Source organism: Enterobacter sp. 120016 (assembly GCF_018383635.1).
Classification (GTDB): Bacteria; Pseudomonadota; Gammaproteobacteria; order Enterobacterales; family Enterobacteriaceae; genus Enterobacter; species Enterobacter asburiae_D.
Window position 1 is genome coordinate 1 of record NZ_JAHAWC010000027.1, and the last position, 43131, is coordinate 43131.

The following is a 43131-nucleotide window of genomic DNA, read 5'->3' on the forward strand; positions in this document are numbered from 1 at the left end:
TTAAACATTTTAAACATTTTAAACATTTTAAACATTTTAAACATTTTAAACATTTTAAACATTTTAAACATTTTAAACATTTTAAACATTTTAAATAACGCTATTGAGCAACTTATGTCTATGCTTTTGCTTGTTGTAAAGGAGCATAAAAAATAATAAAACTGACAAAAACTTGAATGTTTAGTAAATGATTAGATTGCCTGACCCTTGACCTTTGTTACATAATCCTTCCAGTCATTCTCACCAAAAGATGACAATGGAAACTCCTTACAGATATCATCGAGTATTTGGAGCTTTGTTACATAAGAATCAGCATCAAGAGCATTCTCCCAAGCATATCCATTTCCAATATCTTCACGGCAACCTGAAATAAATACCTCACCATCAATAACCAAATGCTCTAGATATGAATACTTTTCAATTAAACACCTGTATCCATAATACTGATTACCTTTTTTTGCATGAGCCACATTGATTATTAAAAGAATAGTTATATCTGAATTTAGAAATGATCTAACCATACTTGTATAAAATTTCTTTTTTTTATGGGTGAATATACATCCATAATAATTTTTATCAATATGTTTGAGCAAGTAATAAAGAACTCTAAAGTAGCTACCATAATAAGAATCTAATTTATGCATTCGCTCATTTGCCGATATCAGATCTTTATCGTCTGCAAACCCTAACACTTCTGATAACTTCCCTCCGAAATCGTTTCGCGAAAGAAGCGTATTCAATTGCTCGTTATGCTGTTCCAAAAGTAAAGAGAAGTTCCGTTCAAATGTATCTCTTTTGTTATTTTTAGTTGAGATATACAGTGCAGCCATTACTGATGCAACAGTACCAAATGCAACGAAAAACTGAACTAAATCCTTATTATCAGCAGCTATATTCGTTAGCGTAGAAAAAAGCCATTCAAGTATATTCACTATAATACCCCTAATACAAAAAAAACAAAAAATCATTAAGAGGAAAAACAAAATCCATTCACTGTACGTTAAATCCCTACCTAGTAATCTTCTCAATACAAACCGCCACAAGCCATCTTAGAATTAAAAAATTATCCTCCAAACCAATAACATTGTAAATTATTGGGTGTGTTTTTTTACATGCCTACCCGAACTTTGTTAGGATTTAGCTATTAAACGAGAGATATTGCGTTAAAAATTTCGGGTAAAAGATCATTGTCATTCATACTGCTTAGATGAATACGATTTTGTAGCCTTAATGGCCTATGACCATGTTGCACAATTTTCTTCAAAACATGATTTATTTACAGGCCATAGAATCCCTTTCAAATGACGACAGCTGTTAGCAATAAACCGTAATCGTCACTTCTCATCATTACACTAACCAATTGATTCAATGGCAATTAATTATTTTCATTAATCCATTTGCACAAATGGTTTTTTGTTGCCTGAAATTGATAAACTAGCGATTACACAACGACATGCAACATTAATACTCCGTCTCTCCCTGACACTGTAATGAGCCACTGATATGAGCCACATCACCATTTACCACAACCCCGCCTGCGGCACCTCGCGCAACACGCTGGAGATGATCCGCAACAGCGGCACGGAGCCAGAGATTATCCTCTATCTGGAAACCCCGCCGTCGCGCGATAAGCTGACCACCCTGATTGCCGATATGGGCATTTCGGTGCGGGACCTGCTGCGTAAAAACGTGGAGCCCTATGAACAGCTCGGCCTGGCCGAAGATACGTTCACCGACGAGCAGCTTATCGAATTTATGCTGCAACACCCTATCCTGATTAACCGTCCGATCGTGGTAACCCCGCTGGGCACCCGCCTGTGCCGCCCGTCTGAAGTCGTCCTCGACATCCTGCCCGATGCGCAGAAAGGGGCGTTTACGAAAGAGGATGGCGAAGCCGTGGTGGACGCCAGCGGGAAAAAAATCTCGCCAAAGTAACCCGTTGATAATGGCGCAGTAAGGCCTGCCAACCGCATACCGCGCCCACCTGCCGAGTTGCAACAGCCGAAACCCGGCACATACTTTTGAGGGTTAATCCTGGTGAGGGTATGCAGGTATGGGCTTGAAAAACAAAACCGCCGTCATCTTCGGCGGCAGCGGCGCCATCGGCAGTTCAGCGGCGCACGCTCTGGCGCGTGAAGGGGCGGATGTGTACCTCGCCGCGCGCGACCACGCCAGGCTGGAGCGGGTCGCCAGCCGAATTCGCGCCGCCGGAGGGTCTGCCAGCACGTTTATTTTCGATGCGCTCGATGACTCCTCGCAGCTCCCGGACCTTGCCCGCATAGATGTCGTCGTCAACGCCACGGGCTTTATGCACGATCAGGGTAAACGCCTTGAGGCATTAACGCTCGGCGAGTTCAGGCAGGGTTTCGACCCCTTCCTGGCCGCGTACTTTAACATTGCGAAAGCCGCGTCGCCCCGCATGGGCGGCGAGCATGGCGGGACCATAATTACCGTCGTCGCCCCCGCCGCCACTATGACAATGGCGGGCCACCTCGGGCATATCGTCGGCTGCGCGGGAACGGAAGCCTTGACCCGGGCCCTTGCGGCTGAGCTGGGGACACACAATATTCGCGTGCTGTGCGTGCGCTCGCATGCGATAGCCGACGCGGTGCAGGCGGGTTCGTATGTGGGGACCATCTTCGCCGCCAAGGCGCAGGCGATGGGAATTACGGTTGAGCAGTTTCTCGGCGGTGCCACACAAAGTACCCTGACGCATCGCCTGCCGACGCTGGCACAGGTGGCAGACACGATTACGTTTCTGGCCTCAGATGCGGCAGGCGCCATCACGGGAACCACCGTCAATATGACCGCGGGCGCAACCTAGCGGCCGCTCTCGCCCGCAATCCTGCCCACCATCGCCCGGATCTCTTCGCGGGTTAACGGCGCCCGGTCGGTGACATAGTGCAGCGTCATCCCTTCGATGAACGCGTCCAGCGCGCGGGTGGTGACCGGGTCGAACCACTGCTCCAGCGTGGTCTGGCTCATCTTCATCCAGTCCTGCATCACCGTTTTGAGCGCCGCGCTGCGGTGCATAAAGGCGTAGAGCTGATACATCAGCGCCATGTTGTGCGGCGTGGTCACCTGCGAGCTGTGGATCAGCGTGGTGATGGATTCGCACGCCATTTCCGGGCCGGTGACGCCGGCAAAGAAATCCCGGTACTGCTGCGACATCTGCCGGGTAAACCACGTGAAGGCCTCCTCCAGCAGCGGCTCCATGCCGTCGAAATAGTAGGTCATCGACCCCAGCGGCACGCCCGCGCAGGTGGCGATTTTACGGTGCGTGACGGCGTGAATACCGTGCTCGGCGATGGTATCGAGCGTTGCCTGCAGGATCTTCTCCCGTCGATGCGGATCGTTCGGTGGTCTGCTCATAAATTCCTCACGTGGTTTGTGTACAAATGTACACAAACTTGCTAGTGTTGTCGCTATTGTTGTACTTCTGGTGCTACCCCAATGACGCTGACCTCTCCCCGTAAAGCCCTGCAGCTACGCATGTGGGCGCTGTTTATGTTCTTCTTTATTCCCGGCCTGCTGATGGCCTCCTGGGCCACGCGCACCCCCGCCATTCGCGATATTTTGTCCGTTTCTACCGCTGAAATGGGCATCGTGCTGTTCGGCCTGTCGATAGGCTCCATGAGCGGCATTCTCTGCTCCGCGTGGCTGGTAAAACGCTTCGGTACGCGGGCGGTGATCCGCACCACCATGTGTGTTGCCGTGTTCGGGATGGGGATACTGAGCGTGGCGCTGTGGTTTGCCTCGCCGCTGCTGTTCGCCCTGGGCCTGACGGTATTCGGCGGCAGCTTCGGTTCGGCTGAAGTTGCCATCAACGTTGAAGGGGCGGCGGTCGAACGTGAGATGAACAAAACCGTGCTGCCGATGATGCACGGTTTTTACAGCCTCGGCACGCTGGCCGGTGCGGGCGTGGGGATGGCCCTGACGGCCACCGGCGTGAGCGCGAATCTGCATATCCTGCTGGCGGCGCTGGTGTGCATCGTTCCGATTCTGACCGGCATCCGGGCGATCCCGGACGGCACCGGTAAGAACTCCGCTGACGAACAGCACTCGGCTGAAAAAGGGCTGCCCTTCTACCGCGACTTCCAGCTGATGCTGATCGGCGTGGTGGTGCTGGCGATGGCGTTCGCGGAAGGTTCCGCCAACGACTGGCTGCCGCTGCTGATGGTAGACGGTCACGGCTTTAGCCCGACCTCCGGCTCGCTGATTTACGCCGGGTTTACGCTGGGGATGACCGTGGGTCGCTTCACCGGCGGCTGGTTTATCGACCGCTACAGCCGCGTGGCGGTGGTCCGCGCCAGCGCCCTGCTGGGCGGCCTGGGTATTGCGATGATCATCTTTGTCGACGTGGAATGGATTGCCGGGGTCTCGGTGATCCTCTGGGGACTCGGCGCATCGCTCGGCTTCCCGCTGACCATTTCAGCCGCCAGCGATACCGGCCCAGATGCCCCGACGCGCGTCAGCGTGGTGGCAACTACGGGCTATCTCGCCTTCCTGGTCGGGCCGCCGCTGCTCGGCTTCCTCGGCGAGCACTACGGGCTGCGCAGCGCCATGCTGGTGGTGTTAGGGTTAGTCATCATCGCGGCGCTGGTGGCGCGCGCGGTGGCAAAGCCGGAAACGAATCAAACGACACTGGAGAAGGGATATGAGCGTTAAACTGATCGCCGTCGACATGGATGGTACTTTTCTGAGCGATGCCAAGACCTATAATCGGCCGCGCTTTCTGGCGCAGTACGCCCGCATGAAGGCGCAAGGCATTCGCTTCGTGGTCGCCAGCGGCAACCAGTATTACCAGCTGATCTCGTTTTTCCCGGAGATAGCGCATGAAATCGCCTTCGTCGCTGAAAACGGCGGCTGGGTCGTGAGCGAAGGTGAGGATGTCTTTAACGGCGAACTGTCGAAAGCCCATTTCGAGACCGTCGCGACCGTCTTAAACGACGTTCCGGGCATTGAGATCATCGCCTGCGGCAAAAGCAGCGCGTACACGCTGAAATGCTATGACGAGGGCTTTAAGGATATCGCGGCGAAGTACTATCACCGTCTCGAAATGGTCAGCGATTTTGACAACCTGAACGATATTTTCTTCAAGTTCGGGCTTAATGTGTCTGACGATGAAATTCCGCAGATTCAGGCGCTGCTGCATGAAAAGCTGAGCGACATCATGGTGCCCGTCACGACCGGTCACGGCAGTATCGACCTGATCATCCCCGGCGTGCATAAAGCCAACGGTTTGCGGATCCTGCAAAAGCGCTGGGGCATTGACGACAGCGAAGTGGTGGCCTTCGGCGACAGCGGCAACGACGTGGAGATGCTGCGTCAGTCCGGGTTCAGCTTTGCGATGGCGAATGCCAGACCGCATATTAAAGCGGTGGCGCGTTTTGAAGCGCCGCACAATAACGATGAAGGCGTTTTAAACGTGATTGAGAAGGTGTTGAACGGGGAGGCGCCGTTTAACTGATACCGTGCAGTATTGTGCCCTCACCCTAGCCCTCTCCCACAGGGAGAGGGGACCGTCCCGAGCTCACCCACAGGGAGAGGGAATAAACAGGTTAAGGTTGCAGGGCGTTTCCGACGCGTTTGTCTTTCAGGAACACCACCATCAGTCCAACCCACAGCACGCCATTGGCGAGGTTAAACAGGCTGAACAGCCCGTTGCCGCCCATCGCGTAGGCATGCTTGCTCACTTCGATACCGACGGTAAAAATCAGCATCTGCAGCATCCCCATCGCCGCTGAGACCGTGCCTTTACTCATCTCGCTGGCAAACAGCGTCAGGCGCACCAGCCCGGCGTTGGCCACGCCAATTCCGAAGGCATAGAGGCTCAGCCCCGCCGTCATCCACAGATAGGCGTGGGATGAAGCGACGGTCGCGACCGCAGCCAGAATCAGCCCTGCCGCAATCGGCCAGCCGCCCATGATAATCAGTGAACGCACGGTGCGGCGTGACGTCAAACGTGCCAGCACCAGGTTCCCGATGATCAGCGCGCCAAAGATCGGCACCTGCAGCAGGCCATACTCGTAGCTGCTGAGCTTTTCACCGCTGATGATAATGACCGGCGACTGCGCGATCCACGCCAGCAGCGGCAGGCTAACGAACCCGGTCGCCAGCGCGCCCGCCACAAAGCGGACATTCTTCAGCACCTCTTTGTAATCCCGCCCCAGCTCTTTCAGCGAGAGTTTCTCGCCGATGCGGGTGGCCGTTTCCGGCATCGCACGGTGCAGGCCAAAGAAGGCGAAGGCGGCGAGAAGCGCAAAGAGCACAAACATCCCTTCCCACGGCGCAACATGCACCCACGCGGCCCCCACCAGCGGCCCGAGTAAGGGGGCGATCAGCGCCACGTTCGCCATCAGCGCGGTAATTTTGATGCACACCGCCTCTTCAAACGACTCCTGAATGGCGGCATACCCCACGGCGCCGATAAAGCACAGGCTCACCCCCTGCAGGAAGCGCAGCAGGGTAAATTGCTCAATGTTTTGCGCCAGCAGCGTGGCGAGACAGGTGACGATGAACCACACCACGCCCGTCAGCATCACCGGACGGCGGCCAATACGATCCGACAGCGGCCCTAACAGCCACTGCAAAAACATGCCGCCGGCCAGATAGGCGGTCATGGAGGTCGGTACCCACTCAATTCCCGCGTTGTACTGCGCCACAACGGTCAGCATACCGGGCTGGATCATATCGTTGCCGATATAGGTAGAAAATTCGTAGAGCACCAGACACAGAGGGAAAAGCAACGCCTGACGACCCAGACGTGAACCTGAAGAAGAACGGTTTAACATGCAATCTCTTAATAATGACAAAATCGCGACGAGTTTAATGAAATGCCGCAGCCCGAGATAGTGATTTATCGAGGGTAAACAGAAATAAAGCACATATCGTCTTCGTTTAAGGTTTCCTTAATTTGACAGATTTATGATACCCCCATTACTCGTCAACGACCCCAAATTATGGCACTCACTTCCAGCCGTTCAGAATTGTCTAACTTACAGACAAATAAGACAAAACGACTTTACCGCTTGCCGGGCCGCTTTTATGGTTATCAGCTTTTCGTACTGATCGCCCTTGCCGTGCTTTTCACGTGGTTATCACGCAATGAAGCGCTCGACAGATGGATCACCGGTTTTTGGTATGACGCGGCAACGCAGAGCTTTCCGCTGCAGAAAGATCATCTGCTGGATCTGCTGAACCACCGTCTGGCGAAGTACATTGCCATCGCCTTAGGCGCCGTGGCGCTGTTTTACGGCGCTTACAAGCGTAACGCAAGGCTGGTCACGGCGGCGCTGCTGATGGGCGTTGGCGCGCTGGTGGTGGGCGTGCTGAAAAGCGTTAGCCATCACAGCTGCCCGTGGGATCTGGTGGAATATGGCGGTAAGGCTGTGTCTTATCCTCTGTTCAGCGCCGTCCCTGCTGACAGCGGTCCGGGGCGCTGTTTCCCCGGCGGTCATGCCTCCAGCGGCTTTATGGTGATGGGGCTGTTTTTTGCCTTCTGGCGCGAGCGTCCGCGTCTTGCCTGGTGCTTCGTCGCGCTGGGCGTGGTGTTAGGTCTGGCGATGGGCTACGGCCAGGTCATGCGCGGGGCGCATTTTTTCTCTCACAACCTGTGGGCCGGGTGGTGGGTCTGGTTTTCCCAGGTGGTGGTCTACGGACTTATTTCCACCCGGTTTGCTAAAGAGTGATAACGCTATGTTAGAGAATCTGAATTATCAGCTGTTTTATCTGATCAACGCCACGCCAGCCTCGCCTGAGTGGACGATCGATTTTGCCACCTTCCTGGCAAAGGATCTGATTAGTATCGTGCCTGCACTGGCTGCGATTCTCTGGCTGTGGGGCCCCCGCAGCCAGGTGAAGGCACACCGCCAGCTGGTGATCAAAGTGGCGATGGCGCTGGGCGTGAGCATTCTGGTCAGTTTCGCACTGGGTCATGTGTTCCCACACCCCCGTCCTTTTGTGGCTCACGTGGGCTATACCTTCCTGCACCACGCGCCGGATGACTCGTTCCCGAGCGATCACGGTACGGTGATCTTCACCTTCGCGCTGGCTTTCCTGTTCTGGCATCGCCTGTGGTCTGGTGCGGTCCTGATGGTGGCGGCCCTGGCAATCGCCTGGTCTCGCATTTACCTCGGCGTTCACTGGCCGCTGGATATGGTGGGCGGTTTCCTGGTCGGGCTGATTGGCTGCGTGAGCGCGGCTATCCTGTGGAGTATCTTCGGTGAAGCGCTCTACCGCACGCTGTCTTCACTCTATCGCGCCATTTTCGCTATCCCGATCCGCAAAGGCTGGATACGTGACTAACCCCAACCTGACAGGTTACACTTGAACCCCCGCCCTGCGGGGGTTCACTTTTTTTATCCCGAGGAACTATGGAAACACGTCGCGATGACCGCATTGCTCAGCTGCTACAGGCGCTGAAGCGCAGCGATAAGCTGCATCTTAAGGAAGCCGCCAACCTCCTCGGCGTCTCAGAGATGACCATTCGTCGGGATTTGAACAGCGAAAGCGCGCCCGTCGTGCTGCTGGGCGGGTATATTGTGCTTGAGCCGCGTAGCGCCAGCCATTACCTGATCAGCGACCAGAAGACGCGCCTGGTGGAAGAGAAACGCAAAGCCGCACGGCTTGCGGCCTCACTGGTACAGCCGCACCAGACGCTGTTTTTTGACTGCGGAACGACCACGCCGTGGATTATCGAAGCCATCGACAGCAGCATCCCTTTCACCGCCGTGTGCTACTCCCTGAACACCTTTCTGGCGCTTCAGGAGAAACCCGAGTGCCGGGTGATCCTCTGCGGCGGTGAGTTTCACGCCAGCAACGCCATCTTTAAGCCGCTTAACCTGCAGGACACGCTCAGCAATCTCTGCCCGGATATCGCGTTTTATTCCGCCGCAGGCGTCAACGTGCGTCAGGGCGCGACCTGCTTTAATCTGGAAGAGCTGCCGGTGAAGCACTGGGCGTTAAGCGCGGCGCAGTATCATGTGCTGGTGGTCGATCACAGCAAGTTTGGTAAGGTGCGTTCGGCAAGAATGGGCGAGCTGGCGCAGTTCGATGCCATCGTCAGCGACTGCCGCCCGGACGACGAGATCGTGGCCCATGCGAAGGCGCAGCAGGTGAAGTTGATGTATTAAGAGGGGTGCGGCCTGATGCCCTCACCCCGGCCCTCTCCCACAGGGAGAGGGAGAAAATCCATAAGGTTTAGCTAAACCAGCTGCCAAACCACCCGTGGAATTTCATCATAACGAAATCCCACATCCGGCTGAAGAAGCCGCCCTCTTCCACCGCTTCCATCACAATCAGCGGACGCTGTTCAATCGACTTACCGTTTAGCTGGAAATCAATCGTCCCGACCACCTGGCCTTTTTTCAGCGGAGCCGTGAGCTGCGGGTCGGTCAGGGTAAAGCTGGCCTTCAGGTTTTTCAGCTGACCGCGCGGAATGGTCACCGAGCCGCCTTCACCGGCGCCCAGATTCACTTCGCTCTTGTCACCGAACCAGACGCGCTGGCTGACGAACGTGGCATCCGGTTTAATCGGCGTCACGGTTTCATAGAAGCGGAAGCCCCAGGTCAGCAGTTTTTCTGACTCATTAAAGCGAATGCGGTCGGTTTTGGTGCCCAGCACCACCGAAATCAGGCGCATGTCGCCCTGGGTCGCGGAGGCCACCAGGTTATAGCCTGCGCCCGCCGTGGTGCCGGTTTTCATTCCGTCCACGTTAACGTTGCTGCTCCACAGCAGGCGGTTGCGGTTCGGCTGGCGGATTTTATTGAAGGTAAACTCTTTCTCTTTATGGATGGCGTATTCATCCGGCACGTCGTGGATCAGCGCTTTCCCCAGCAGCGCCATGTCGCGCGCGGTACTGAACTGTCCCGGCGAATCCAGACCGTGAACCGTTTTGAACGTGGTGTTGGTTAAGCCCAACTTCTGCGCATAGCCATTCATCAAGCCAATGAAAGAATCCTGACTGCCGGCAACGTAATCGGCCAGCGCGATGCACGCATCATTTCCCGACTGAATAATTACCCCTTTGTTCAGATCGGAAACGGAGACCTGATCCCCTGGCTTCAGGAACATCACGGAAGACCCGCGCAGCGCCGGGTTGCCGGTGGCCCAGGCATCCTTCCCGATGGTGACCATATCGTCCAGCTTGATCTTGCCCGCTTTCAGCGCCTGGCCTACCACGTAGCTGGTCATGATTTTGGTCAGGCTTGCCGGATCGAGTTTCTCATCCGCATTCCCTTCCGCCAGCACTTTACCGCTGGAATAGTCCATCAGGATCCAGGCGCGCGCATCCACAGGCGGCGCTTCGGGCGCAGCCTGTTCAGCTGCATAGAGAGTTGGTGCAAACAGGAAAAGGAGCGCAGAGCCTGTCGCAAGGCTGCGCAGAGAAGTCATTTTACGCGTCATAAATGCCACCCGAGTGTCCATTCAAAAATTACGTCACATCACCGTGTCGCAAGAAGCGATGAGTAATAGCGCACTAAAACGGTTAAAGAAACCCAACGAGGGTAAAGTTATTAAAGTTTATGCAATAACATTCAGATACGCTTTGATTCAGACGATTTTTTTGTCTTCTGTTGCGTAATTGTTAGGTTTATCTCACCATGGCGAAAGCTGACCCGGATTCACATCTCATCAGGAGTAAATATGATTACGCTTTGGGGCAGGAACAACTCGACCAACGTTAAGAAAGTGCTCTGGACGCTCGAGGAGCTGGATTTACCGTTCAATCAAATCATGGCTGGCATGTCGTTCGGCGTAAACAAAGAGGCCGACTATCTGGCCATGAACCCGAACGGCCTGGTGCCGCTGCTGCGCGATGATGAAACAGACGCGACGCTTTGGGAGTCCAACACCATTGTCCGTTACCTCGCCGCCCAGTACGGTCAGGGCCGCCTGTGGGTAGAGAGCCCTGCCCGGCGCGCTCAGGGCGAAAAGTGGATGGACTGGGCGAACCAGACGCTTTCGCCTACCCACCGCGTGATCCTGATGGGGCTTATCCGTACGCCGGAAGCCGAGCGCGACTATCCGGCCATTCATGCCGCTCAGGATGCGTGCGAAAACCTGTTTGCGATGATGGATGACGAACTGGCGAAGCACGCCTGGTTCTCCGGTGAGGCCTTCGGTACAGGCGATATCGCCGTGGCGCCGTTCGTCTGGAACCTGACCAATATGGGCCTGAAGTGGACGCCGCGCCCTCACCTTGAGCGCTGGCTAAAACAGCTGAGCGATCGACCGGCATACCGCAACGTGGTGATGATCCCGGTCACCTGATTACGCACCGGACGGGCTGACTTTTAACAGCTGCCCGTCCGTCTCGTCGGTCAGTACATATAAATAGCCGTCCGGCCCCACCCGCACATCACGAATACGTTGATTCCGGTCGCCCAGGATTCGCCCGTCTTCCGTCACCTTATTGCCCTCCACGCTCAGCACGATCACGTCCTTTTCCTTCAGCGCCCCGATAAACAGCTTGTTTTTCCACTGCGGGAAAGCGTCGCTGTTGTAGAACGCCATGCCGCTCACGGCAGGGGACACTTTCCAGACGAACAGCGGTTTTTCGGTTCCCTCAACGTGCTCGCCTTTAGCTTCAGGAATTTTCAGACCGCTGTAGTTAATGCCGTGCGTCGCCAGCGGCCAGCCGTAGTTCTTTCCTTTCTCCGGGATGTTGATCTCATCCCCGCCGCGCGGGCCGTGCTCGTTCAGCCACAGCGTGTCGCTCCAGGGGTTCATCGCCATCCCCTGCGGGTTGCGAATGCCGTAAGACCAGATTTCGGGTCGCGCGCCGGGGGTATTCACAAAGGGGTTATCCGGCGGCACTTTTCCGTCTTCGGTGAGGCGCACCACTTTACCCTGCAATTTATCCAGATCCTGCGCCGTCGGACGCTGGTTGTTCTCGCCGAGTCCGATAAAGAGCGCGCCTTTGCCGTCGAACACCAGTCGCCCGCCAAAATGGTTTCCGGTGGAGAGTTTCGGCATCTGGCGGAACACCACCTGGAAGGCTTCAATCCGCGTCAGATCGTCGCTTAATCGGCCATAGCCCACCGCCGTTCCAGCTTTGCCGTCACTCCCTGCTTCGGCGAAGCTCAGCCAGATGCGGCGCGATTTTTCAAAATCCGGGGCGAGGACCACGTCCAGCAATCCTCCCTGACCGTTTGCCCAGACCTTCGGCACGCCGACAATCGGATCGGACAGCCCTTTTCCGGCCTGCCAGCGTTTGAGCTGACCGTCCTTCAGGGTCACCAGCAGGCCTTTATTGTCCGGCAGAAACGCCAGGGACCAGGGGTGATCGAGTTTATTTTGCAGCACCTCGACCTTGACCGCCTCTGGCGCGGCAAGAAGCGAAAACGGAATGAACAACGCAGGCAGGGAAATTAGCGAGGATCGAGGCATAACGCGCTCCTTTATCGGCATATGGAATAAAGGTTAGCCACTGCATCCGGGCGCGTTACCACTTTTACAAAAGCTTAATCAGAAGGGGGAGTTGCCTCCCCCTGGGCTCAGTGCTGTTCAAGCTTCTCGTGCTCGTTCAGGCACATGATGCATAGAGAGAGCGTCGTCAGGCAGTTTTCAAGCTTCTCCGCGTTAACAGCGATAAAATTCGGGCAGTCGTGGCGTCCATTCATCAAACATACCCCAGCGATGGAGAGCACCTCAGCGGCGCGGCGCAGGGCGATTAGCTCACTTTCGCCGTATTTCGCCTTCAGGGTCGGTGCTTTTTCACGCATGAAATTGCAAAGTTCAAACAGGTTATCACGCAGATGTTCGCTTTCGCTGACTGACATATACCCTTTTGCCTTCCTCAACTGCAGGTACGCGGCCAGGTCGATTCGGGCGTTGATCAGCTTGTTAAGCAGATCGCGTTTTAGTCTGTCAACGGTCATGCTCTTTCCTCCTCTGTCAGCCATTGTGCATATTCAGGATAAGTACATTTTTTGTACAGTTTAATGCCTGGGATCAATTTTTATTAACTGATTAACATTATTTACAATGTTACAACCTCTGACCGGCGCATCCGCCTTGCAAAGAGTGTATAAATCCCCCGCGATACGCTGTAAAATCCCGCCCTGATAACTCCATAATTGATGAATTTTTAACCTATGAGCAATGTTACGCACCAGCCGAAAATCGGCTTCGTCTCCCTGGGCTGCCCGAAAAACCTGGTGGATTCAGAACGCATCCTGACTGAACTGCGCACCGAGGGCTATGACGTGGTGCCAAGCTACGACAACGCCGATATGGTGATCGTTAACACCTGCGGGTTTATCGACAGCGCGGTTCAGGAGTCACTGGAAGCCATCGGTGAAGCCCTGACGGAAAACGGCAAAGTGATTGTTACCGGCTGTCTGGGCGCGAAAGAAGACCAGATCCGCGAAGTGCACCCGAAGGTGCTGGAGATCACCGGTCCGCACAGCTACGAGCAGGTGCTGGAACATGTTCATCACTACGTGCCAAAACCAAAACACAACCCGTTCCTGAGCCTGGTGCCAGAGCAGGGCGTGAAGCTGACGCCGCGCCACTACGCGTACCTGAAAATTTCCGAAGGCTGCAACCATCGCTGCACCTTCTGCATCATCCCGTCCATGCGTGGCGATCTGGTGAGCCGTCCGATTGGCGAAGTGCTGGCGGAAGCTAAACGTCTGGCCGACGCGGGCGTGAAGGAACTGCTGGTCATCTCCCAGGACACCTCGGCCTACGGCGTGGACGTTAAGCACCGCTCCGGTTTCCACAACGGCGAGCCGGTGAAAACCAGCATGGTGGGCCTGTGCGAGCAGCTGTCCAAGCTCGGTATCTGGACGCGTCTGCACTACGTCTACCCGTACCCGCACGTTGACGATGTGATCCCGCTGATGGCGGAAGGCAAAATTCTGCCGTACCTGGATATCCCGCTGCAGCACGCCAGCCCACGTATCCTGAAGCTGATGAAGCGTCCTGGCTCCGTTGATCGCCAGCTGGCGCGCATCAAGCAGTGGCGCGAGATCTGTCCGGATCTGACCCTGCGCTCCACCTTCATCGTCGGCTTCCCGGGTGAAACCGAAGAAGACTTCCAGATGCTGCTCGACTTCCTCAAAGAAGCCCGTCTGGACCGCGTAGGCTGCTTCAAGTACAGCCCGGTAGAAGGCGCTACCGCCAACGAGCTGGCGGACCAGGTGCCGGAAGAGGTGAAAGAAGAGCGCTGGAACCGCTTCATGCAGCTGCAGCAGCAGATCTCTGCCGAGCGTCTGCAGGAAAAAGTGGGCCGCGAGATCATGGTGATCGTTGACGAAGTGGACGAAGAAGGCGCGATTGGCCGCAGCATGGCGGACGCCCCTGAAATCGACGGCGCGGTGTACCTGAACGGCGAAACCAGCGTTAAGCCGGGTGATATTATTCGCGTGAAGGTTGAAAACGCGGACGAGTATGACCTGTGGGGTAGCCGGGTTTAATCCCCCCACTCCGCTTTTGTAGGCCGGGTAAGGCGTAGCCGCCGCCCGGCACATTTCACTGCACTACCCCTTAATCCTCGGATCCAGCGCGTCGCGCAGCCCGTCCCCCAGCAGGTTAAACGCCAGCACGGTCAGAAAAATCGCCAGACTCGGGAAGATCGCCACGTGCGGTGCAATTACCATATCCGCCCTCGCCTCGTTCAGCATCGCGCCCCACTCCGGCGTTGGCGGCTGTGCCCCTAACCCCAGAAACGACAGGCTGGCCGCCGAGATAATCGACACGCCGATGCGCATGGTGAAATAGACCACGATGGATGACACCGTACCCGGCAGAATATGGCTGAACAGGATCGTGGCGTCGCTGGCTCCCATACTGCGGGCGGATTCGATAAAGGTCTGCTGTTTCAGCACCAGCGTGTTGCCGCGCACCAGACGGGCAAACGCCGGTATCGAAAAGACCGCGACCGCAATGATGACGTTCGCCATGCCGCTGCCCATGATCGCCACCACGGCAATCGCCAGCAAAATGCCGGGGAAAGCAAACAGCACGTCGCAGATACGCATGATGATGCGGTCCCACCAGCCTTCGTAATACCCGGCAACGAGACCCAGCACGGTGCCGATGGCCGCGCCGATCAGCACCGCGAACACCCCGGCGGCAAGCGAGATCTGCGCCCCCACCAGCACGCGGCTAAAGATATCGCGCCCGAGGGAGTCCACGCCGAACCAGTGCAGCATCGACGGTCCGTCGTTCAGGCGGTCATAGTCAAAATAGTTTTCCGCATCAAACGGCGCCACCCACGGCGCAATCACCGCCACCGCAATCAGCAGCAGCACAAACAGCCCCGCGGTCATCGCGACCGGCTGGCGGCGAAAACGCCGCCAGAATTCAGACCACGGGGTGCGGACGTGGTCCGGTTTTAGCCCCGGCATCGCGTTTAAAACGGCCTGACGTCGCCAGTTCAACAATCGCATCTTACTTGTACCTGATGGCCGGGTTAATGGCGGCGTAGAGCACGTCCACCACTAAGTTGATAAGAATAAACTCCAGCGAGAAAAGCAGGACTTCCGCCTGAATCACCGGGTAGTCGCGCATCTCGACGGAATCGACCAGCAGGCGTCCCAGGCCCGGCCAGTTGAAGACCTTTTCCACGACGATAGAGCCGCCCAGCAGGAAGCCAAACTGCAGCCCCATCATCGTCACCACCGGAATCATCGCATTGCGAAAGCCGTGCTTGAGAATGACCCACTTCTCGCTGACCCCTTTCGCCCGCGCGGTGCGAATATAATCTTCGCTCAGCACGTCAACGAACGAGGCGCGGGTAAAGCGGGCCATCACCGCCGAAACGGCAGCCCCCAGCGTCATGGAAGGCAGGATGTAATGCTTCCAGGTATCGGCCCCGACGGTCGGCAGCCAGCCCAGCTCGACGGAGAAGATCTGCATCAGCAGCATCCCCAGCGCGAACGCCGGGAAGGAGATGCCGGTCACCGCCAGCGCCATGCCGAGCTTGTCCGGCCAGCGGTTGCGCCAGACGGCCGCGACAATCCCGGCGCCAAGCCCAAACACCACCGCCCAGCTCATGCTGGCGATCGTTAACCAGAACGTCGGCATAAAGCGGCTGGCAATCTCCTCCGACACCGGACGGCGCGACACCATCGAGATACCAAAATCGCCCTGCAGAACGTTGCAAATATAATGGATGAACTGCATATACAGCGGCTGGTCGAGGCCAAGCTGCTTACGCACCAGGTCAATGACAGTGGCATCCGCTTCAGGCCCGGCAACCAGACGTGCCGGATCGCCCGGCAGCATATGGACAAACAGAAACACCAGGACCGCCACAATCAGCAGCGTCGGAATAAGCCCCAGCAGGCGTTTACAAACATAATTCAGCATGAGGTTTATTTTAAATCCGCATCGTCAAAGCTAAAGCCCGTGTCCGGCATGATGTAGAACCCGGTCAACGCTTTGTTGTGGGCTGACACCAGTTTCTCCACCACCAGCGGCACCCACGGTGACTCTTTCCAGATAACATCCTGCGCGTCTTTGTAGAGGCGCGCTTTCTCTTCCGGTTTGGTGGTTTTCAGGGCATCGGCCAGGTCTTTGTCCACCTGCGGATTGCTGTAAAACGCGGTGTTGAACAGGGCTGGCGGCCAGTTCTGCGAGGCGAACAGCGGCGACAGCGCCCAGTCGGCTTCACCGGTCGAGGCCGTCCAGCCGGTATAGAACATCCGCACCCCGCTCTCTTTCTGCCCTTTCCCCTCCACTTCTGCCGCACGCTGTCCGGCATCCATCGCGGTCACCTGCGCCTTGATGCCGACCTGCGCCAGCTGCTGCTGGGTAAACTGCAGCACCTTCTGGGCGGTGCTGTGATTATGCGACGACCACAGCGTGGTGCTGAAACCGTTCGGGAAGCCCGCCTCTTTCAGCAGCTCGCGCGCTTTGGCCGGATCGTACGGCCACGGCTGATAGCTTTGCGCATAGGCGATTGCCGGCGGCAGCACGCCGGTCGCCGGGGTGGCATAGCCCGCAAAGGCGACCTTCACCAGCGCCTGACGGTTAATGGCGTAGTTGATGGCCTCACGCACCTTCGGGTTATCGAACGGCTTTTGCGTGACGTTCATGCTGATGTAGCGCTGCATGATCGACGGGCTGGCGACCAGCTCCAGCTTGCTGTTTTTCTGCAAAATGGCGGCCTGCTCATATGGGATCGGGAAGGCAAACTGCGCCTCGCCGGTTTGCAGCATCGCCGCGCGGGTGTTGTTGTCCACCACCGGACGCCAGGTAATGGTATCGAGCTTCGGCAGCCCCTGCTGCCAGTATCCGGCGAATTTCTTCACCTTCACAAAATCGGTCTGGTTCCAGGTGAGCAGTTCGTAAGGGCCGGTGCCAACAGGGTGGAAGCCGATCTCCTTGCCGTATTTCTTCAGCGCGGCAGGGGAAATCATCGCCGTTGCCGGATGCGCCAGAATATTGATAAACGCGGAGAACGGCTCTTTCAGGGTGATTTTTACCGTCGCCGGGTCGACCACCTCGGTGCTGGCGATATTTTTATACAGGTTATAGCGCTTGAGGCTATTTTCCGGATTGCTGGCGCGATCGAGGTTAACCTTCACCGCCTCCGCATTGAAATCTGTCCCATCCTGGAACTTCACGCCGGTTCTGAGCTTAATGGTATACACCAATCCGTCGTCGGACACGGTGTACCCCTCCGCCAGCACGTTTTTGAGCTTCATCTCTTTATCCAGGCCGAAAAGGCCCTGATAGAACGATTTCGCCACCGCCTGAGAGAGCGTATCGTTGGCGTCATACGGATCGAGCGTGGTGAAATTCGAGCCGACGGCAACCACCACATCTTTGGCAGCGAACGCGGGGGCAGCGGCCAGGGCTGCCGTCACGCTCGCGGCTAACAACCATCTACGCGCTACAAATGTAACCATTCTGTTCTCCTGCCTGTTGTAAGTTATAACCGCGAAAACGCATTGTCCTGACGCGGGGGAGCGACGAAATGACCCGGACCGACCTCGCGCAGCGTCACGCGCTCCACGGCCTCGCCGCGTTTACGAATATTGCTCGGCATTTCATCCTGCAGCAGCACGCGCTGGCCGTGACGATGCGCGGGATCGGCAACCGGGACCGCCGCGATAAGCTTGCGGGTATACGGGTGCTGCGGGTTCTCAAACACCGCCCTTCGCGGCCCAATCTCCACGATTTGCCCCATAAACATCACCGCCACGCGATGGCTGATGCGTTCAACCACGGCCATATCGTGCGAGATAAACAGGAAGGCAATGCCCATATCCCGCTGTAAATCCAGCAATAAGTTGATGATCTGCGCCCGGATAGAAACATCCAGCGCCGAGACGGACTCATCGGCAATCACCACTTTCGGGTTTAGTGCCAGCGCGCGGGCGATGCAGATACGCTGCCGCTGTCCGCCGGAAAACTCGTGCGGATAACGCCAGGCGTGTTCCGGCTTCAGGCCGACGCGCTCCAGCAGCCAGGCCACCCGACGCTGTGCCGCTTCGCCGTCGAGCAGGTTATGTACCCGCAGCGGCTCCATGATCGAATACCCCACCGTATGGCGCGGATCGAGGGAGGCATACGGATCCTGGAAAATAAACTGAATATCTCGCCGCACCGCCTGCAGCCTGCTGTCCGGAAGGGTATCAATGCGCTCACCGTTAAAGGTAATGCTGCCTTCCTGTGATTCCACCAGACGGAGCAACGCGCGCCCGGTGGTGGATTTACCGCAGCCGGACTCCCCCACCAGCGCCAGCGTTTCGCCCGGCCAGAGATCGAAGCTGACGTTTTCCACCGCGTGCACTTCGCGCTTTACGCGGTTCAACACGCCGCTGCGCAGCGGAAAACGGGTGACCAGATCGCGCACTTCCAGAATGGGCTTACCCGGCACCACGGTGTCCTGCTCGCGCTCATCCTCCTGCTGCTCGGACGCCTCGAGAGAAATCAGAGGGAAACGGCGCGGCAAATCGCTGCCGTTCATCGCCCCCAGGCGCGGAACCGCCGCCAGCAACGCTTTGGTGTAAGGATGCACGGGCGCGTGAAAAATCTGCTCGACCGGGCCGGTTTCCACCGCGCTGCCCTTGTGCATTACCAGCACCCGATCGGCGATATCGGCGACCACGCCCATATCATGGGTGATGAAAATCACCCCCATCTCCATCTCCTGCTGCAGCACTTTGATGAGCTGCAGGATCTGCGCCTGAATCGTCACGTCCAGCGCCGTCGTCGGTTCATCGGCAATCAGCACCGCCGGACGGCAGGAGAGCGCCATGGCAATCATCACCCGCTGGCGCATGCCGCCGGAAAGCTGATGCGGATAGCGCCCCAGAATGGCCTGCGCCTCCGGAATGCGCACCAGCTCCAGCATCCGTCGGGCCTCGTTGAGCGCTTCATCGCCGCTCAGCCCCTGATGCAGGCGGATAGACTCGGCGATTTGTTCCCCGACCGGAAAAACCGGGTTCAGGGAGGTCATCGGCTCCTGGAAGATCATCGCAATATCCGCCCCGCGCACGCCCTGCATCTGCGAACCGCTCAGCTCAGTTAAATCAATGACCTGACGGTTGCGGCGGCGCAGGAGCATTTTCTCGCTGCTGATTTTCCCGCCCGTCTGTTCCAGCAGGCGCATCAGCGCCAGAGCGGTGACCGACTTACCGGAGCCGGACTCGCCAACAATCGCCAGCGTCTCGCCGCGCCTGAGCGTGAACGATAAATTCTGTACTGCGGGGATGAACTGCCGCTCTTCCTGAAACGCAATATTGAGCTGATGGACAGCCAGCACTTTGCGGTTGTCCAGTTCTTCACTGTGCGGCACGCGCTGCCCCCTTATTCACGATAGATGCCCGTGCTCGGTTCATCACCGGCATAACCCCAGGCGCGATACATGCCTTCGCTGTTGAACGGCAAAGCCACGTTGCCCTCACGATCCACCGCAATGAGCCCGCCGACGCCGCCAAGCGCAGGCAGTTTCTCCATCACCACGCGCTCGCAGGCTTCGCTGAGGCTTAAGCCGCCGTAATCCATCAGCGCGGTGATGTCGTAGGCCGCGAGGGCGCGGATAAACACTTCCCCGGTTCCGGTACACGACACCGCCGCCGTCGCGTTATTGGCATAGCAGCCGGCGCCCGGCAGCGGGCTATCGCCGACGCGCCCGGGCAGCTTGTTGGTCATCCCGCCCGTTGACGTCGCCGCCGCGAGGTTTCCGGCCTTATCGAGCGCCACCGCGCCGACCGTGCCCATTTTGGTGGTTTCATCCAGCGGTGCACTATGGTCAAGCTGCGTCATGCCCGCCGAACGGGCTTCCAGCAGCTGCTGATAGCGCTCCTCGGTGGAAAACAGATCCGGCGATACCGGTTCCATCCCGTGCTCGAAGGCAAACGCCTCTGCTCCGGCCCCCGTCAGCAGCACGTGCGGACTCGCCTCCATCACCAGACGCGCGGCCAGCACCGGATTGCGCAGGTGACTCACGCCCGCCACGGCGCCCGCTTTCAGGGTGACGCCGTCCATCACGCAGGCATCCAGCTCGTGCGTTTCATCCCGGGTAAAGACCGAACCGATACCCGCATTAAATAACGGACACTCTTCCAGCAGGCACACCGCCTCGGTGACCACATCCAGCGCGCTTTCGCCCGCTTCCAGCATTCTCTGGCCCGTTTCCACAACGGCGTACAGCGCGTCGATATAGCGCTTTTCCTGCTCGGGACTGAGCTGTGCTCGGGTGATTGCCCCGGCGCCACCATGAATTGCGATTACCGCATTAACCATTCGCATCACCCGTTAGCCTGATTTGCGGCTTTTTCTATAAATATCATTATCGTCGATGAAACTTCAGATGATTTTTGAATATAGAAAGACGTAACTGTGATGTAAAGCGTACACCCATCGGGTCATACAGTTAGCCGCACTTTTCTGCCATAATGAGCGCTTTCGTTGTTACTCCGCAGGAGCCCACCATGGATTTTACCGCCGGACTGATGCCGCTTGAGACGGCACTCACGCAGATGCTTGACCGAATTTCCCCGCTGCATGACGTTGAGACGCTGCCCCTCGTGCGCTGTTTTGGCCGTATTGCCGCGCGCGATATCGTCTCTCCGCTTAACGTGCCGGGGTTTGATAATTCCGCGATGGACGGTTACGCGGTACGCCTGGCAGATCTCCAGACGGGTAACGCCCTGCCGGTGGCAGGTAAAGCCTTTGCGGGTCAGCCGTTTAGCGGTGAGTGGCCTGCGGGCACCTGCGTGCGCATTATGACCGGCGCACCGGTTCCTGCCGGCTGCGACGCCGTGGTGATGCAGGAAGAGACCGAACAGACCGACGACGGCGTGCGTTTTACCGCGAACGTCAAAGCGGGCCAGAACATCCGCCGCACGGGCGAAGATATCACGCTTGGCGCAACGGTCTTCGCCGCCGGACAGAAGCTGACGGTAGGTGAACTGCCGGTGCTGGCGTCGCTTGGCGTTGCTGAAATCGACGTTATCCGTAAAGTGCGCGTCGCCGTTTTCTCCACCGGCGACGAGCTGCAGCTTCCGGGCCAGCCGCTGCAGGAGGGCCAGATTTACGATACCAACCGCCTGGCGGTACACCTGATGCTGGAGCAGCTGGGCTGTGAGGTGATTAACCTCGGCATTATTCCTGACGATCCGGAAAAACTGCGCGCCGCGTTTATCGAAGCGGATAACGCTGCCGACGTGGTTATCAGCTCCGGCGGCGTCTCCGTGGGCGAAGCGGATTACACCAAAACCATCCTTGAAGAGCTGGGCGAAATCGCCTTCTGGAAGCTGGCTATCAAGCCGGGCAAACCGTTCGCGTTTGGCAAGCTGCAACACAGCTGGTTCTGTGGCCTGCCGGGTAACCCGGTCTCGGCGGCACTCACCTTCTACCAGCTGGTTATCCCGCTGCTGGCGAAGCTTTCCGGCAACAGCGCCAGCCCGCTGCCGGAACGCCAGCGCGTGCGCGCCGCCACGCGCCTGAAAAAATCACCGGGCCGTCTCGATTTCCAGCGCGGCATTCTGGCGCGCAACGCGGACGGTGAGCTCGAAGTGAGCACCACAGGGCACCAGGGCTCGCACATTTTCAGCTCCTTCAGCCAGGGCAACTGTTTTATCGTGCTGGAGCGCGAGCGCGGCAATGTGGAAGCAGGCGAGTGGGTTGAGGTAGAGCGTTTTAACCACCTGTTCGGAGGCTGACATGACGGTGGAGCTGAGCGACCCGGAGATGATGCGCTACAACCGCCAGATTGTGCTGCGCGGGTTTGACTTCGAGGGCCAGGAAGCGCTTAAAGCAGCAAGCGTGCTGGTTGTTGGTCTGGGCGGTCTGGGCTGCGCCGCCGCGCAGTACCTTGCGGCGGCGGGCGTGGGCAGAATGACGCTGCTGGATTTCGATACCGTATCGGTGTCCAACCTGCAGCGCCAGACGCTGCACAGCGACGCGACGGTTGGCCAGCCGAAGGTGGACTCTGCCCGCACGGCGTTGACGCGCATCAACCCCAACGTTCAGTTCACCCTGATTGACGTAATGCTGGATGACGACGCGTTGTCCGCGCAGATTGCGCAGCACGACCTGGTGCTGGACTGCACCGATAACGTCGCCGTCCGTAACCAGCTGAACGCGGGCTGTTTTGCCCACAAAATCCCGCTGGTCTCCGGCGCGGCGATCCGCATGGAGGGGCAAATCACTGTCTTTACCTACGCTGAGGGTGAACCCTGCTACCGCTGCCTGAGCCGCCTGTTCGGCGAGAACGCGCTAACCTGCGTTGAGGCGGGCGTGATGGCACCGCTGGTCGGCGTGATTGGCTCACTGCAGGCGATGGAAGCGATCAAAGTCCTGGCGCACTACGGCACGCCTGCCGCGGGGAAAATCGTGATGTATGACGCGATGACCTGCCAGTTCCGCGAGATGAAGCTGATGCGTAACCCGGGGTGTGAGGTTTGTGGAGGTTAAAGCAAACGGCAACCTTCAGGTTGCCGTTTTAGTGTTTGCTCCCTCTCCCTGTGGGAGAGGGTTGGGGTGAGGGCATCAGGCCGCCCCCGTCAGATAGACGTCCGTCCAAACGCGCCCTGCCAGTCCTGCTCAAACTTCACAATCGCCGCATCCACGGCCGGAGAGGTAATAAACTGCTGCGCCACGTCCAGCGGCAGCGTGATGGACTCGCACCCTGCCAGCAGGCAGTCCAGCGCCTGACGCGGCGTTTTAAAGCTCGCGGCCAGCACCTTTGACTGCGGGGCGTGCAGCGTCAGCAGCTGCTGCAGTTCAACCACGGTCTGGATCCCGTCCCCGCCCTGCGCGTCCACGCGGTTAACGTAAGGGGCCACATACTCTGCCCCCGCCAGCGCGGACAGCATCCCCTGCGCGGCGCCGTACACCGCCGTGCCCAGCGTCGGGATCCCTTCGGCTTTCAGCATCTTGATTGCCGCCAGCCCTTCTGCGGTCACCGGCACTTTCACCACCAGGTCGTTAATGATGGCGCGCAGCTTGCGCGCGTCATCCACCATCCCTTCGGCGGTGGTCGCCATCACCTGGGCGAACAGACGGCCTTTGCCGCCCAGCGCGTCGTGCAGCTCTGGCAGCAACACGTCCAGCGGCGTTTTACCTGCCGCCACAATGCTTGGGTTGGTGGTCACGCCCGCCAGCGGGAAGATACGCGCCAGCTTTTTAACTGCCGCAACGTCAGATGTGTCGAGATAAAGTTCCATGATGTCACCCTCAAAAATAGCCTGCACTTACCCTATCACGACAAAACCTGCTCAGTAGTTGACCTGCATCAAGATAACTTTCATTCGAAAGTCATTTAATCTTCATATGCAAGATGAGAGGCAAAATCATGATCTTCAATATTCAGCGTTACTCTACCCATGATGGCCCCGGTATTCGAACCGTGGTGTTCCTGAAAGGCTGCTCGCTGGGCTGTCGCTGGTGCCAGAACCCGGAAAGCCGCTCCCGCAGCCGGGACGTGCTGTTTGATGCGCGTCTGTGTCTGGACGGCTGCGACCTGTGCCAGCAGGCGGCGCCGGGCTGTATCGAACGCGCGCTGAACGGGCTGGTCATTCATCGTGAGAAGCTTGATGAAGCCACGCTCGCTGCCCTTACCGACTGCTGCCCGACGCAGGCGCTGACCGTCTGCGGTGAAGAGCAGCAGGTCGAGGAGATCATGGCGACCGTACTGCGCGATAAACCCTTCTACGACCGCAGCGGCGGCGGGATCACCCTCTCCGGCGGCGAGCCGTTTATGAACCCTGAGCTGGCGCACGCCCTGTTTAAAGCCAGCCACGCACAGGGGATCCACACCGCCGTCGAAACCTGCCTTCACGTGCCGTGGCGCTATATCGAGCCGTCATTACCCTACGTCGATCTGTTCCTCGCCGACCTGAAGCATGTCGACGGTGACGTGTTCAAACAGTGGACGGACGGTTCGGCTAAGCGAATCCTGAATAACCTGAAACGCCTTGCCACTGCCGGGAAAAAAATCACCATCCGCGTGCCGCTGATCCAGGGCTTTAACGCGGATGAAGCGTCCATAACCGCCATTACCAACTTCGCCGCCGACGAACTCGGCGTCGAGGATATTCATTTTCTGCCGTATCACACGCTGGGCATGAACAAATACACCCTGCTCGGCCAACCCTACTCTGCCCCTGACAAACCGCTGGATAACCCTGCCCTGCTGGACTTCGCGCAGCAGTACGCCTGCCAGAAAGGGTTAACCGCGACCTTACGAGGATAAACCTATGACAACCCTGAATCTCAACACCCTCAGCGAGCGCATTAAAGCGCACAAAACGGCACTGGTGCATATCGTTAAGCCGCCGGTCTGTACCGAGCGCGCGCAGCATTACACCGAAATGTACCAGCAGCACATGGACAAGCCGATCCCGGTACGTCGCGCCCTGGCGCTGGCGCATCACCTGGCTGAACGCACCATCTGGATCAAACACGACGAGCTGATTATCGGTAACCAGGCAAGCGAAGTGCGCGCCGCGCCGATTTTTCCGGAATACACCGTCTCCTGGATTGAGAAAGAGATCGACGATCTGGCGGACCGCCCGGGCGCGGGCTTTGCGGTGAGCGAAGAGAACAAGCGCGTGCTGCATGAGATCTGCCCGTGGTGGCGCGGCCAGACGGTGCAGGATCGCTGCTACGGCATGTTCACCGACGAGCAGAAAGCCCTGCTGGAAACCGGCATTATCAAAGCCGAGGGCAACATGACCTCCGGCGACGCGCACCTGGCCGTTAACTTCCCGCTGGTGCTGGAGAAAGGCCTCGACGGCCTGCGCGCCAAAGTGGCCGAGCGCCGCTCGCGCATCAACCTGACGGTGCTGGAAGACCTTCACGGCGACCAGTTCCTGAAGGCGATTGATATCGTGCTGGAAGCGGTGAGCCTGCACATCAAACGCTTTGCCGATCTGGCGCGTGAAATGGCCGCGGCCGAAACCCGCGCAAGCCGCCGCGACGAGCTGCTGGCGATGGCGGAAAACTGCGACATCATTGCCCACGAGCCGCCAAAAACCTTCTGGCAGGCTCTGCAGCTGTGCTACTTCATTCAGCTGATCCTGCAGATTGAATCCAACGGCCACTCCGTCTCCTTCGCGCGTATGGACCAGTATCTCTATCCGTACTACCGCCGCGACGTGGAGCTGAACCAGAGCCTGGACCGCGAGCACGCCATCGAGCTGCTGCACAGCTGCTGGCTGAAGCTGCTGGAAGTAAACAAGATCCGCTCCGGCTCGCACTCCAAGGCTTCCGCCGGTAGCCCGCTGTACCAGAACGTCACCATCGGCGGCCAGAAGCTGGTCAACGGTGAGCCAATGGACGCGGTGAACCCGCTCTCCTACGCGATTCTGGAATCGTGCGGTCGCCTGCGCTCCACCCAGCCGAACCTGAGCGTGCGCTACCACGCGGGCATGAGCAACGACTTCCTCGACGCCTGCGTGCAGGTGATCCGCTGCGGCTTCGGGATGCCCGCATTCAACAACGATGAAATCGTCATTCCGGAATTCATCAAGCTCGGCGTTGAGCGCGACGATGCCTACGACTACGCGGCCATCGGCTGTATCGAAACCGCGGTGGGCGGCAAGTGGGGCTACCGCTGCACCGGCATGAGCTTTATCAACTTCGCCCGCGTGATGCTCGCCGCGCTGGAAGGCGGGCGTGACGCCACCAGCGGCAAGGTGTTCCTGCCGCAGGAGAAAGCGCTCTCAGCCGGTAACTTCGACAATTTCGACGAGGTGATGGCGGCCTGGGATAGCCAGATCCGCTACTACACCCGCAAATCCATCGAGATTGAGTACGTGGTAGACACCATGCTGGAAGAGAACGTCCACGATATTCTCTGCTCGGCGCTGGTGGACGACTGCATCGAGCGTGCGAAAAGCATCAAGCAGGGCGGCGCGAAGTATGACTGGGTCTCCGGCCTGCAGGTGGGCATCGCCAACCTCGGCAACAGCCTGGCGGCGGTGAAGAAGCTGGTGTTCGAACAGGGCACTATCGGTCAGCAGCAGCTGGCGGCCGCGCTGGCGGATGACTTCGACGGGCTGACCCACGAGCAGCTGCGTCAGCGTCTGATCAACGGCGCGCCGAAGTACGGCAACGATGACGACAGCGTGGATATGCTGCTGACGCGCGCCTACCAGACCTACATTGAAGAGCTGAAGCAGTACCACAACCCGCGCCACGGCCGCGGCCCGATTGGCGGTAACTACTACGCTGGCACCTCCTCGATTTCCGCAAACGTGCCGTTTGGCGCGGCGACAATGGCCACCCCGGACGGACGTAAGGCGCACACCCCGCTGGCGGAAGGGGCAAGCCCGGCTTCCGGTACGGACCACCTCGGCCCAACGGCGGTGATTGGCTCGGTGGGTAAACTGCCTACCGAGGCGATTCTCGGCGGCGTGTTGCTGAACCAGAAGCTGAACCCGTCGACGCTGGAAAACGACAGCGATCGCCAGAAGCTGATGGTGCTGCTGCGCACCTTCTTCGAGGTGCATAAGGGCTGGCATATTCAATACAACATCGTCTCGCGCGACACGCTGCTGGAAGCGAAGAAACATCCTGACCAGTATCGTGACCTGGTGGTGCGCGTGGCGGGCTACTCGGCGTTCTTCACCGCCCTGTCGCCGGATGCGCAGGACGATATTATCGCCCGTACTGAGCATACGCTGTAACGGTGTATCCCTTAAGGGGAAATGCGCACGCTGATGCCCTCACCCCGACCCTCTCCCACGGGGAGAGGGAGAAAACACTAAAAACGGCAACCCAGGTTGCCGTTTTGCTTTTACTTTCGAATGAAATTAAATTTGTGCTCCCCATCACCTTGTTATTAGAATGTTTCAAAACGAAGTGACCCAGGAGCACAGTATGACCGTTAAAGTTATCGTCACCGATATGGACGGAACTTTCCTTGATGATGCCAAGCAGTACGATCGTGACCGCTTCCAGGCACAGTTTGAACAGCTTAAAGCCCGCGACATTGAATTTGTGGTCGCCAGCGGCAACCAGTATTACCAGCTCATCTCCTTCTTTCCGGAGCTGAAAGACAGGATCTCCTTCGTGGCCGAAAACGGCGCGCTGGTGTTCGATCGCGGCGAACAGATTTTCCACGGCGAGCTGACGCGTCATGAATCGCAGATCGTGATTGGCGAACTGCTGAAAGATAAGGGGCTTAACTTCGTGGCCTGCGGGCTGGAGAGCGCGTACGTCAGCGACCAGGCCCCTGAAGAGTTTGTAACGCTGATGTCAAAGCACTACCACCGCTTAAAGCGCATCAGCGATTACCGCGAAATTGACGACGTGCTGTTTAAGTTCTCCCTGAACCTGCCGGACAGCGATATCCCAACTCTGGTGGATAAGCTGCACGTCTCCCTGGACGGCATCATGAAGCCGGTCACCAGCGGCTTTGGTTTTGTCGATTTGATTATCCCCGGCCTGCACAAAGCCAACGGCATCAGCCGCCTGCTGAAACGCTGGAAAATCTCCCCGCAGGCGTGCGTGGCCATTGGCGACAGCGGCAACGATGCCGAGATGCTGAAGCTGGTGAAATATTCCTTTGCGATGGGCAACGCGGCGCAGAGCATCAAAGAAATCAGCCGCTACAGCACCGACGACAACAACCATCAGGGCGCGCTGAACGTCATTCAGGCCGTGCTCGACAACCATTCCCCGTTCGACGCCTGATCCTCTCCTCGCCGGAGCCTCGCTCCGGCCTCTCACTCTTTTTCCGTCCTGTGGCTTGCGTCAAGTTTTTAAACTTGCATTAACTTATTTTTAACTTAAAGTATCACTTGTAGACATTTTTACTTTCGAATGAAAGATGCGAGGCGGTTATGACCTTTACCAGTGAAACTTTGCCAGCGGATCACAAAGCGGCGATCCGTCAGTTAAAACGTGAGCTGCGCGCGCAGATCGGCGACGTGCAGGCGGTGTTTAATAAGCTCAGCGATAAAATTGCCACCCGCGTGGCGGAAATCAACGCCCTTAAGAACAAAGGCGAATCCGTCTGGCCGGAGATCCCGTTTGCGGACGTGAAAAACGGCACCATTACCGACGCACAGCGCGAAGCCGTTAAGCGCCGCGGCTGCGCGGTGATTAAAGGTCATTTCCCGCGCGAGCAGGCGCTGGCGTGGGATCGGTCGATGCTCGACTACCTCGATCTGAACAAATTTGACGACGTGTACAAAGGGCCAGGCGATAACTTCTTCGGCACCCTAACGGCCTCTCGTCCGGAGATTTACCCGATTTACTGGTCGCAGGCGCAGATGCAGGCGCGCCAGAGCGAAGAGATGGCGCAGGTGCAGTCGTTCCTGAACCGTTTATGGACATTCGAGAGCAACGGCAAGCAGTGGTTCGACCCGGATGTGAGCGTGATTTACCCGGACCGTATCCGCCGCCGTCCGCCTGGAACCACCTCGAAAGGGCTGGGCGCGCATACCGACTCCGGCGCGCTGGAGCGCTGGCTGCTTCCGGCTTATCAACAAGTTTTCGCCCGCGTGTTTGACGGCAACGTCGATAAGTACGATCCGTGGAACGCCGCGCACCGTACCGAAGTGGAAGAGTACACCGTCGATAACACTACCAAATGCTCGGTGTTCCGGACCTTCCAGGGCTGGACGGCGCTGTCGGATATGATCCCCGGACAGGGGCTGCTGCACGTGGTGCCAATCCCGGAAGCGATGGCCTATATTCTGCTGCGTCCGCTGCTGGACGACGTGCCGGAAGACGAGCTGTGCGGCGTGGCGCCGGGGCGCGTGCTGCCGGTTTCCGAGAAGTGGCACCCGCTGCTCATCGAGGCATTAAGCAGCATTCCGGCACTCGAGGCGGGCGATTCCGTGTGGTGGCACTGCGATGTGATCCACTCCGTCGCGCCGGTGGAAAATCAGCAGGGCTGGGGCAACGTGATGTACATTCCTGCCGCGCCGATGTGCGAGAAAAACCTCGCCTATGCGAAAAAGGTCAAGGAAGCGCTGGAAACCGGCGCGTCGCCGGGAGACTTCCCGCGCGAGGATTATGAAAAGCGCTGGCAGGACCGCTTTACCGTGAACGATCTTAATATCCACGGCAAGCGCGCGCTGGGCATGGCTTAACTGTCGTACAGCCCTTCCCGCTCCACGGCGGTGCGTCGTTTTCCCTGACGTATCCGCCGTACCGATTCCCGTACGGTCAGCGTGCCGTTAAGCAGTAACGTCCCAACCGGCGCGTCCGGGCGCATGAGCCGCTGCTGGAGCATATAAACCGCTTCTGTTCCCAGCTCATCGCGCGGAACGTGCACGGCCGTTAATGGAACATCCTGAATCGCCGCCAGGTTAAACCCGTCTATGCTCATCACCGACACGTCCTGCGGCACGCGCAGACCGTGGTTTTGTAAGGCGCTAATGGTGCCCGCCGCCATAAAGTCGCCGCCGACCAGAAACGCCGTCGGCAGGTCTTTTCCCTTCTGCTGGTTAAGCCACTCGCTGACCATCTGTTCCGTTTCGCGCGCGCTGAAGCTGGGCACCACCAGCAGATCGCGTTTATCGTTGAACGACAGGTTGTGGGCCTGCCACGCATCGCGGATCCCCGACAGGCGCAGCTCCATGGTGTAGCGACGCAGGCACAGCACGTTCATCACCTCACGGTGTCCCATCTCGAACAGGTATTCCGCCGCCCGTTCGCCAATGGCGCGATGATCCGGCGCGACGGCAGGCAGACGCATGTGGCGGTCCCGGCAGTTAATCAGCATGCAGGGTTTGCCCACGTCCACCGCCAGATCGTGAATGTGGGGATCGTCGATGCCAAGAAGGATTGCCGCCTGGGTATCCGGCTCGTTCATGCGTGCCAGAAATAGCTGGGCGTCGCTGTCGTTCTCTTCCAGCGCGCAGTAGCGAAGGCGCACGTCGTGCGAGGCAAGCCCTTTACTCACGCTCTGGATCACGCGGTAGTAAAAGATGTCGGACCGCTCGTCGAAGGCGCGCTGCGGGGCAAAAACCACCAGGCTATTGAGCAGTAACCGCCCTGCCGCCATGCCCTCCATCACCCCCAGCTCCCGCGCGCACGCCAGCACCTTTGCGCGCGCTTTTTCACTGGTATTGGCTTTCCCCGCTAGCACCCGCGACACGGTGCTGATCGAGAGCTGCGTTCGGGCGGCGATTTCGGTGATTTTTAGCCTTTTGTCCATTTTGTGATCTGGCTCCATTTGCGAAATGAAAAAATTTTCATAGCGTATCCGTCAGGTAATAACTGACATGAATACCATCATGCCAGAGGGTTTTCGTCAGTTATGAGAAACTTTGCACAAAATCCACTATTGCCCACTCATTTTCTCCCTTAAGGTGAACTTGTCACACAACTTCCATACTAGTTGTATAGCAACTTAAGCAGTTTAAACGGATAGAAATCAAAGGCATAAAAATCCGTGTGACACCTGAACCTCCGTCCCCTTACCGTCCGTCTTGTGGAGAGTAAAATGAGTCAGGACATCAATAACACCGTTGCGACAAGCAAAACCCGTCGCGTCATCAAGAACCTGCGCTGGTACGTGCTGGTGCTGTTCTTACTTGGCGTCACCGTTAACTACATCACCCGAAATTCGTTAGGCATTCTTGCCCCCGAGCTGAAAGAGAGCCTTGGGATCACCACCGAGCAGTACTCCTGGATCGTCGGCGCGTTCCAGATCGCCTACACCATTTTCCAGCCCCTGTGCGGCTGGCTGATTGACGTTATCGGCCTGAAGATTGGCTTTATGGTCTGCGCCGGGATCTGGGCGCTGATGTGTATTTTCCACGCGGGCGCCGGAAGCTGGCTGCATCTGGCGATTTTGCGCTTCTTTATGGGTGCCTCAGAGGCTGCAGCTACCCCGGCGAACGCCAAAACCATCGGCGAATGGTTCCCGAAATCAGAACGACCCGTTGCCGCCGGCTGGGCGGGCGTAGGCTTCTCCATCGGCGCGATGCTGGCTCCACCTATCATCTACTTTGCTCACGCCTCGTTCGGCTGGCAGGGCGCGTTTATGTTTACCGGCGTGCTGGCGCTACTGTGGGTGATCCTGTGGTGGGCGTTCTACCACAACCCGGAGCAGCACCCGAACCTGAGCAAGGACGAGCTGGCGTTTATCAAGCAGGATAATGAACCGCCTGCGGTGAGACTGCCCTTCCTGACCGCGCTGAAAACCGTCTCGAAAAACAAACGCTTCTACGGTATCGCCATCCCGGCCTTTATGGCGGAACCCGCCTGGGCGGTGCTGAGCTTCTGGGTGCCGCTGTACCTCGCCAAAGAGCACGGTATGGATCTGAAGCAGATTGCGATGTTTGCCTGGCTGCCGTTCCTCGCCGCCGACCTCGGCAGCGTGGCGAGCGGCTACCTGACGCGTCTGTACACCCGCCTGTTCGGCTGCTCCCGCGTTAACTCGGTCGTTGCCAGCTCCGTGACGGGCGCGTTCCTGATGATCTCGCTCGGCATCGTGGCCATTACCCGCGACCCGTATATCACCATCGTGCTGATCTCCATCGGCGGCTTCGGGCACCAGATCATCTCCTGCATGCTAAGCGCCCTGGTCGTGGAGTCGTTCGACAAAGGCCAGATGGCGACCGTCAACGGCATGCGCGGCTCGGCGGCGTGGATCGCCAGCTTCCTGTTCTCGCTGTTAATCGGCGTGACCGCCGACAAAATCGGCTTTAACCCGCTCTTTATTGCCATGGGCTTCTTTGACCTGATTGGCGCCGTCTTCCTGGTAGCATTTATTGCTGAACGTCGCGCCAAGCGCGCCTGATAGTGGATGTATTGCATATGAAAACCCTGAAAAACTGGATCGTAGATAAGCAGTCGGCAAACCATCTGGAACTGCTGGTCGATAACCAGCACCGCCTGTGCCTGTATGTGCTGGAAGAGAACCTGTTCCGCGTGCTGATTAAGCGCAAAGGCGAGCTGGCGCTGGACCGCACCTGGAGCATCGCGCCGGAAAAAGACGTGCCGTGGGAAGGCCGCCGTCGTGACGATATAAGCGGTTTTTCCTGCCCGGCCTGGAACCTGACGCAGCAGGGCGAGACGCTCACCGTGGCAACCGAACGGCTGCGCGTGACGGTCCACCAGCCGCTGTGGCTGGAGTGGCACTACCGCAATGAGGCGGGCGAGTGGCAGCCGCTGGTCAACGACCGTCCGACCAGCGCCTACCTGCTGAACGCCCACGGCGACGGCGTGGCGCACTACCTCAGCCGTCGTAAGGACGAGCGTTTCTACGGCCTGGGCGAGAAAGCGGGCGATCTGCAGCGCAACGGTAAGCGTTATGAGATGCGCAACCTCGACGCGATGGGGTACAACGCGGCCAGCACCGACCCGCTCTACAAGCACATTCCGTTCACCATCGCCCGCCGCGACGACGTCAGCTATGGCCTGTTCTACGACAACCTGAGCAGCTGCTGGCTGGATCTGGGCAACGAAATCGACAACTACCACACCGCCTATCGTCGCTGGCAGGCGGAAGCGGGCGATATCGATTACTACATCTTTACCGGCAAGCGCGTGCTGGACGTCACCAAAGCCTTCGTGCGCCTGACCGGGAAAACGCTGTTCGGACCGAAATGGAGCCTGGGCTACAGCGGCTCGACCATGCACTACACCGACGCGCCGGACGCACAGAACCAGCTGATGAACTTCATTCGCCTGTGCGAAGAACACGCCATTCCGTGCGACTCGTTCCAGCTCTCCTCCGGCTATACCTCCATCAACGGCAAGCGCTACGTCTTTAACTGGAACTATGACAAGGTGCCGCAGCCGAAGGTGATGAGCCAGGCATTCCACGACGCGGGGCTGAAGCTGGCGGCCAATATCAAGCCGTGCCTGCTGCAGGATCATCCGCGCTATAACGAAGTGGCGGAGAGCGGCCTGTTCATTCGCGATTCAGAAACCGATGCTCCGGAACGTTCCAGCTTCTGGGATGACGAAGGCTCGCACCTCGACTTTACCAACCCGCAGACGGTGCAGTGGTGGCAGAACGGCGTCACCACGCAGCTGCTGGAGATGGGCGTCGACTCTACCTGGAACGACAACAACGAATACGAAGTGTGGGACGGGGAAGCGCGCTGCTTTGGCTTCGGCAAAGAGATCGCTATCAAGCACATTCGACCGGTGATGCCGCTGCTGATGATGCGCGCCTCGCTGGAAGCGCAGCAGCGTTTCGCGCCGGAAAAACGTCCGTATCTCATCTCCCGCTCCGGCTGCGCCGGGATGCAGCGCTACGTTCAGACCTGGAGCGGTGATAACCGCACCAGCTGGGAGACCCTGCGCTATAACATCCGCATGGGGCTGGGCATGAGCCTGTCCGGGCTGTTCAACGTCGGTCACGACGTCGGCGGTTTCTCCGGCGACAAACCGGACGCCGAGCTGTTCGTGCGCTGGGTGCAGAACGGCGTGATGCACCCGCGCTTTACCATTCACTCATGGAATGACGATCGCACCGTGAACGAGCCGTGGATGTACCCGGGCGTCACCCCGGCCATTCGCGGCGCGGTTGAGCTGCGCTACCGCCTGCTGCCGTACCTCTACACCCTGCTCTGGCAGGCGCACGCCGACGACGAGCCGATGCTGCGCCCGACCTTCCTTGACCACGAGCACGATGCGCAGACCTTCGAAGAGTGCGATGACTTCCTGCTGGGCCGCGATCTGCTGGTGGCCAGCGTGGTCGAAGCCGGGCAGCGCGAGCGCCGCGTCTGGCTGCCGGATAACGCCACCGGCTGGTACGATTTTTACACCCACGCGTGGTTCGCTGGCGGCCAGTCAATCGTTCTCGACGCACCGCTGGAAAAACTGCCGCTGCTGGTGCGCGCCGGTGCCGGTCTGCCGCTAAGCGAGCGCATTACCCACGTGTCCGCTGAAAAAGACAACACCCGCGAGCTGAAGCTGTTCCCGGTGAAGGGCGTCGGCACGACCACCGGCATGCTGTTTGAAGACGACGGCGAAAGCTGGGGCTACCAGAACGGCAGTGCGCTGTGGGTAGAATGGGAAATGGTGTGCGATGGCGCAACCATCAACCTGAAGGTCAACGCGCGCGGGGATTATCGTCCGGCGTGGAAAGCGCTGAAGGTGTCGCTGCCTGTAGGGGAAAAACGTACGCTTCTGGTGAACGGGGCTGAAGGGGGCGAGTGGGTGGTGTAGTGCGGCCTGATGCCCTCACCCTAACCCTCTCCCACGGGGAGAGGGAATAGAACGTAGGCCGGGTAAGGCGAAGCCGCCACCCGGCTTTTTTTTAGTTCTCGATACCTTTACTGCGCAGGTAATCTTCGTAATTACCGGTAAAGTCTACTACGCGCTCTGGCGTAATTTCGATCACGCGGGTCGCCAGCGAGCTGACGAACTCGCGGTCGTGTGAGACGAAGATCAGGGTGCCCTGATACATCTCCAGCGCCATGTTCAGGGATTCGATAGATTCCATGTCCAGGTGGTTAGTCGGTTCGTCCATCACCAGGATATTCGGTTTTTCCATCATCAGCTTGCCGAACAGCATGCGGCCCTTCTCGCCACCGGAGAGCACTTTAGCCGGCTTTTTGATGTCGTCCTGGCTGAACAGCAGACGACCCAGGATGCTGCGCACCGCCTGCTCGTCGTCGCCTTCCTGCTTCCACTGGCTCATCCAGTCGAAGACGGTCAGATCGTTTTCGAACTCGTATTCATGGTCCTGCGCGTAGTAGCCAATCTGCGCGTTTTCAGACCACTTCACGGTGCCGTTGTCCGGCTGCAGCTCGCCGACCAGGGTTTTCAGCATGGTGGATTTACCCACGCCGTTGGCACCGAGGATGGCAATCTTCTCGCCCACTTCCAGCAGCAGGTTGAATTTGTTAAACAGCGGGCCGTTCTCAAAGCCTTTTGCCAGGGCTTCCACTTCCAGCGCGTTACGGAACAGTTTCTTGTCCTGCTCGAAGCGGATGAACGGGTTCTGACGGCTGGAGGCTTTGACTTCGTCCAGCTTGATTTTGTCGATCTGACGCGCACGCGAGGTCGCCTGACGCGACTTAGAGGCGTTGGCGCTAAAGCGGCTGACGAAGGACTGCAGGTCAGCAATCTGCGCTTTCTTCTTGGCGTTATCCGCCAGCAGACGTTCACGCGCCTGGGTGGCCGCCGTCATGTATTCGTCGTAGTTGCCCGGATAAACGCGCAGCTCGCCGTAGTCCAGATCCGCCATGTGCGTACAGACCATGTTCAGGAAGTGACGGTCGTGCGAAATGATGATCATAGTGCTGTCGCGATCGTTCAGCGTCTGCTCCAGCCAGCGGATGGTGTCGATGTCCAGGTTGTTCGTCGGTTCGTCGAGCAGCAGGATGTCCGGGTTAGAGAACAGCGCCTGTGCCAGCAGCACACGCAGCTTCCAGCCTGGCGCAACTTCGCTCATTGGACCGTAATGCTGTTCAAGCGGAATGCCTACGCCCAGAAGCAGCTCGCCCGCGCGCGCTTCTGCAGAGTAGCCGTCCATCTCGCCGTACTGCGTTTCCAGCTCGGCCACTTTATAGCCGTCTTCTTCACTCATTTCTGCCAGCGCGTAGATGCGATCGCGCTCCTGCTTCACTTCCCACAGTTCCCCATGCCCCATGATCACGGTGTCGAGCACGGTGAACTCTTCAAAGGCGAACTGATCCTGACGCAGCTTACCGATACGCTCGTTAGGGTCGAGCGATACGTTGCCGAGCGTCGGCTCCAGGTCACCGCCGAGGATCTTCATAAAGGTGGATTTTCCGCTACCGTTGGCACCAATCAGGCCGTAACGGTTGCCGCCGCCAAATTTGACGGAAATGTTTTCGAACAGCGGCTTACTGCCAAACTGCATAGTGACGTTGCTGGTAACTAACACGGGGAGATTCCTGCGAAAAGTGTGATAAACACGGCATTATGCCACAATTCCGAATTGAGATCCCGTGTTGCGGCAATCCACTAAACTTTAACAAAATCGAAAAAAATGTGATTTCGTACACATCTGAATTCCCTGTTAGCGGGAATGCACATATAATGCGCTCCCATCACAGATTCAGACTTATCAACTCATCGCCAGAATGGCTTAGATACCTCGCACAACATGAACATGAAATTAACAACGCTTTTTGCGGCGGCGTTAGCCGTAGTAGGTTTTTGTAAGACCGCGTCTGCGGTGACGTATCCCCTGCCAACAGACGGTAGCCGTCTGGTGGGCCAGAACCAGGTTGTGACGGTACCAGAAGGTAACGCTCAGCCACTGGAGTATTTCGCTGCGCAGTACCAGCTGGGCCTGTCTAACATGCTGGAAGCGAACCCGGGCGTTGACCCGTATCTGCCAAAAGCGGGTACCGTGCTGAATATTCCTCAGCAGCTGATCCTGCCGGATACCGTTCATGAAGGTATCGTGATTAACAGCGCCGAAATGCGTCTGTATTACTACCCGAAAGGCACCAACACCGTTATCGTGCTGCCAATCGGTATCGGCCAGCTGGGTAAAGACACCCCAATGAACTGGACCACCAAAGTTGAGCGTAAGAAAGCGGGCCCAACCTGGACGCCGACCGCCAAAATGCACGCGGAATACATCGCTGCGGGCGAACCGCTGCCAGCCGTTGTGCCGGCAGGTCCGGATAACCCAATGGGTCTGTACGCGCTGTACATTGGCCGCCTGTACGCTATCCACGGCACCAACGCCAACTTCGGTATCGGCCTGCGCGTAAGCCACGGCTGCGTGCGCCTGCGTAACGACGACATCAAATTCCTGTTCGAAAACGTGCCGGTCGGTACGCGCGTGCAGTTCATCAACGAACCGGTGAAAGCGACCTCTGAGCCAGACGGCAGCCGCTACATCGAAGTGCACAACCCGCTGTCCACCAGCGAAGACCAGATCAACAATAACGAAATCGTCCCTGTTACGCTGAACAGCGCGGTACAGGCGGTGACCTCTCAGCCAGACGTAGAAACGGCGATTGTTGACCAGGCCGTGCAGAACCGCTCCGGTATGCCGGTGCGTTTGAACTGATAGAGAAGCATTAAAAAAGCGGGCCTCGTTGCCCGCTTTTTTTTATCCGTTATTCACGATCACGATCCCGCCGTGATCGTACCGATAGTGGCAGTGGGCATACTCCAGCGGCGTGCCATCCTCCAGATAAATCACCTGCTCTACTTCCAGTACGGGATCGGTCTGCTCGCAGACCAGATGCTCCCTGTCCAGCGCGTTGGGCTTAAGCGCCCGCACCACCCGGTATGACCCCATAATTTTCAGCCCCAGCGTCTCCTGCACGTACTGGAACACCGAACCTTCAAGATGATTTTTTGTCAGGCCCGGCACCAGATTCATCGGCATCACCGTGGAATCCAGCGACATGGGTTCGCCGTTCAGCAAACGGAGTCGAATGAAGTCATAGATCGGCGCATCGGCGTTAATCATCAGCGACGCCTGCTCTTTTTCGTTCGGAAAGCGCAGCTCGAAATGCACCACCCGGCTGGTCACCGTGCCCAGATGTTCCCAGGTTTTGGTCGCGCCGAAGTAGTCGCTGCCGGAAAGATCCCACTGCGAGAGCTGGAGAAAATTTTTACGGATGAACGTGCCCTGCCCCTGGCGGGTATAGACCAGACCTTCGACGATCAGCTGGCGCATCGCCTGCTGAATGGTCATCCGGCTGGAGCTGAACTCCGCCGCCAGCGCAAACTGGTCCGGCAGGGGTTCGTTGGCGGCGTACTGCTGGCTGATAATGCGTTTCTTAATTTCCCGCGCTATGGTGATGTACTTCGCCGCCATCGTCCTTCCTTTCAGTTAGTTTTCTATCCCGCTGTTTTTCAACGCCACTCTCTCGGCAATCTTGAGGAAAGGCAGGTAGAAGAATACACCAAATACAATGATTGCCAACTGCACCACCACCGCCCGCCAGTCCCCCGCCGTCGCCAGCCAGGCGCTGAGAATTGGCGGCGTGGTCCAGGGGATCATCACCACGCAGCGCGACATTAACCCCAGCGTGGTACAGAGCCAGGCGAAGTAAATGCCGATGGCGGGCAGCAGCACAAACGGGATCATCAGCGGTAGGTTAAACACGATCGGCAGGCCGAAGATCACCGGCTCGTTGATGTTGAATAAACCGGGCGCCAGCGAAAGACGCGCCACCTGCTTCGCCGATTTTTGACGGGAGAAGATAAAGATGGCGATCAGCAGCGAGATCGTGCTGCCCGTGCCGCCCACCATGCCAAACGTCGGCACGAAGATGTTATTGATGATATGCGGGATGGGCTGACCGTTGGCGAAGGCCAGCATGTTCTCGTTGGTGTTGATCAGCAGGAACGGCTCCAGCACCACGCTGTTCACCACCGACTGGTGAATACCGAGCGTGAACAGGAAGTTACCGAAGCTGTAGATAAAGATCGTCCCCGGCAGGCTGGTGTTGATCAGCCGCAGCGGCTGCTGGATAAAGGTGGTAATAAGATGGATCAGGTCCGTATGCAGCACGTTTGCCAGCACTGCCGCCAGCACCGCGAACAGGGAGAGCGTGAGGATGGTCGGGATCAGCGCGGTAAAGGATTTGCTCACCGCCGGAGGCACGTTTTCCCCGAGGGAAATGTGCAGCGCCTTCAGGCGTGAAATAGCGATAAAGAGTTCCGTTGAGAATAGCCCAATCAGCACCCCGGCGAAAATCCCGGTTGAGCCAATGTTGGCGAACGTCAGCACCTGGGTGACGTTCACCGCGGCGTCGCTGCCGACGGGCGTAAGCTGCAGGCGCATCGGCATCATGATGATGAAGCTGCTGACGGCGATAACCACTGCCGAGACCGGATTGTCAAAATCTTTGTTGCGCGCCAGCGACCAGGCAATCATCGGGGCCAGCAGCAGCGCGGCGATGTTCAGCGTGCCGTTGATAATCGCCTCGCCCCACACTTTGAAGTGTGCCAGCGTATCCCCGTGAAAAATCCACGGAAACACCACGTTGTTCACCAGCACAGCCAGACCGGCGAGAATGAAAATCGGCATCACCGTGGCGAAGGCGTCCCGCAGGGAGCGCAGATGCACCTGGTTGGCCAGGCGCGCCGAGAACTCAACAAACTTATCGACAAAAGACTGCATGTGCGGTGTTATTTTTGCTTCAGACATAGCGGATAGTTCCCATCAATCAGTCACAAAAACGGCCCGGCAGCGTACGGCTTACATCTCGCGTCCGTTGGTATGGATAACCTGTTTTAACCACGCGTAGCTTTTCTTCGGCACGCGCTTCAGGTCTTTCAGGTCGTGGTTTTCCCGGTTGACATAGACCACGCCGTAGCGCTTACGCATGTCGCCCTGAGAGCTGAGAATGTCGATCAACCCCCAGCCGAGGTAGCCGATCACCTCCGCCCCGTCCTCGAACATCGCCTCCTTCATGGCCTCGATATGCGCCCGGTGGTAGTCGATACGGTAGGCGTCATCAATCGGGTTCACGCCGTCCCAGGACTCAATCACCCCGATGCCGTTCTCGATCGGGAACACCGGCAGGCGCCAGTCGTTGGCGTAGCGGGTGATGATGGTGCGAAAGCCCAGCGGATCGATCTGCCAGTTCCACTCGGTGGCCTTCAGGTACGGGTTGTTTTTCTCGCCGTGCAGCAGGTAATAGTTCACCGGGGTGCCTTCGGGAATCGCATCGCTGTCCAGCGTTTTGCTGGCGTAGTAGCTGAAGGCCATATAGTCGTTTCTGGTGCGCGCCAGCAGCGCTAAATCCTCGGCGCGATAGATATCACCAAAGCCCTCCTGCTCCACCACCGCCATCACCGCCGGGCTGTAGCCCTGGCCGGCGAAGACGCGCAGCAGGTTCTGGTTAAGGAACTCGTCATACTGCTGGGCGCAGAAGATATCGCGCGGTTTGCAGGTGGCCGGGTAGATAAGCTGGTGCGCCAGCATCCCGCCCATCATCTGGCCGGGTTTGGTCTGGTGCAGATATTCGGTCAGCGCCATGTGCGCTACCATGGTGTGATGCTGCAGCTCGTACAGCTCGCGCAGGGTTTTGTCGCCTTTCATATAGCCCGAAATACGGAACGCTTCCGGCATGTGGAAGATGTTCTGCTCGTTGAAGGTCAGCCAGTACTTCACGCGTTCGCCATAGCAGTCGATCATCTTTTTACCGTAGCGGATAAAGGCGTCCATCACGCGGCGGTCGTTGAAGCCGTTGTACTCCTGCGCCAGCGCCAGCGGCATATCGAAATGGTAAAGACAAACCATCGGCTCGATGCCGCGGGCGATCAGATCGTCGATAAAACGGTCGTAAAACGCGATACCTTCGTCGTTAAAATCGCCGTCGCCCTGCGGGCAGACGCGGCTCCATGAAATCTGGAAGCGGTAGCAGTTCATGCCCAGATCCTGCATCAGGTCGAAATCTTCCCGGTAGCGGTGGTAGGAGTCGGTCGCGACTTTCCAGTCAGAGATATTCTCCCCGGCTTCGCGAATGTCGTATACCGACATGCCTTTCCCGCCCTCGTTCCAGGCTCCTTCCGTCTGCATGCTGGACACCGAGTTGCCCCATAAAAAGTTGGCCGGCAGTGAATTGATCATGGTTCCTCCCTATATGACTAGTCATTTAAAATTTCATGACTAGTCATTTAGGTGAAGATGAAAGGTCGATCAAAGAGGAGGATCGTTTTTTGTGAGCAATGCGGGAAAAAACCGACAAGCGACAGTGTCGTTTGATTCAGCACCGTCTAATTCCGGGTGCTAATCCTAATTATTTTTTAATGTGACCATTTGCATGCTAACCATGTTTTCTCCTCTGCAAACCGGGCGTATAGTCCGGCGCACCAGGCACACTTTTCATACGGATATGAAATGCTCCACTCTGTCAGTATTAATGGACTTGAGCTTGCCCTTGACGGGGATGAAACCACCACCGGCGCCAGCTGTATCAGCTCCCTTCGCACCCATCAGGATACCGGAAGAGGCATGGTTCGCGTGGGCGATACAACGACGGTTTGCCCGGTCTGTAAATGCCCGGGCATCGTTGTCACCGGCACATCAGATTTCATTGTTGATGGTGCCAGGGCTGCCGTTCATGGCTCTGAAGTGAAATGTGGCTGCCCGGCAGGACAAAACCGCGTTATCGTCTCTTCTTCCGCTGCCCTTTCGACAACGCCGGCCACCTTACAGAGCGCCGGACGCCCGTCATCTCGCACACAAACACAGGAACCCACCGCGGCGTCTTCTCCGCTCCTGTCTTCCCCGACTCAGGCGGCACCCGGGGCCGTGCCGCAAGAGGTGACGCTGACGATCGGCCTGTTTTTTGACGGTACGGGGAATAACGCCGTTAACACGGAGAACATGATTAAAGCCTGTACGGCCAGACACTACGACTACACCAGCGCGGAAGCCGAGGTCATTATGGCCCGGTGCGCGCGGGAGGCGTTCGGGGTATCCGGCACTGGCGCAGGCAGCTACATCGGGTATTACACCAACGTGCACTGGCTGCATACCCTCTATCAGACGGACCTGCTGCCCGACAGTACAGCGGCCCAGGCGTCACTGTATATCGACGGTATCGGCACCGAAGCGGGCAAACCCGACAGCCTGATTGGCCAGTCGATGGGGATTGCGGATACGGGCGTGATTGCCAAAACGGATAAAGCGGTAGCGGGTCTGGCCCAGACAATTAGCCAATCCATTGAAAGTATTAAAACAGAACTAAACGCTGAGAAATTAACATTGACGTCCCTGACGTTCGATATTTTCGGGTTCAGCCGTGGTGCCGCTGCGGCACGTCATTTCGCCAACCGCGTCCTGGCTCAGGACAGCGCGATTATTGCCGCCATTCGCCAGGGGCTGAACGGCGTTATCTTTCAGGGGCTGCCAGCCGGAAAGACCCGATTTATTGGCCTGTTTGACACCGTTGCGGCCATCGGCAGTCCGGTGAACGGCATGAATCCGCACTCAGCCAGTACCGGCGAGGTGAAAATCACGCTGCCTCCCGGCATCGCGGAGAAGGTCTTCCATATCACGGCGGGAAATGAGTGCCGGTTTAACTTTGCGCTGAACAGCGTCCGGCCCGTATGGCCCGAACTGGTTCTCCCTGGCGCGCATTCCGACACTGGCGGCGGCTATCTGCCCCTGGTGCGGGAAAACCTGTTCCTGACCCGCCCCGCCACGGAAACGGTCCCCCTCAGCCTGCCGGGAAGCCAGACGCGAAGCTATACGCAGCTGATACAACAACTCCCGCAGCTGGATACGTTTCCCTGTCTCGCCCCCGTTCTGCAGACCAGCCGCATTATGGCCGAAACCTGGTATGACGACCGGCTTCCACCGGATCGCTACGGGCAGTTTCAGAAACGAAGTTTTTCGGCGCTGACGCTGCGAAACCGGCTAATTCGCAACGACTGGGCAAAGGTGGTACTGCGGGTAATGATCGAGGCGGCGAAAGAGGCTGGAGCCACGTTTTATCCGTATGATTCTACCAATCCCGATACTTTTATCCCGGCTGAACTCTCCACTTTTTTAAACAAATCGTTGCAGATGGGAAAAGCGGTACGTGATGGCAACGTGCCGCCTGCTTTTACCCCGCAGGAAATGAATTTTCTGGCTCGCTCATATATCCACTGCTCTGCTAACTGGAACCCCGTCGTGAGAAATACCCGCGGTGAGATTCAGGGCGGTGCCGCACTGGCTGAACTGCTCAGCTTCGTTAATCGCCCCGATGAAGACTGGCGGCGTACGCGCTACAACATGGAAGGAGAGTCATTTTGAAACAATGCTGCTTGTGGCTGTTTTTAATCCTGGCCACCCTG

At 57.7% G+C, this 43131-nt stretch carries 36 protein-coding genes; 19 read left to right on the forward strand and 17 right to left on the reverse strand.

Annotation, left to right across the window (positions count from 1 at the left end):
- Positions 1-191: 191 nt before the first annotated feature.
- The gene (locus KIF87_RS23480) at positions 192-932 is read right to left on the reverse strand and encodes a putative phage abortive infection protein (protein WP_213330718.1); all 741 of its coding nucleotides are present in this window, start codon (positions 930-932) and stop codon (positions 192-194) included.
- Between the two features lie 571 nt (positions 933-1503).
- On the opposite strand from KIF87_RS23480, the gene arsC reads away from it, so the two are divergent.
- Positions 1504-1935 (forward strand): glutaredoxin-dependent arsenate reductase, encoded by a 432-nt coding sequence (gene arsC / locus KIF87_RS22165; protein ID WP_213330720.1) that lies wholly within the window; start codon positions 1504-1506, stop codon positions 1933-1935.
- A gap of 118 nt (positions 1936-2053) precedes the next feature.
- Positions 2054-2824: an SDR family NAD(P)-dependent oxidoreductase gene (locus KIF87_RS22170; RefSeq protein ID WP_213330722.1), complete on the forward strand. Its 771-nt coding sequence runs from the start codon at positions 2054-2056 to the stop codon at positions 2822-2824.
- Here the strand turns inward: KIF87_RS22170 and KIF87_RS22175 are convergent.
- Positions 2821-3372 (reverse strand): TetR/AcrR family transcriptional regulator, encoded by a 552-nt coding sequence (locus KIF87_RS22175; protein ID WP_047061468.1) that lies wholly within the window; start codon positions 3370-3372, stop codon positions 2821-2823. The two genes, KIF87_RS22170 and KIF87_RS22175, sit on opposite strands and share 4 nt — an antisense overlap.
- 81 nt (positions 3373-3453) lie before the next feature.
- On the opposite strand from KIF87_RS22175, the gene KIF87_RS22180 reads away from it, so the two are divergent.
- Positions 3454-4668, forward strand: a complete 1215-nt coding sequence (locus KIF87_RS22180; RefSeq protein WP_213330724.1) for an MFS transporter — start codon at positions 3454-3456, stop codon at positions 4666-4668.
- The gene (locus KIF87_RS22185) at positions 4658-5470 is read left to right on the forward strand and encodes a Cof-type HAD-IIB family hydrolase (protein ID WP_213330726.1); all 813 of its coding nucleotides are present in this window, start codon (positions 4658-4660) and stop codon (positions 5468-5470) included. Before KIF87_RS22180 ends, KIF87_RS22185 begins: the two co-directional genes overlap by 11 nt.
- A 91-nt stretch (positions 5471-5561) precedes the next feature.
- On the opposite strand, the gene KIF87_RS22190 is transcribed toward KIF87_RS22185, so the two are convergent.
- Entirely contained in the window at positions 5562-6794 is a 1233-nt protein-coding gene (locus tag KIF87_RS22190) for an MFS transporter (protein ID WP_063143065.1), read from the reverse strand.
- Positions 6795-6962: 168 nt separating this feature from the next.
- On the opposite strand from KIF87_RS22190, the gene KIF87_RS22195 reads away from it, so the two are divergent.
- The 3 genes from KIF87_RS22195 to deoR all read left to right on the forward strand — a co-directional run bounded on the left by KIF87_RS22195 (position 6963) and on the right by deoR (position 9134).
- Positions 6963-7691: a phosphatase PAP2 family protein gene (locus tag KIF87_RS22195; RefSeq protein ID WP_213330728.1), complete on the forward strand. Its 729-nt coding sequence runs from the start codon at positions 6963-6965 to the stop codon at positions 7689-7691.
- Between the two features lie 7 nt (positions 7692-7698).
- The gene (gene ybjG / locus KIF87_RS22200) at positions 7699-8307 is read left to right on the forward strand and encodes an undecaprenyl-diphosphate phosphatase (protein ID WP_213330730.1); all 609 of its coding nucleotides are present in this window, start codon (positions 7699-7701) and stop codon (positions 8305-8307) included.
- Positions 8308-8375: 68 nt separating this feature from the next.
- Entirely contained in the window at positions 8376-9134 is a 759-nt protein-coding gene (gene deoR / locus KIF87_RS22205) for a DNA-binding transcriptional repressor DeoR (protein ID WP_008503427.1), read from the forward strand.
- Between the two features lie 67 nt (positions 9135-9201).
- Here the strand turns inward: deoR and dacC are convergent, their stop codons facing one another.
- A complete protein-coding gene (dacC, locus tag KIF87_RS22210) occupies positions 9202-10407 on the reverse strand; it encodes a serine-type D-Ala-D-Ala carboxypeptidase (protein WP_047061880.1) in 1206 nt (401 codons plus the stop codon).
- A 240-nt stretch (positions 10408-10647) separates the two neighbouring features.
- Here dacC and KIF87_RS22215 point away from each other — a divergent pair, with 240 nt between their 5' ends.
- A complete protein-coding gene (locus tag KIF87_RS22215) occupies positions 10648-11274 on the forward strand; it encodes a glutathione S-transferase family protein (RefSeq protein ID WP_121425685.1) in 627 nt (208 codons plus the stop codon).
- Here the strand turns inward: KIF87_RS22215 and KIF87_RS22220 are convergent, their stop codons facing one another.
- The gene (locus KIF87_RS22220; RefSeq protein ID WP_213330732.1) at positions 11275-12393 is read right to left on the reverse strand and encodes a PQQ-dependent sugar dehydrogenase; all 1119 of its coding nucleotides are present in this window, start codon (positions 12391-12393) and stop codon (positions 11275-11277) included. It abuts the gene before it with no gap.
- Positions 12394-12500: 107 nt separating this feature from the next.
- Positions 12501-12884 carry a biofilm formation regulator BssR gene (gene bssR / locus KIF87_RS22225; protein ID WP_023310914.1) on the reverse strand — a complete coding sequence of 128 codons (384 nt, stop codon included), beginning with the start codon at positions 12882-12884 and terminating at the stop codon, positions 12501-12503.
- 216 nt (positions 12885-13100) lie between these two features.
- On the opposite strand from bssR, the gene rimO reads away from it, so the two are divergent.
- On the forward strand, positions 13101-14426 hold the full coding sequence (gene rimO / locus KIF87_RS22230; RefSeq protein ID WP_058841665.1) for a 30S ribosomal protein S12 methylthiotransferase RimO: 1326 nt from the start codon (positions 13101-13103) through the stop codon (positions 14424-14426).
- A 63-nt stretch (positions 14427-14489) separates the two neighbouring features.
- Here rimO and gsiD read toward each other — a convergent pair whose 3' ends face one another.
- From gsiD to iaaA, 5 genes are read right to left on the reverse strand one after another with little or no spacing between them, the layout of a single operon-like run.
- Positions 14490-15401 (reverse strand): glutathione ABC transporter permease GsiD, encoded by a 912-nt coding sequence (gene gsiD / locus KIF87_RS22235; RefSeq protein ID WP_024908682.1) that lies wholly within the window; start codon positions 15399-15401, stop codon positions 14490-14492.
- Between the two features lies 1 nt (position 15402).
- Positions 15403-16323 (reverse strand): glutathione ABC transporter permease GsiC, encoded by a 921-nt coding sequence (gsiC, locus tag KIF87_RS22240; RefSeq protein WP_116343413.1) that lies wholly within the window; start codon positions 16321-16323, stop codon positions 15403-15405.
- 5 nt (positions 16324-16328) lie between these two features.
- Complete coding sequence (gsiB, locus tag KIF87_RS22245) at positions 16329-17867, reverse strand: glutathione ABC transporter substrate-binding protein GsiB (protein ID WP_213330734.1); 1539 nt, start codon at positions 17865-17867, stop codon at positions 16329-16331.
- Positions 17868-17890: 23 nt separating this feature from the next.
- Positions 17891-19762, reverse strand: a complete 1872-nt coding sequence (gene gsiA / locus KIF87_RS22250) for a glutathione ABC transporter ATP-binding protein GsiA (protein ID WP_213330736.1) — start codon at positions 19760-19762, stop codon at positions 17891-17893.
- Positions 19763-19773: 11 nt separating this feature from the next.
- Entirely contained in the window at positions 19774-20712 is a 939-nt protein-coding gene (gene iaaA, locus KIF87_RS22255) for a beta-aspartyl-peptidase (protein ID WP_213330738.1), read from the reverse strand.
- Between the two features lie 188 nt (positions 20713-20900).
- Between iaaA and moeA the strand changes: the two genes are divergently transcribed.
- Together moeA and moeB are read left to right on the forward strand one after the other, a co-directional pair.
- Positions 20901-22133, forward strand: a complete 1233-nt coding sequence (gene moeA, locus KIF87_RS22260; protein WP_213330740.1) for a molybdopterin molybdotransferase MoeA — start codon at positions 20901-20903, stop codon at positions 22131-22133.
- A gap of 1 nt (position 22134) precedes the next feature.
- Entirely contained in the window at positions 22135-22887 is a 753-nt protein-coding gene (gene moeB, locus KIF87_RS22265) for a molybdopterin-synthase adenylyltransferase MoeB (RefSeq protein ID WP_213330741.1), read from the forward strand.
- An 89-nt stretch (positions 22888-22976) separates the two neighbouring features.
- Here the strand turns inward: moeB and fsa are convergent, their stop codons facing one another.
- Positions 22977-23639, reverse strand: a complete 663-nt coding sequence (fsa, locus tag KIF87_RS22270) for a fructose-6-phosphate aldolase (protein WP_213330743.1) — start codon at positions 23637-23639, stop codon at positions 22977-22979.
- Positions 23640-23767: 128 nt separating this feature from the next.
- Here fsa and KIF87_RS22275 point away from each other — a divergent pair, with 128 nt between their 5' ends.
- The 4 genes from KIF87_RS22275 (at position 23768) to KIF87_RS22290 (ending at position 29519) form a co-directional block, all read left to right on the forward strand.
- Positions 23768-24667, forward strand: coding sequence for a glycyl-radical enzyme activating protein (locus KIF87_RS22275; protein ID WP_213330745.1), 900 nt, complete (start codon positions 23768-23770; stop codon positions 24665-24667).
- Between the two features lie 4 nt (positions 24668-24671).
- Positions 24672-27104 carry a formate C-acetyltransferase/glycerol dehydratase family glycyl radical enzyme gene (locus tag KIF87_RS22280; protein ID WP_213330747.1) on the forward strand — a complete coding sequence of 811 codons (2433 nt, stop codon included), beginning with the start codon at positions 24672-24674 and terminating at the stop codon, positions 27102-27104.
- Positions 27105-27297: 193 nt separating this feature from the next.
- Complete coding sequence (locus KIF87_RS22285; protein ID WP_213330749.1) at positions 27298-28113, forward strand: Cof-type HAD-IIB family hydrolase; 816 nt, start codon at positions 27298-27300, stop codon at positions 28111-28113.
- Positions 28114-28262: 149 nt separating this feature from the next.
- Positions 28263-29519 (forward strand): DUF1479 domain-containing protein, encoded by a 1257-nt coding sequence (locus KIF87_RS22290; RefSeq protein WP_213330751.1) that lies wholly within the window; start codon positions 28263-28265, stop codon positions 29517-29519.
- On the opposite strand, the gene KIF87_RS22295 is transcribed toward KIF87_RS22290, so the two are convergent.
- Positions 29516-30589 carry a LacI family DNA-binding transcriptional regulator gene (locus KIF87_RS22295; protein ID WP_213330753.1) on the reverse strand — a complete coding sequence of 358 codons (1074 nt, stop codon included), beginning with the start codon at positions 30587-30589 and terminating at the stop codon, positions 29516-29518. The genes KIF87_RS22290 and KIF87_RS22295 overlap by 4 nt on opposite strands.
- 288 nt (positions 30590-30877) lie before the next feature.
- On the opposite strand from KIF87_RS22295, the gene KIF87_RS22300 reads away from it, so the two are divergent.
- Together KIF87_RS22300 and KIF87_RS22305 are read left to right on the forward strand one after the other, a co-directional pair.
- The gene (locus KIF87_RS22300; RefSeq protein ID WP_023335029.1) at positions 30878-32179 is read left to right on the forward strand and encodes an MFS transporter; all 1302 of its coding nucleotides are present in this window, start codon (positions 30878-30880) and stop codon (positions 32177-32179) included.
- Between the two features lie 17 nt (positions 32180-32196).
- On the forward strand, positions 32197-34560 hold the full coding sequence (locus KIF87_RS22305; RefSeq protein WP_213330755.1) for a glycoside hydrolase family 31 protein: 2364 nt from the start codon (positions 32197-32199) through the stop codon (positions 34558-34560).
- A 91-nt stretch (positions 34561-34651) separates the two neighbouring features.
- Here the strand turns inward: KIF87_RS22305 and KIF87_RS22310 are convergent, their stop codons facing one another.
- Positions 34652-36247, reverse strand: a complete 1596-nt coding sequence (locus KIF87_RS22310) for an ABC-F family ATPase (RefSeq protein ID WP_213330757.1) — start codon at positions 36245-36247, stop codon at positions 34652-34654.
- Between the two features lie 222 nt (positions 36248-36469).
- Here KIF87_RS22310 and ldtB point away from each other — a divergent pair, with 222 nt between their 5' ends.
- Complete coding sequence (gene ldtB / locus KIF87_RS22315) at positions 36470-37390, forward strand: L,D-transpeptidase (protein WP_193941931.1); 921 nt, start codon at positions 36470-36472, stop codon at positions 37388-37390.
- Between the two features lie 42 nt (positions 37391-37432).
- On the opposite strand, the gene KIF87_RS22320 is transcribed toward ldtB, so the two are convergent.
- Genes KIF87_RS22320 through KIF87_RS22330 form a run of 3 tightly spaced genes read right to left on the reverse strand, consistent with a single transcriptional unit; the run spans position 37433 to position 40915 of the window.
- Positions 37433-38149, reverse strand: coding sequence for a GntR family transcriptional regulator (locus tag KIF87_RS22320; RefSeq protein ID WP_063143085.1), 717 nt, complete (start codon positions 38147-38149; stop codon positions 37433-37435).
- 15 nt (positions 38150-38164) lie between these two features.
- Positions 38165-39487: a PTS sugar transporter subunit IIC gene (locus tag KIF87_RS22325; protein ID WP_213330759.1), complete on the reverse strand. Its 1323-nt coding sequence runs from the start codon at positions 39485-39487 to the stop codon at positions 38165-38167.
- A gap of 51 nt (positions 39488-39538) precedes the next feature.
- Positions 39539-40915, reverse strand: a complete 1377-nt coding sequence (locus tag KIF87_RS22330) for a glycoside hydrolase family 1 protein (RefSeq protein WP_213330761.1) — start codon at positions 40913-40915, stop codon at positions 39539-39541.
- Between the two features lie 270 nt (positions 40916-41185).
- Between KIF87_RS22330 and KIF87_RS22335 the strand changes: the two genes are divergently transcribed.
- Positions 41186-43090 (forward strand): type VI secretion system family protein, encoded by a 1905-nt coding sequence (locus KIF87_RS22335; protein ID WP_213330763.1) that lies wholly within the window; start codon positions 41186-41188, stop codon positions 43088-43090.
- The last annotated feature ends 41 nt before the right edge of the window (positions 43091-43131 follow it).

Excerpts from the sequence above, each read along its gene's own strand:
- KIF87_RS22215 (WP_121425685.1), top strand. The coding sequence starts at position 10,648 with ATGATTACGCTTTGGGGCAGGAACAACTCGACCAACGTTAAGAAAGTG.
- arsC (WP_213330720.1), top strand. The coding sequence starts at position 1,504 with ATGAGCCACATCACCATTTACCACAACCCCGCCTGCGGCACCTCGCGC.
- ybjG (WP_213330730.1), top strand. The coding sequence starts at position 7,699 with ATGTTAGAGAATCTGAATTATCAGCTGTTTTATCTGATCAACGCCACG.
- KIF87_RS22180 (WP_213330724.1), top strand. The coding sequence starts at position 3,454 with ATGACGCTGACCTCTCCCCGTAAAGCCCTGCAGCTACGCATGTGGGCG.
- moeB (WP_213330741.1), top strand. The coding sequence starts at position 22,135 with ATGACGGTGGAGCTGAGCGACCCGGAGATGATGCGCTACAACCGCCAG.
- KIF87_RS22195 (WP_213330728.1), top strand. The coding sequence starts at position 6,963 with ATGGCACTCACTTCCAGCCGTTCAGAATTGTCTAACTTACAGACAAAT.
- KIF87_RS22190 (WP_063143065.1), bottom strand. The coding sequence starts at position 6,794 with ATGTTAAACCGTTCTTCTTCAGGTTCACGTCTGGGTCGTCAGGCGTTG.
- rimO (WP_058841665.1), top strand. The coding sequence starts at position 13,101 with ATGAGCAATGTTACGCACCAGCCGAAAATCGGCTTCGTCTCCCTGGGC.
- KIF87_RS22185 (WP_213330726.1), top strand. The coding sequence starts at position 4,658 with ATGAGCGTTAAACTGATCGCCGTCGACATGGATGGTACTTTTCTGAGC.
- moeA (WP_213330740.1), top strand. The coding sequence starts at position 20,901 with ATGGATTTTACCGCCGGACTGATGCCGCTTGAGACGGCACTCACGCAG.
- ldtB (WP_193941931.1), top strand. The coding sequence starts at position 36,470 with ATGAACATGAAATTAACAACGCTTTTTGCGGCGGCGTTAGCCGTAGTA.
- KIF87_RS22275 (WP_213330745.1), top strand. The coding sequence starts at position 23,768 with ATGATCTTCAATATTCAGCGTTACTCTACCCATGATGGCCCCGGTATT.
- KIF87_RS22220 (WP_213330732.1), bottom strand. The coding sequence starts at position 12,393 with ATGCCTCGATCCTCGCTAATTTCCCTGCCTGCGTTGTTCATTCCGTTT.
- KIF87_RS22330 (WP_213330761.1), bottom strand. The coding sequence starts at position 40,915 with ATGATCAATTCACTGCCGGCCAACTTTTTATGGGGCAACTCGGTGTCC.
- KIF87_RS22175 (WP_047061468.1), bottom strand. The coding sequence starts at position 3,372 with ATGAGCAGACCACCGAACGATCCGCATCGACGGGAGAAGATCCTGCAG.
- gsiB (WP_213330734.1), bottom strand. The coding sequence starts at position 17,867 with ATGGTTACATTTGTAGCGCGTAGATGGTTGTTAGCCGCGAGCGTGACG.
- gsiD (WP_024908682.1), bottom strand. The coding sequence starts at position 15,401 with ATGCGATTGTTGAACTGGCGACGTCAGGCCGTTTTAAACGCGATGCCG.
- fsa (WP_213330743.1), bottom strand. The coding sequence starts at position 23,639 with ATGGAACTTTATCTCGACACATCTGACGTTGCGGCAGTTAAAAAGCTG.
- gsiC (WP_116343413.1), bottom strand. The coding sequence starts at position 16,323 with ATGCTGAATTATGTTTGTAAACGCCTGCTGGGGCTTATTCCGACGCTG.
- KIF87_RS22335 (WP_213330763.1), top strand. The coding sequence starts at position 41,186 with ATGCTCCACTCTGTCAGTATTAATGGACTTGAGCTTGCCCTTGACGGG.
- KIF87_RS22285 (WP_213330749.1), top strand. The coding sequence starts at position 27,298 with ATGACCGTTAAAGTTATCGTCACCGATATGGACGGAACTTTCCTTGAT.
- KIF87_RS22320 (WP_063143085.1), bottom strand. The coding sequence starts at position 38,149 with ATGGCGGCGAAGTACATCACCATAGCGCGGGAAATTAAGAAACGCATT.
- bssR (WP_023310914.1), bottom strand. The coding sequence starts at position 12,884 with ATGACCGTTGACAGACTAAAACGCGATCTGCTTAACAAGCTGATCAAC.
- KIF87_RS22325 (WP_213330759.1), bottom strand. The coding sequence starts at position 39,487 with ATGTCTGAAGCAAAAATAACACCGCACATGCAGTCTTTTGTCGATAAG.
- deoR (WP_008503427.1), top strand. The coding sequence starts at position 8,376 with ATGGAAACACGTCGCGATGACCGCATTGCTCAGCTGCTACAGGCGCTG.
- iaaA (WP_213330738.1), bottom strand. The coding sequence starts at position 20,712 with ATGGTTAATGCGGTAATCGCAATTCATGGTGGCGCCGGGGCAATCACC.
- dacC (WP_047061880.1), bottom strand. The coding sequence starts at position 10,407 with ATGACGCGTAAAATGACTTCTCTGCGCAGCCTTGCGACAGGCTCTGCG.
- KIF87_RS22300 (WP_023335029.1), top strand. The coding sequence starts at position 30,878 with ATGAGTCAGGACATCAATAACACCGTTGCGACAAGCAAAACCCGTCGC.
- KIF87_RS22295 (WP_213330753.1), bottom strand. The coding sequence starts at position 30,589 with ATGGACAAAAGGCTAAAAATCACCGAAATCGCCGCCCGAACGCAGCTC.
- KIF87_RS22305 (WP_213330755.1), top strand. The coding sequence starts at position 32,197 with ATGAAAACCCTGAAAAACTGGATCGTAGATAAGCAGTCGGCAAACCAT.
- KIF87_RS22290 (WP_213330751.1), top strand. The coding sequence starts at position 28,263 with ATGACCTTTACCAGTGAAACTTTGCCAGCGGATCACAAAGCGGCGATC.
- KIF87_RS22280 (WP_213330747.1), top strand. The coding sequence starts at position 24,672 with ATGACAACCCTGAATCTCAACACCCTCAGCGAGCGCATTAAAGCGCAC.
- KIF87_RS22170 (WP_213330722.1), top strand. The coding sequence starts at position 2,054 with ATGGGCTTGAAAAACAAAACCGCCGTCATCTTCGGCGGCAGCGGCGCC.